This window comes from Streptomyces sp. NPDC048718 (genome assembly GCF_043198875.1).
Taxonomy (GTDB): domain Bacteria; phylum Actinomycetota; class Actinomycetes; order Streptomycetales; family Streptomycetaceae; genus Streptomyces.
Window position 1 is genome coordinate 114,788 of sequence record NZ_JBICVG010000013.1, and the last position, 57,671, is coordinate 172,458.

A 57,671-nucleotide genomic window follows, 5' to 3' on the forward strand; every position below is an offset into this window, starting at 1 on the left:
GAGCTTCCTCCCGCACTCTGTGTGCGGGGAGGAAGCACGCGCGCCCGACGGGTGGCCCTAGCGGCGCGCCTTGACGCGGGCCGATGCCGACTCGGCGAACCTTCGATCGCGCGCTCGGTGGCGCGCGGTGCCGGCTTGCCCGGCCTCAGGGTGTCGCGCTGACCAGGATTCCTCGTCCCGCGTGGAAGCGCTCGAATACGTGCATGGGCAGCGATGCGGAGTCCGCGTTGTGGGAGTAGCCCGACGGATTGTGGAACCGTACCGTCTCGCCATGGACCTCGTGGATCAGCACGAGATGCCCTCCCCGTCGCGGTTCGTGGGTGCCGGGGTCGCGAATCTCAGGGGACACCGAAGCGATCAGGGCTGTCCCGGGGCGTACCGCGCGGGCGGATTCCTGGATCGGCGTGTTCTCGACCAGTTCGCATTCGAGACCGAATTGCGAGCCGACCCAGGCCATGAACGGCCTGTAGATCAGTCCCTGGACCCCGCCTTGGGGTTCCACCACGTAGCAGCCCCAGCCGAGGGCCTGCGACAGGAGTCGACGCATCGGCAGCCGGACGTCCGTCCAGCCGTGGAGCAGGGACTGCAGGCATGCCAGGCCGCAGATTTTGCGGGACCAGAAGAGGTATTCCTCGCCCGAGTGGTATCCGTCGGAGGCCCAGTCGTGCAGTTGCGAGGGGTCGGTGCGTCCCAGGAAGACGTCCAGCCTCGATGGGGCGGCACGCCGTATGACGACCTCGTCGTTCCGGCCCAGGCTTCCCCACTGTGAGACGTACGGCAGGCTTCCGTCAGGTGACGGGAAAGTCGAAATAGACATCTGGATAGGGCTCGCTTCTCAGCGTGTAGTGCCACCATTCGAAGGCGTAGCGGGCAAATCCGCATTTCTCCATGATGGAGCAGAGGTGCTCGCGGTTCTTCGCTGCGGTGGGCGTTATTCCTCTTGCTCCATGATGTGAGATCGGGTCCATGAGGTCGTAGCCGCCGCCCATGCAGACGTCTTCTCCGGTCGCGAGGCTGTAGAGCGTCAAGTCGACGGTACTGCCGCGACTGTGGCCCGACTTGGCGGCCACGTACCCCCTGTCGAAGAGCTCGGCTCTGTCGATGTCGGGGTAGTGGCGCCGCTTTCTCCGGCCGTCCTCCGGCTGTTCCGACCAGCGACGGAAGCAGTCGACGGCGCGTTGCGGACGGTATCCGTCCCAGACGAGCAGGCCGAAGCCGAGGGGCGCGGCCTCTTCTTGCGCACGCCCCAGGGCCGCGCACAAAGCCCTCGTGCCGACTATCCGATGTGTCAGATATCCGTCCACCGGCTTTCCGGTGAAGTTGTCCGAGGTGGCGTACTTGGCATCCCACCGGATCCCGGGAACCAGTTCGTCCAGGTAGACGAAGTCGTCGTTCATCGCCTTTTTTGGTGCAGTGTCACCGACACGAGCCGGTCGATCACGCCGGAGAGCGGCATGCCCGCGGCGGCCATCATGCGGGGGTAGCGGCTGTAGGAGGTCATGCCGGGAAGGGTGTTGACCTCGTTGAGCACCACCTGGCCGTCGTCCTTGAGGAACATGTCCACGCGGGCGAGCCCCTGGCAGCCCAGTGCGCGGTAGATGGCCTTGGCGCTCTCCTGGACAAGCCGGCGCGATTCCTCGGAGATGTCGGCGGGAACGATGAACGTCGAGTTCTCCGAACCGGTCTCGGGCGAGTCCTCCTGGTGGATCCTGAAGAACCCGTGCGAGAGGTCCACGCGGTCCACCTCGCCCGCGATCGGGGCGGACGGGTCCCCCAGGATCGCGCAGCCGATCTCACTCCCGGACACGGCCTCTTCGATCAGGACCTTCGAGTCGTACTGTCGTGCGGCCTCCAGCGCACTCGGCAGGTCCTCTTCTCCGACGACCTTGCTGACGCCGAAGGACGAGCCCGAACGGGCCGGCTTCACGAAGACGGGATAGGGAAGCCGACCGGCGTCGACCTTCTCGTCCGCCGCGACCACCCGGAAATTCGGCGTGGCGATTCCCGCGCTCTTGACGATGGCGTAGGTCAGAGCCTTGTCCATGCATATGGCGGAGCTCTGGATGTCGCAGCCGGCATAGGGAATTCCGGAGAGCTCCAACAGCCCCTGGATCGCACCGTCTTCGCCGAGCGTGCCGTGCAGGACGGGCAGCACGAGGTCCAGGCGGATCACTTCGAATCGTCCCTGTTCCAGGACGAGAAGTCCGTGGACGCTTCGATCGGGTGACAGTACGACCGGACGGGTGCCGCTGTTCTCCCCATCCTCGCCGGGGGATTCACAGAGATTCCAGACACCGGACTGCGTGATGCCGATCCAGTACGACTCGTACTTTTCGGAGTCGAGGTTCTTCGCGACCTCCCGAGCGGACTTGACGGAGACGGGGTGTTCTTCGGAACAACCTCCGAAGATGATGCCGATCTTCAACTTGTCCATGCTTTCCCGCTTTCGAAGTCGAGGCAGTTGACGAGGGTGTTGCTGATGATGTCGCTCAGCGCGTGATCGGTGTAATAGGCCGTGTGCGGGCTGATGAACACATTCGGCAGCTCCTGCAGGAGCAACAGCTGACGGTTGTCGATGGGCTTGTTCCGGCAGTCGGTGTAGAAGATTCCTTCTTCGCCGTCGATGACGTCCAGCGCCGCGCCGCCCAGCCTGCCGCTCTCCAATGCCCACAGAAGGGCTTCGGTGTCGATGAGCGGCCCGCGTCCGGTGTTGACGATGAACGCGCCGTGTTTCATCTGCTCGATACGCCGGCGATCGAGCAGATGGCGGGTTCCCGCGTTGAGCGGGGTGTGGAGCGTGACGATGTCGCTGTGCCGGAGCAACTCGTCGATCGACAGGTGACCGGCGGCGGTGGCAGGGCGGTTGTCACAGGACAGCACGCGGCAGCCGAAGCCTCGCAGCCGGTCGATGACCGCGGTGCCGATACGCCCCGTGCCGACCACTCCGACGGTCAGGTCGCGTAACTCCTTGCCGCGTATCTCACTGAGCCGGTAGTCACGGGCATCGGTGCGGCGGACGGTGTCCTTCGCGTGGCGCACGGCCATCAGCATCAGCATCAGCGTGTAGTCGGCAACGCTGTCGGGCGAATACGCCACGTTTCCGATGGAGATACCGACACTCTCCGCGTAGCTCACGTCGATGTGGTTGCATCCGACGCTTCGGGTGGAGAGGTACTTCACGCCGGCCCGGCTCAGTGCGCTGAGCGTGGCACGGGTGACGCGTGTCTTGTGGCCGATGCTGACGCACCGGTTCCCGGCCGCCAGGCCGCTATTGGCTTCGGACACCGCCTCTTTCGTGACGGTGGGCAGCACGCCGAAGCGCGGCGCCATTTCCCGGAAGAGAAGGGCCTCATCCGGTTCGCATCCGTAGACTGTGATTCCCGTTGTCGAGACGGCCCGGGAGGACGACGCCGGCGCTCGGGTGCGGTGCACCGCCGCTCGCGTTGATCCGTTCGAACTCATGTCTTCTAGACAAGAGAACGTGGTGTTGCCGGAGCGTATGCGTTTTTTGATACGCCGACGATATGCCGACCGCCGCAAGCGCGCGACGATGCTCGTCTTGACAGTCAAGGACGGGTGCACGCCCCCGCGGGCGAAGACGGCGGGGCCCGACCGACAACGTATCGTCGGCGTATCGGAAACCGTATACACCCCGGCAACATCGCGCTCTTTTGGCTGGAGGGTATGCGTACCAGCGAACCAGCCTCCGTCCTCCTCCACCTCATCGATCCTTGCGCGGTCCGGGCATGATCCCCCTCAGCCTCGGCGAAATAGCCGCAGTGGTCGGCGGCAGGGTCCAGGGCGACGACTCCGTGACGGTGACCGCGCCGGCCGTGCTCGACGGCCGGCAGGCCGAACCGGGCGGCCTCTTCGTCGCCTTGGCCGGCGAACACACCGACGGCCACGACTACGCCGACCAGGCAGGCCGGGCCGGCGCGGTGGCTTCGCTCGGCTCCCGGCCCACGGCACTGCCGACCGTCGTCGTCGAGGACGCCGAAGCCGCGTTGCAGGCGCTCGCCGCCCACGTCGTGGCACGGCTGCGCGACGGCCTGACGGTGGTCGGGGTGACCGGGTCCCGTGGCAAGACCAGCACCAAGGACCTGCTGGCGGCCATCCTGTCGAGCGTCGCGCCGACGATCGCCACCACCGGCTCGCTCAACAACGAGCTCGGCGTGCCGCTCACCATGCTGCGTACCAGCGCGGCCACCCGCTTCCTCGTCCTCGAGATGGGAGTGCGCCGCATCGGCGACATCACCAAGCTCACCGGCCTGGTCGCGCCCGACATCGGTGTGGTCCTCAACGTCGGCCAGGCCCACCTCGGCTATCTCGGGTCGCGCGGGGCGATCGCCCGGGCCAAGGGCGAGCTGGTGCGGGGTCTGGCGCCCGGCGGCACCGCGGTCCTGGGCGCCGACGATCCCCGGGTGGTCGCGATGCGAGCGCTCACCGACCGCGCGGTGCTGACCTTCGGCCACGCGGAACACTCCGACGTGCGCGTAGTCGACGTGGTGCTGGACCGGCTCGCCCGGCCGTCCTTCGCCCTGCGGACCGCCACCGCCCTGGCTCCGGTCACCCTGCCGCTCGTGGGCACCCACCAGGCGCTCAACGCGGCGGCTGCCACGGCGGCGGGGCTGGCGGCCGGCGTCTGCCTCGACGCGGCCGCAGCGGCGCTTCCCACGGTCTCGCTGTCGAAGTGGCGCCTGGAGCTGCGCGACCTCGCCGGCGGCGTGACGCTGCTCGACGACTCCTACAACGCCGACCCCGACTCGACCCGTGCCGCCCTGGACGCGCTGGCGGCGATCGAGGGCGGGCGTCGTATCGCCGTCCTTGGCGAGATGCTCGAACTCGGCGACGGCAGCGAGGCCGCACACCGGGCCGTCGGGGAGTACGCCGCCCGCCGGGCCGACGTGGTGGTCGCGGTCGGCTCACGCCCGCTCGCCGAAGGCGCCGGGGAGCGGGCGGTGGCGCCGGCCGACAACGCCGCGGCCGTCGAGTGGCTGCGCGGTCGGCTCACGGCCGGCGACGTGGTGCTCGTCAAGGCCTCCCGCGGGGCGCGCCTCGACGAGGTCGCCGCCGCGCTGGCGTCCGGTCGCCCCGATGGCCGGTAGCGGGACCGAGGCACGGCGGGTAGGCGCGGCTGCGGCTGTTCGGGCGCGGGTCGTCACGGCGAGCGATCACGCCGTGTCCGCTGTACCGCGGCGTGGCCCGGCCCGCGCTGAGTTTCCTACCGGACTCCGGCTTGAGCGTCGCCTGTTCGCGGGTGCGCCGGCGCGGCGGGCAGTTCCACCGTGACGCGCAGCCCGCCGGCGGGGCGGGGGGTGAGGGTGAGGGTGCCGTCGTGCGCCTGGGTGATGCTTTTGACGATTGCCAGGCCGAGACCGACACCCGCGTGGCCGGTGCGCAGGCGTTCAGTGCCGCGCTGGAACGGTTCGGTGAGTGTCGAGACCAGCCGCGAGGTGAGCTGCTCGCCGGTGTTCTCGACGGTGAGCACGACGGTGCGGGGGCGGACGCTGGTGTTCACCCATACGACGCCCTGGTCGGGCAGGTTGTGGCCGATCGCGTTGTGCAGAAGGTTCGTGGTCAGCTGCAGTAGGAGGGCCTGTGAACCGATGGCGATGCTCATCTCGCCGGAGGTCTCGATAGTGATGCCTTGCTTCTCCGCCAAGGGCAGGAGCGTTTCCGTGGCTTCTTCCGCCATGAGGGACAAATCGACGTGTTCTCTGGTGAAGGACCGCTGGTTGGCGCGGCTGAGCAGGAGCAGTGCTTCGGTGAGGTCGATGGCCCGGGTGTTGACCACACGCAGGCGCTCGACAAGCTCGCCGATGTCGCGGTCCGGATCGTCGCGGGCCACATCGAGGAGCGCCTGCGTGACCGCCAGTGGGGTACGCAGTTCATGAGAGGCGTTGGCCGCGAATCGCTGCTGTTCGGCGACGTGGGCTTCGAGTTGGGCGAGCATCATGTCGAAGGAGTCGGCGAGTTCGCGGAACTCGTCACGGCGGCCCGGCAGGCCTATCCGGTGGAAGAGCGGCCCATTCGCCACCCTGCGGGTGGCGTCGGTGATGCGGATCAGCGGGGTGAGCATCCGGCCGGCCAGAAGCCACCCGCCCACCAGGCCGAACACCAGTAAGAACGCCAGCACCAAAATCCCCGCCGGGACGAAGACGACCGGGCCGAAGTTGGTCGGGTCGAAGACCCGCAGAAAGTCGGACCTGTCGGGGACGGCGAGGCTGCTCGACCTGCCCCTCAGCAGGAACACCCACACGGCGGCAAGCAGCAAGGCGCCCGCGACCACGAGGAATCCGGCGTAGCTGAGGGTGAGCTTGAGACGGACGCTCAGTCCCTGACGCCTACCCACGCGCTGTGTGGCCATCGGCGTCCGCGCCCGTGTCGATGCGGTAGCCGACGCCGGGAACGGTGGCGATCAGCCAGGGCTCGCCAAGGCGCTTGCGCAGGGCTGAGACCGTGATGCGCACGGCGTTGGTGAACGGGTCCGCGTTCTCGTCCCACGCTCGCTCCAGCAGCTCTTCCGCGCTGATGACGCCGCCTTCGGCGGCGACGAGGACTTCGAGTACGGCGAACTGCTTCCTGGTGAGCGCGATGTAGCGGCCCTCGCGGTAGACCTCGCGGCGGAAGGGATCCACACACAGGCCTGCGATCTCGCGCACAGGTGGTCTGTTGTGGGCGCGCCTGCGGTCGAGTGCTCTGAGTCTGAGCACGAGTTCGCGCAGCTCGAAGGGCTTGGTGAGGTAATCGTCGGCGCCGAGCTCGAAGCCGGTGGCCTTGTCGTCGAGACGGTCCGCAGCGGTCAGCATGAGGATCGGCATGCCACTGCCGGAGGCGACGATGTGCTTGGCTATCTCGTCACCGCTCGGTCCGGGGATGTCCCGGTCGAGGACGACGATGGCGTAGGCATTGGTGCTCAGCAACTCCAGAGCGGTATCGCCGTCACCGGCGATGTCGGCCGCGATCGCTTCCAGGCGCAGCCCATCGCGGATGGCCTCTGCCATGTAGAGCTCGTCTTCGACGACTAACACGCGCATGGCCCCATGCTACGAGCCGGTGCCATATCGTCGGCGTATCGAAAACCGGAGACGGTCTCGGCTTCAGCCGGCCTGCGAAGTTCCCGGTGTCGCGGATCGACCAGATTCTGGTCCGCGGCATGCAGCCGAGGAGTGCGTGGCTGTTTCCGGCCATGAGCGGTGACCACCGGCCGGTAGCGGCCGGAATCGACTGGTGAACGCCGGCATCCGCCGGACGGGTATGTATCGTCGGCGTATCGAAAACCGCATAGGTCCGGACAACATCCCACTGCATTGAATGGCAGCATGTCCTCCAAGTCTTTCAGCGCACCCACCCGAATCACGGCCGGACATCCGATGGTCAGGCCGATCAGCGCCGCTGAGCATCTGGCGTTCGTGCAGACCCAGCGATCAGTCAGCTTTCTGCAGACCCCGGCGTGGGGCCGCGTCAAGACGGAGTGGCGCAGCGAATCCCTTGGCTGGTTCGCCGGTGGGCGCCTGGTCGGTGCCGGGCTCGTCCTGCACCGCCCGGTACCGCGGCTCGACCGTTTCACGCTGGCATATCTGCCCGAAGGCCCGGTCATCGACTGGAGCGGCGATATCGGTGCGTGGCTCGATCCGCTGGCGGCGTACCTGAAGGAGCACGGCGCGTTCGCGATCCGGCTCGGCCCGCCGGTGGTCACGGACACCTGGAGCGCGGACCAGGTCAAGGAGGGTATTGCCGACCCGGGGGTCCGGCGGCTGACCGATCTGCCGAGGCAGTCGGGCGACCCGGTGAGCGTCCGCGTGAGCAGCAGGCTCAAGGACGCGGGCTGGCTGCCGCAGAACCCGCAGGACGGATTCGGGGTCGGGCATCCGCAGTTCAAGTACGAGGTCCCGCTGGCAGGCAGGACCGAGGACGAGCTGCTCCGGGGCATGAACCAGCAGTGGCGCCGCAACATCAAGAAGGCGGCCAGGGAGGGCGTCGAGGTCACGGTCAGCGACGGGGGCCCGGCGGATCTGAAGGCGTTTCACGACCTCTACGTACACACCGCCGAGCGCGACCACTTCACACCCCGGCCGCTGCCCTACTTCGAGACCGTGTTCGCGACACTGAGCGCCGAGGACCCCGAGCGGATCAAGCTCTACCTCGCCCACCACCAAGGCGACTTGGCCGCGGCCACCGTCCTGGTCCGCGTCGGGGCCCACGCGGTGTACGCCTATGGCGCCTCCGCCACCGCCAAGCGCGAGGTACGCGGCTCCAACGCCTGCCAGTGGGCGATGATCCGCGACGCGCTCGCGGCCGGCTGCGACGTCTACGACCTGCGCGGCATCACCCCGACCCTCGACGCCGACGACCCTCATGTCGGCCTTGTGCGGTTCAAAGTCGGCACCGGCGGCCGGGCGGTACGGTACGTCGGCGAGTGGGACCTGCCGCTGCGGCCGATGATCTACCGGGGCTTCGACCTCTACATGAAGCGGCGCGGTCGCTGAACCGCACACCCGGTGACGCGAGCGCGGCGGCGCAGGCCCCGGCGGCGCGGTGTTCCGCCTCGCTGCCGTCGTCGATCCGCGCCGCGATCGCCTTCGGCCTCGAACCCTCGGTTGGCGCCCTCACCGTCCTGCGTGGCGCGCTCACCGGCGTGGCGGTCGTCCTCCGGGGCGGCCGAGGATCGCACCACTGAAACCCTGTGGGCGAACACGCTGCGGACCGCAGGTGACGTCGAACATCCCTACGTACTTCCCGTGGGCGTGCTTGTGGACATGTGCCGGAAAGCAGCGGCGATATCCGGACTGTCCGCCAGTTCTGTGAGCGCCCGTGCCATGGCGGAGCCCGGCTCGCGTGTGAGGGTGGCGAGTCCGACCGGTGCCACCGGGGAGGGATGAGCCATCGGCACCGCCCTCATGCCGTTCGGTACTCCGAAGACGTTGAGCCATGTGTACGGAACGATGGTTGCCCACTGGCCTGCCCGGACGTGGGCGAACAGTGCGGCGACCGAATCGGTCTCGACCCGTGGTGAGGGGTTCAGTCCTGCCTCGGCGAACACGGCCTCCAGCACCTGGCGCCCCTGCATCTGGCCGGCCAGCAGACACAGCGGTAGCTGCGACGCTTCCGCCCATGTTGCCTCGGTCCGCAAGTCGAGACTTCCGGCGGTGGTGTGGTCGACGAGCAGCACGTACCGCTCCTCGTACAGCGGCACCGCTTGGATACCTTCTGGCAGGTGGTGCAGATAGGTCACCCCCGCGTCGATCTCGAAGTTCCGCAGTTGCCGGACGATGTCCTCGGACCTCAGGTCGGCTGTCACTTCGACGGTGACGAGTGGATGCTGTGCGCAGAACGGGCTGGTCAGCAAAGCGACGGCGCCGGAAGCGGTCGGAATCGCGCCGATCCGGAGCCTCCCGCTCAGTCCGGTCCGCAGGGCCGCTACCTCGCCTCTGAGGGCGTCGCGGTCGGCCAGGATGCGCTGCGCCCACATCACGATGCGCTCGCCCTCGGGCGTCAGCCCCTCGTACGTGCGGCCGCGTCGCACGAGGGAGACGTCGAGCTCGTCCTCGAGCTTGCGGATCGCCTCCGAAAGCGCGGGCTGGGAAACGTGACAGGACTGGGCGGCGCGGGCGAAGTGACGCTCCCGCGCGAGGGAGACCAGGTATTCGAGTTGGCGAAACAGCACCTCACGGGTCTACCCGACCGCGGGCCGGAACGCCAGTCCGCGGTACTCGTGTCGTCCCGGACGCAGCGAAGGCGGGCCGGTCACGGGACGGCCAGGGGTGCGAGCCGTTCCTCACCTGTGTAGACGTTCATCGATGCGCCTCGCAGGAAGCCGACCAGCGTCAACCCGGTCTCCGCCGCGAGGTCCACGGCGAGCGACGAGGGCGCGGAGACCGCGGCCAGCATCGGGATGCCGGCCATCACCGCCTTCTGCACCAGTTCGAACGAGGCCCGGCCGCTGACCATGAGGACCGTGCCACGCAGCGGCAGCAGCCCCTTCCTCAGGGCGTGCCCGACCACCTTGTCCACGGCGTTGTGCCGGCCTACGTCCTCGCGCAGGCACAGCAGCTCGCCGTCCGCGCCGAACAACCCCGCCGCGTGCAGGCCGCCGGTGCTGTCGAACACCCGTTGGGCCGCCCGCAGCTTGTCCGGCAGCGAGGTCAGCAGCTCCTGGCCGACGTGCAGGGAGTCCTCGGCCACGGACCACGCGGCGGTGGTGCGGACCGCGTCCAGACTCGCCTTGCCGCACAGACCGCACGACGACGTGGTGTAGAAGTTTCGTTCCAGCGACGCGTCCGGGGGGCTCACGCCGGGTGCGAGACCGACGTCCACCACGTTGTACGTGTTTCCGCCGTCGGCCGTCGCGCCCGCGCAGTAGCGGATGCCGGCCACGTCGGCCGCGGCGTGTACGACGCCCTCGCTCACCAGGAACCCGGCCGCGAGGTCGAAGTCGTTGCCTGGGGTGCGCATGGTCACGGTCAGTGGGCGGCCGCCGACCCGGATCTCCATCGGCTCCTCGGCGGCGAGGGTGTCGGGGCGGTGGGATGGCCGGCCCTCCCTGATGCGCAGGACACGCCGCCGCGCGGTCACTCGTCCCATGGTTCGTTCCTTTCCTCGGCGCCCGGCTCCGATGGTGGTGCGGCAGGGCCGGTCGTACGGGTGAGCGTCGACGGTACGGCCCGGGGCGCGGGCGGACCGTACTCCCACGCCGTCCGGGTGGGGCCGGTCACGGCAAGGTCCCGGCGGCCGTACCAGGCGGCGACCGGAAGAAACAGCGGTCCCACCGCCGCCGGGCCCGTGGCCGGCCGACCGGCGTACACCACCGGCGGCCGGCGCGAGCACGGCCCGGGGCACGTGTCGGCCGCCCTGCCGGCCGGCCGCCCGGAGCCCCGGCAACAGGCCAGGCAGCAGCCCCCGTCGGTTCGTGAACATGGCAGGGACCGGTACGACTGGTCTGTGTCCCTCGGCCCGGGACGCCACCGCGAGCGGGGTGAACTGGTGCGCGCCCCACCCGGCAGTGAACATCGCCGCCGCTGCCGGGGCCGGCCGCGCACGAAGAGGGCAAGGGCGTGGGGCGGAGTGCCCTTCCGGCTCATCAGGCGGTGGAGGACGGTTCGAGGCGGACCAGGATGCCCTTGGAGGTGGGGCAGTTGCTGATGTCGGCGACGCTGTCCAGCGGCACGAGCACGTTGGTCTCCGGGTAGTACGCCGCCGCCGAGCCACGGCTCGCCGGGTACGCCACCACCCGGAAGCCCTCCGCGCGGCGCTCCCGCCCGTCGTGCCAGACGCTCACCAGGTCCACCAGTTCGCGGTCGGCGATGCCGAGTTGGGCCAGATCCCCGGGGTTGACCATGACGACCCGGCGGGCGTCATGTATGCCGCGGTAGCGGTCGTTCGGGGCGTACCAGATGGTGTTCCACTGGTCGTGCGAGCGCAGGGTCTGCAGCAGCAGATGCCCCTGGGGGATCTCCGGCATCGTGAAGTCGTTGCGGGTGAAGACGGCCTTGCCGCTCGGGGTCGGGAAGACTCCGTGGTTCACCGGGTTGGGCAGCGTGAAGCCGCCGGGCACGGCGACCCGGGCGTTGAAGTCCTCGAAGCCGGGCACCACGCGGGAGATCCGGTCGCGGATCGTGGCGTAGTCGGCCTCGAACTCCTCCCAGGGGATGGCGGGTTCATCGCCCAGGACGGCCCGGGCGAGCCGGCTGACGATCGCCACCTCGCTCAGCAGGTGCGGGGAGGCGGGCGGTAGCTTGCCGCGGGAGGCGTGCACCTCGCTCATGGAGTCCTCGACGGTGACGAACTGCTCACCGGCGGCCTGGATGTCCCGGTCGCTGCGGCCCAGGGTGGGCAGGATCAGCGCGGTCTCGCCGCAGACGGTGTGCGAGCGGTTGAGCTTGGTGGAGACATGCGCGGTGAGTCGGCAGCGGCGCAGGGCCTCCTCGGTGACCTCGCTGTCGGGGGTGGCCCGGACGAAGTTGCCGGCGACGCCGAGGAAGACCTTGGCGCGGCCCTCGTGCATGGCGCGGATGCTGTTCACCGCGTCGAGGCCGTGGTGCGCGGGCGGGGTGAAGCCGAATTCGCGGCCCAGCGCGTCGAGGAAGGACTGCGGCATCTGCTCCCACACGCCCATCGTGCGGTCGCCCTGGACGTTGCTGTGTCCGCGCACCGGGCACACGCCCGCGCCGGGGCGGCCGATGTTGCCGCGCGCCAGCAGGAAGTCGACGATCTCACGGATGGTGGGGACGCCGTGCTTGTGCTGGGTGACGCCCATCGCCCAGCACACGATGATGCTCTTGCTCGCGAGTACCCGCTCGAAGAGCTCCTGGATCTCGGCGCGGTCGAGACCGGTCGCCGCCAGGATGTCGTCCCATGAGACCTTCCGGGCGTGCTCGGCGAACTCCTCGAAGCCCGTGCTGTGGGCGCGGATGAAGTCGTGGTCCAGTACGGTGCCGGGCGCCGAGTCCTCGGCCTCCAGGAGCAGCCGGTTCAGGGCCTGGAACAGGGCGAGGTCGCCGCCGGCTCGGATGTGCAGGAACTGGTCGGCGATCGGGGTGCCCCGGCCGAGGACGCCGCGCGCCTTCTGGGGGTGCTTGAAGCGCATCAGCCCGGCCTCGGGCAGGGTGTTGACCGCCACGACCTGACCGCCGTTGCGCTTGGTCTCCTCCAGCGCCGACAGCATCCGCGGGTGGTTGGTGCCCGGGTTCTGGCCCACGACGAAGACCAGGTCGGACTCGTGGATGTCGTCCAGACAGACGCTTCCCTTGCCGATGCCGAGGGTCTCCCCGAGCCCGAAGCCGCTGGACTCGTGGCACATGTTGGAGCAGTCCGGCAGGTTGTTGGTGCCGAACGCGCGGGCGAACAGCTGGAGGAGGAAAGCGGCTTCGTTGTTCAGCCGGCCCGAGACGTAGAACAGGGCCTCGTCGGGGGAGTCCAGCTCGTTCAGCTCGCCGGCCAGCAGGCCGATCGCCTCGTCCCAGCCGATCGGCTCGTAGTGGGTCGCATCGGGGCGCTTGACCATCGGCTCGGTGAGTCGGCCCTGCTGGTTGAGCCAGTAGTCCGACTTGGTGTCCAGCTCGGCGATGGAGTGCTCGCGGAAGAACTCGCGGGTGACGCGCCGCGAGGTGGCCTCGTCGTTGATGTGCTTGGCACCGTTCTCGCAGTACTCGTTCCTGTGCCGTTTGTCCGGCGAGGGTTCCGGCCAGGCACAGCCGGGGCAGTCGATGCCCTTGGCCTGGTTGATGTTCAGCAGGGTCAGCGCGGTGCGGCGGGGGGATGTCTGGCTCAGGGAGTACTCGAGCGCGTGCGTCACGGCGGGTACACCCGTCGCCCACGTCTTGGGCGGGGTGACCTTCAGGTCGTCGGTCGGGTCCTCGATGCCGCGGCTCATGTTTTCTGCCTCTTTCCGAACTTCCGGATTCCCTGATGACACTGCGGGAGTAACTTCGCGGAAATCTCGGATCTCTGTCAAAGAGGGGGTTCCGATGACGTGAAAGGTATGGCTTATCACGCCCTTCCGAGGTCCCTGGGCTGCGGCTTCACGGCTTGATAAGTGGCGCCGATGAATATATCGGCATTTCCTCTTTGACTTTCCTGAAGAACTGCTCGAATCTTTTTGACAGCGCCGGAAGACGTTGACAGGCGCCGGGAGTCGTTCAGGAGGAACCTGCCGTGTACGTGGCTGCTCCAGTCCCACTGGTGGACCGTTTCGGCAGAATCCACACCGATCTCCGGGTGTCCCTGACCGATCGGTGCAACCTTCGGTGCGCGTACTGCATGCCTGCCGAAGGTCTGAACTGGCTCGCCCGGCCCGAGGTTCTCACCGACGACGAGGTAGTCCGTCTCGTCCGTGTCGCCACCGAGCGGCTCGGTATCACCACGGTCCGGTTGACGGGGGGCGAGCCGCTGCTGCGGCGTGGTCTGCCGGCTCTCGTCGCCCGCCTCTTCGCACTTCCCGCCTCGCCCGTACTGTCCATGACGACCAACGGGATCGGGCTGGCGCGCACCGCCGTCGCGCTGCGCGAGGCGGGGTTGAGCCGGGTCAACGTCAGCCTGGACACCCTGCGCACCGACCGGTTCGCCGAGATCACCCGCCGCGACCGGCTGCCTGACGTCCTTGCCGGGCTGCGCGCCGCGCGGGACGCGGGGCTGTCCCCGGTCAAGATCAACGCAGTGCCGGTACGGGGGGTCAACGACGACGAGATCGTCGGTCTGACAGCGTTCGCCGTCGAACACGGCTATCGGATGCGGTTCATCGAATCGATGCCGCTGGACGCGCACGGCGCCTGGGACCGGGACCGGATGGTCAGCGCCGCGGAGATCCTGGACCGGCTTGGCGAGCACTACGAGCTCGTTCCCGTGCGGCGGCGGGACAACGCCCCCGCGGAGGAGTGGCGCATCGCCGGCACGGACGCGGTGGTCGGCGTCATCGCCAGCGTCACCCGACCGTTCTGCGGAGGCTGCGACCGGGTACGGCTGACCGCCGACGGACAGCTGCGCAACTGCCTGTTCGCCACTGAGGAGTCCGACCTGCGGGCGCTGCTGCGCGGTGGCGCCGACGACGAGGCGCTGGAGGGCGCCTGGCGGAACTGCCTCGCCGGGAAGGGCCCCGGCCATGCCATCGGCAGCACGGAATTCCGGCGCCCGAAGCGCCCCATGTCCGCCATCGGCGGCTGACGGAACCACGAACGACGAAGCGAAAGGTGAACACGATGCGCCGATGGATCGCCGCGGTCCAAGACGAGCTGGGCGTCGACCTCGACGTCGACGTCACCGGCCTGCTGGACATGACCCGGATCGTCGCCCACGGAGTGTCCCGCCCCGCGGCCCCGCTGACCGCGTTCCTGGTCGGCTACGCCGCCGCCCGCGCGGGCGGCGGCGAGGCGGCGGTCGCCGAGGCCAACCGCGGGACGATCGCCCTCGCGGAACGCTGGACGACGGAGCACGCCACCGAAGACGCCGGGACCGCGGCATGACGGATGCGCGAGCGGAAGCCGCGAGCGGGGGCGTCGCCGAACCGGGCGTGGCCGACTGGCGTCCCTCACGGGGCGCCCGTACCGCGGCCCACGCGATGCCGTGGACGCAGGCACGGGCCGTAGCCCGTGACACCGCCGAACCGGCGACGCTCGCTGCCGTGACCCTGGACCTGGCCGACGCGTTGGGGCACGCGCTGGCACAGCCGCTGACCTCGCTCGGCGACCTGCCGCCGTTCGACGGCTCGGCCATGGACGGCTGGGCCGTGGCAGGACCGGGACCGTGGCGACCGCGGGCAGGGCGGGTGCTCGCGGGAGCACTGCCCGAGCCACTGCCCGGCGGCACCGCCGTGGCGATCGCCACCGGCGCACCGCTGCCACCCGGGGCCACGGCCGTTCTGCGCGGCGAGCACGGAGAGATCGCCGACGGGCTGCTGTCCGGGTCGGTGGAAGACGGCCGCGACGTCCGACCGCGCGGCCAGGAGTGCGCCGCCGGCGAACTCCTGCTGCCCGCTGGTACGACCGTGACGCCGGCCGTACTCGGCCTGGCGGCCGCGGCCGGGCACGACAGCCTGAGCGTGTATCGCCGCCCGGTCGTGGAACTACTGATCCTCGGCGACGAGTTGCTCGACTCCGGCCCGCCCCGCGGCGGCCGGGTGCGCGACGCGCTCGGCCCGCTCCTGCCGCCCTGGCTGCGTGCGACCGGCTCACGGGTCATCGGCCGTCGCCTGATGGCGGACGACCACGGGCTGCTGCGCGCCGCCGTGCGCGACTCCGCCGCCGATGTCGTCGTCACCACCGGCAGCACCGCGGCCGGGCCGGTGGACTTCCTGCACGAGGCCCTCGACGAGGCAGGCGCCCGGCTCCTCGTCGACTCTGTCGCCGTCCGCCCCGGCCACCCCATGCTGCTGGCCGAGCTGCCGCCGGCAGCCGACGGCCGGCCCCGCCGACTGGTGGGCCTGCCCGGCAACCCGCTCGCCGCCGTGGCCGGCACGGCGACCCTCGCCCTGCCGCTGCTGCGCCGCCTCGGCGGGCACACGGACGGCGCCCCGCGTCACCTGCCCGCCGCCACGGCGCTCCCCGGGCACCCGCACGACACCCGCCTGCTGCCGGTGCGCCAGGTGGGCCACGCGGTCGCACCACTCCCGTTCGACGGGCCCGCCATGCTGCGCGGCCTGGTGCACGCCGAAGGACTCGCGGTCGTCCCGCCCGGCGGCGTCCGCGCCGGAGCCGGTGTCGAGGTGCTGGACGCACCCGCACCATGACCCCAGGAGACACAGCCATGGACATCGCCACGACACCCACTGGCACCCTCCGCTACTGGGCGGCGGCAAAGACGGCGGCCGCCACGGCAGAGGAGCCGTATCGCGCGCGGACGCTCGCGGAGGCGCTGACGCACGCCCGGTCCCGCCACGCTGACGCGCCGCGGTTCGCCGAGGTGCTGGGCTACTGCTCGTTCGTCGTCGACGGCCGTCCGGTGGGCGACCGGGACCACCGCACGATCCTCCTGTCCGACAGGGGAACGGTCGAGGCGCTCCCTCCGTTCGCGGGCGGCTGAGTCCGTGCGCACCGACGAACCCTGCCCGCTCACCCCACGAGGACCAGCACCATGACGAACTTCCCGGACGCACCTTCCGGCCCGATCCGCCTGCTCGCCGTGCGCGACACCCCGCTCTGTCTGGCCGAGGTGTACGCGGCGGTCGGCGACGACGCCGCCGGCGGTACCGCGGTCTTCGTGGGCACCGTGCGCGACCACGACGGTGGCCGGCCCGTGAGCCTCCTCGAGTACAGCGCCCACCCGCGTGCCGGGGACGAGCTTCGCCGGGTGGCGGAGAAGACGGCGGCCGACTTCCCCGTGCGAGCCCTCGCCGCCGTGCACCGCACCGGTCCGCTGGCCGTCGGCGACATCGCGGTGATCGCCGCCGTCTCGTGTCCGCATCGCGCTGAGGCGTTCGCGGCCTGCGCCCGCCTGGTCGAGGACCTCAAACACCAGGTGCCGATCTGGAAGCGCCAGGTCTTCGCCGATGGCGAAGAGGAGTGGGTGGGCGCGTGCTGAGGGGCCAGAGGACAGCCGTAGCCGCAGGCGAGACGCGCCCCGTGCGCCCCGCCTTCCGGCCCCTGTGGTGACCGTGCGAGGCATGCGGGGCCGGGTCACTCGTGCGAGAAGCGCGCTCTCCCCTCGGGGCGCGCTCGCCCTGCACAGCGTGGACGGCGCGCTGTCCTTCGCCCTGCGGGCCGCGCTGGCCATGGCCCTGCCCGCCGTGCCGATGGCGCTCGCGGGCCGAGCGGACCAGGCCGTCTACACGATGCTCGGCTCCTTCGCCACGACCTTCGGCCGCAACCTCCCGTACGCGCGCCGCGCCCGCGTGCTCGCGGTGGTCGCGGTGGCCATGACCGCCTGCGTGGCCGCCGGTTCGGTACTCGGCGCCTGGGCACGTCCGCAGGCTGGGGGAGCGGGCGCCGCCGTGGTGATGGCCGTTACGGCGCTGGTGGCCGGACTCGCCAAGTTCGCCTGCGACGCGGCGCGGCTCAGCGGGCTCGGGGCCGTGATGCTGCTGTTCTCCTTCGCCGTGGCGGCCAACGGCTCGCCCGGGCCGTCCGATGTCCTCCCGCACACCGCGCTGACCGCTCTGGGCGCGGCCGTGGCGTGGCTGCTGGCCGTGGCGGGCCGCCTTGTGCACCCCGACCGCCCGCAGCGCGTCGCCGTCGCCGCCGCGCTGCGTGAACTCGCGGCTCTCCTGGAGGCGATCGGAGCGGGGGAGGACGACGGGCTCGCGCGGCACCGGGCCACCGCCGCGGTACTGCAGGCATTCCGCACGATCGGCCGCATGCCGCCGACGGCGACGGAGCGGCGGGATCCGGCGCGGGACGACGCGTGCGTCGCCCTGACCGATCTGTCCTGGTCGTTGCTGATCGACTCGGCGCACCGTCAGCCAGCCGATCCCGCCGGTCTGGCACGATCTCTGCGGGCGCAGCTCCGGCCGCTGGTGAGCCGTCGGGCCGGGGCTCTCGATTCCGTCCCCGAGCTGACGAGACTGATCGCGAACTCCCGAGCCGGCCCGCCCACCCCTGGCGACCACGCCGCTTTGGGCCGAGCGGCCTCGCCCGCCGCCGAACGGCGGGCCGCGGAGCTGGTGACGGGCCCCGATCGCCGCGGTCACGGCCGCATGCGGGTACTCCTCGTACCGGCGCTGCGGATGGTTCTCGGCACCGGCCTCGCGGGCGGCGCGGCCCTCGCCCTGGGCCTCGGCCACGGCTACTGGGCGGCGATCTCCGCAGCCGCGGTGCTGCACTCGATCAATGTGCGCACCGCCGCACAGCGTGCGGTGCAGCGGACCCTCGGCACCGCCGCCGGCCTGGGGCTCGCGCTGGGAGTGCTGGCGCTGGAACCCGGCCCCGTGGCGCTGGTTCTCGTGATCGTGCTCCTGGAATTCCTGCTCGAATACGTCGTCGCCCGGAACTATGGACTGGGTGTCGTCTTCCTGACGCCGCTGGCGTTGCTGCTCAGCGACCTGGCCACGCCCGCGCCCGCCGGGGCCCTGGTGACGGACCGGGCGCTGAGCAGTGTGCTCGGCATCGTCGTCGCACTGCTCTGCGCGCTCCTCGTGGTGCACGGCCACGCGGCTGTACGTGCGGAACGGGCGCTGGCCACGTGCACGGCGGCCTGCGCGCTGGCGGAGCGAGCGCTGACGGAGCGCGCCCGGTCGTCGTACCCCACCGTTCAGACCCGCCTCGCCGCGGCCGTTGTCGAGCTGCGCGAGGCCGACGACGCGGCCGCCGGCGAACTGTGGCCGGCGGAGGTCGACCCGACCGCGCTGGCCGCCGCGGAACAGCGCGCCCACCGACTGCTCGATCGGCTCGTCCGGGGTCACTGACACGCCGGACGAGCCGCCCGTCGGCCGGCCGGGCTCAGGCGGAGGGGCTGATGGTGACCTTGACGTGTTTCATGATCGGCTGGTCGCTCTGGGTGCTGTAGTCGCCCAGCGCGCACAACACGTTCATCTCCGGCATGTAGCCGGCCGCGCAGCCGCGCGGGATGTCGTACGGAACGGCCAGGTAGCCCTTCAGACGGCGTTTGCTGCCGTCCTTCGCGGTGCTCGTGATGTCGACGGCGCTCATGCCGGCGATCCCGCGCTCACGCATGTCGGCCCGGTTCATGAACACCAGCGTGCGGAGATTCTTGATGCCCCGGTAGCGGTCGTTGTCGGAGTAGATCGTCGTGTTCCACTGATCGTGCGACCGCATCGTGCCGAGCGCCAGGGTGCCCGGGGCCGGGATGACGTCGGGCAGCTCGGCGGTGGAGAACTCGGCGCGGCCGGAAGGAGTCAGGAAGACGAGTTCCCGGGCCGGCTGTTTGATGCGGAAGCCGAGCGGCAGACGCACGCGCCGGTTGAAGTCCTCGAAGCCGTCCAGGACTTTGGCCATGGTGTCGCGGATCCGGTCGTAGTCCTCGGTGTACCACTCCCACGGCGTCCCGCTGTCGGGCAGCGCGGCGCGCGCCATGCCGGCGACGATCGCCGGTTCGGACAGCAGGTGCGGGGAAGCGGGCCGCTTCATGCCGACCGACAGGTGGACCATGCTCATCGAGTCCTCGACCGAGGTGCTCTGGATCCCCTTGCGCTGGTGGTCCTTCTCGGTCCGGCCGAGGCACGGCAGGATCAGCGCTCGGCGACCGTGCACGATGTGACTGCGGTTGAGCTTGGTGCTTACCTGGACGGTGAGCTCGCACTTCTCCAGCGCCGCGCACGTGTACGGGGTGTCGGGCGCCGCGAGGACGAAGTTGCCGCCCATGCCGACGAACACCTTCACATCGCCGCGGTGCATCGCCTTGATGGTGCGGACCGTGTCCAGGCCGTGCGCGCGTGGTGGGACGATGCCGCAGACCTCGGCGAGACGGTCCAAGAACGCCTCGGCCGGGCGGTGGTCGATACCGCAGGTGCGGTTGCCCTGGACGTTGCTGTGGCCGCGTACGGGGGAGGGGCCCGCGCCCTCCCGCCCCAGGTTGCCGCGGAGCAGCAGCAGGTTGACGATCTCGCGGACGGTGTCGACGCCGTGTTCGTGCTGGGTGAGCCCCAGACACCAGCTGACGATGCTGCGGTCGGCCTCCCCGTACACCCGCGCCGCCTTCAGCACGTCGGCCCGGCTCAGCCCCGACTGCCGCTCGATCACCTCCCAGGGCGTCGCCTCACACAGCGCCTTGTACTCCTCGAAGCCGACAGTGTGGCGCTCGATGAACTCCCGGTCCAGCGCCTTGGGGTCGGTGGGCGACTGCTCCAGGACCGCCTTGGCCATGCCGCGAATGAGCGCCATGTCGCCGCCGATCCGGGGCTGGAGGTTCAAAGTGGACGTCTTCGTGGCGCGAAAGGTCGCCATGTCCTTGAAGTCGTGGGGGATGATCGTCCGCGTAGCGGCGGCCTCCACAAGCGGATTGACGTGCACGATCTGTGCGCCGCGCTTGTGGGCCTCGGCCAGCGCGGTGAGCATTCTGGGCGCGTTGGACGCGGCGTTCACGCCGAAGATGAACAGCGCGTCGGCCGCCTCCCAGTCCTTCAGGTCGACGGTGCCCTTGCCGGTGCCGAGGGACGCCTGCAGAGCGCGACCGCTGGCCTCGTGGCACATGTTGGAGCAGTCCGGCAGGTTGTTCGTGCCCAGCTCCCGTGCCATGAGCTGGTAGAGGAAGGTGGCCTCGTTTCCCAGCCGTCCCGAGGTGTAGAACGCCGCCTGGTTCGGATCCTCCAACTTGCGCAGCGTGCGACCGACGAGTTCGAAAGCGTCCTTCCAGTTGACCGGGACGTAGTGATCCGTGCCAGGGTCGTACACCATCGGCTCGGTCAGCCGGCCTTGGTTCTCGAGGTCGTAGTCGGTCCACGAGGCCAGTTCGGTCACCGAGTGCGCGGCGAAGAATTCGCGGCCGACCCGCTTGCGGGTCATCTCCCATGTGACGTGCTTGATGCCGTTCTCGCAGATGTCGAGATGAAGCCCCTTGGTATCGTCCGGCCAGGCGCATCCGGGGCAGTCGAAACCAGTCCGCTCGTGGTTCATCTTCATGATCGCCCGCGGGCCGTCCACCGGAAGGGCGCCTTCGCGCGCCATGAAGCGGCTCACGCTCTTCGCCGCGCCCCACCCGGCGGCCGGGTGATGGTACGGATGGAATTCGGGCTCCCCCTGGGGAACGGGTCCCACCCGGGGCCCCTCCGCGGCTTCCTGATCGTCCTTACTGGTGGTCACGACGCTTTACCCTTCCCGGAGGGCTGCGGGGATGAAACAACCTCTCCGGGCAGGCTAAGGGCGCCGCTGCAAGGCTGCCATCCGAACTTCGGCCTCCCCAGCGTGCGGATCAGTGCGTACGCCGACCCCACCTGACCGAGCACTACTGGGACAGGCACATGCGCCCCCTGATGTGTGAGGCAAGCCAGAGGCGCCTGGCGACCGGCACGGTCCCTGGCCGGGCGGCGGTAGCCCTTCCCGACCACACCCGATCCGATGACGACGGCATGATGGCCGATACCGGGAGTGAACGCATCACGCTGGGCCGGTACCGGTCCAGCGTGATTACCCTTCCCACCCTGCGGGGATCGTCCTGCTTCGTCTCGGAGAACGGACGACATCCTGCCCCCGTGGCCCGCGCGGCACCGCCTCACGACGGTCAGGGGAGCAGCACGTCCAGGAACGCGTTGCTGTACACCCGGTGCGGGTCGAACTGGTCCAGCGCCGCGGACGCCTGCGCCCACTGGGCCGGTCCGTAGGCCGCGGGCAGTTGTGTGCCGATCACCGTCTGGTCGCTCCAGGCCGCGGCGGCGGTGTAGGCCCAGCCCTTGGACCACTCCACCCTGGTCTGGGCAGTGGTGCCGTCGTACCGCTGGAACAGGAACTGCTCCAGCTCCCGCATGAACTCCTCCGCGTGCGGCGTGCCCGGAAGGGTGGTCACGTCCAGCCACACGGCCGTGTCCCACGCGGGGTGAGCGGCGTCGGGGCGGAGCGTGGACAGCAGCGGGGCCTGGGCACCCGGCACACCGCAGTCGGCCGGAACGTCGAGCCCGGTCACCCGGACGTCGAACTGGCCGTTGACCGGGAACCGGCCGCGCGAGGCATACGCGTCGAGCGACTGGCTGTAGTACGTGGCGAATTCGTGGACGACCTGTTGCACCTGGGACCTGGTGGTCAGCACCGTGAAGCCGCAGGTGGCGTAGCGCAGCGTCGTCGACTTGAGGTACAGGAGGGTGTTCTTGGACCTGCCCCAGATGTCCGCCGAGAGGGTGGCGGCGAGCCCGAGGTTCGTCGCGCTGAATTCGGCGGCGCCGAGCGCCGGCGCCAGATACCAGGCGGCGTTGGCGACGATGGTGCCGACCAGGTCCGCCACGGGCTGCGGGATGTTGTCGCTGAACGGGTAGTTGTAGGGCTGCGTCACCTGACGCGAGAGCAGCGGCCGGCTCGGGGACACGGTCCAGGTCTTCAGCCATGGCCGGTCGGTGAAGGCGAACCACACCGCCTCGGCCCGCCCGGAGGCGTCCAGGAAGCTCTCCAGCGTCCGCCCCGGACTCCCCGGCGCCGCGAACAGTTCGGTCGCCGGGATGTCCGTGCGACTGACGCAGCGCAGTCTCTGGTCGGCGCCGACCCGCAGCACCACCTCCGTGAGTAGGGAGCGGCCGAGGTGGGTGAGGAGGGCGGCGCACGCGCTCTCGTCCCGTTGGAAGGTGCGCAGGACGTACTGGCCGGAGTCCGCGTCCCAGACCACCGCGGTCAGTTCGACGATCAGGTTGGACAGGGACCCGTACGTGTGTCCGGCCGGCCGCTGCTCGCCGAGGGCGGGGATCGCCGTCCCGTGGGCGTCGATGGCCAGTGCTCCGCCGAGCGTGATGTCACCGGTGGCGGGGGAGGCGGTGAGGCCGAGGCCACTGCCCTCCAGGAGGGTGAGCAGTGCCTCGATGCTGATTCCGGTGGCTGCCCGCACGGTGCCGGGCTGGATGGATTCGACGGTCGCGTCGGTCAGGTGCGCGGTGGTGTCGACGAGGAGGAGCGGTGCGTCGGGGGGCGTGCCCTGCGTGATGGTCAGCGGCGCCCAGCCGTGTGAGGCTCCTCGCGCGCGGACGGTCCAGCCGTGCTGCCAGGCCCAGTTGACGACCTCGACCACCTGGCCGGGGCTGTTCGGCGCGCAGGCCCACAGCGCCGGGGCGGTCAACTCGGCGGTCCAGTTGCGGTACGGCGTGCGGTACAGCTCCACACCGGGAGGAAAGTCCGGGGGCGCCCCGGCCTCCACCGCCGGCGCGGGCGAGGAGGGAGTCGGGTCCTGGGACTGCGCGTCAGCGGCCATGCGATCACCCTTTGAGGGGAGTCGGGACCGGACAAGGCGCGGGTCGCGCTGTCCGGTTCTGGCCCTCCTCATGAAACACCCGCGCCGCAGGGGCGTGCCATGGCCGAGGAAGGGGCGCGTGGGGAACGGCGGAGCCTGTCGCGGGCTCTGGGGCGCGCGGCGCCTCCCGGCCGCGCCCTCGCGCGCCGGAACCGCCCTCGCCGCTGCGGAGCGAGCCCTCGCCGACGGAACGACACGGCGTCGTACGGCGCCGCCTGGCCGGGCTCGGCGAGACCGATCTCCACCAGGTAGTCGTCGAGCTTGCCCTCGACGTCCTCCCACGAAAGGAGCTGCTCGGACCAGTCGGCATGCTCCTTCGAACCGGCCACCGCGACGTCACCGGTGCGCAGCTCCTCGGCGAGCGCGGTGGACACCATGGCCTCGAAGTGCTTGCCGCACGAAGGCACCGGGCCGGTTCTTGTCCCGCACGGCTTTCTGCCAGTTCAGCATGGCGAACGAGATGTCGACCGGGCGGCCGTCCTCGTGCCGCTCGGGGATGAAGTCGCGCAGGTTCTTGTGGCTGCGCGCGTGCGCGAGCGCGTCCAGGACGCGGCTGTCCTCGGAGGTCGCCCGCAGCTGAAGACGGCTGGTCAGGTCGTACATCGTGGAGCGGTCCTCGAGCAGGTGCCCGTACAGCAGCACCTCCCAGAAGTTGCCGTGATGGGCGGAGACCTTCTCGATCCGTTCGTACCGCCCCTCGAACCCGCCGAAGCCGTCCACCGCCGCGGCCGGCGCTCTCAAGGCGCCGACCTGCACGCGCAGGGCCTTCGCCATCGTGTGCAGCGCGGGCGCGAGCCCGACGCCGAGCCGGGCTGCGACCGTGTCAGGGGCGGCGTCCTGGTCGAGGTCCCCGACCGCCGCCAGGACCTCGGCGGTCAACGCCGCCGCCTTCTCCCGCGCGGTCTGGGCAGGGCTGTCAGTGTCGATGTGCTGAAGCACCGTGCGTAGTTCCCGATCGGCGACTCCACGGGGCCTGCTGCTCCCGGATCTCCTCCAGCTCCGCCTTGGCCCGCTTGACCTGCAACGCGATCCGCTTGCAGAACATCGTCGTCAGGTCGTCCCGGGCTCGCATTCGCGCCTTGTGTACCAGGCACACCAGCAGCGCGAGCCGCTTCACCAGGCCGTAGTCCCGCAGCCCCGGCGCGTCTGCGGCGTCTGCCTCCCCGGCGAAGTCCGCGATCTTCCCCGAGGCGACACCGGCCGGCCACACCCCGGTTTCGCCCAGCTCGTCCACCCACCCCAGGTGCTCGGTCTGGGTGCGGAAGTGCGACCAGGTCGGTGCCTTGGCCGACTGCTTCAGCCGGTTGAACCTCGTGGTGCCCGAAGCGTCCTTCTCCGACAGCAGAGCCAGCAGCCGCTCCCGGTCGGCCTCGCCGAGCCGGTCGTAGACGCCCGTGCAGATCGAGGCGTTCACCTCGGTACGGACCTTCGCCGCGAGCGCGTCCAGCGTGGTGAAGCCCGGCAGCTCCAGCCCGGCCTCCACGACCTTCTCCAACGCGACGTTGATCAGATCCGCCGGACGGTTCTTCGACGCGGCCTCGCTCCGCATCACCGCCTCGGCGATCCTCCGGGCCTTCGCTTGTCATACGACAGGCCCGTCCGCCGGCGCACAGCGGTCCGCTGCCGCTCCGCCGTACGGTTCGCGGCCCTCGCCACCGTGCCCTCCGGCAGGTTGACCGCGCGGCGCACGAAGTCGACCACGGTCTCCGGGATCTCCTCCAACTTCGGGAAGCACCCCATCCGCTGGTACGACTTCAGCGTGAGCAACTGGGCCAGGAGGTGCTCGTCACAGTCGGCGCGGGCCGCCGCCCACTCGACCTCGTCACGGCTCGGCACGAAGAACAGATGCAGCTCATGCGCGGTGATCAGCCGCTTGAACCGCGGGAGGTTCCCAGGATTATTACCAGCGGCCAGGTGTGCCGGACCGAAGGCCAGTGTCTGGAGACCAGGCGGCCATGAAACGTCCAGACGCGTTGGGATCAGGATCAGCCACGCCTACTCGAACGCCGCCCGCGTCGCGTCCTGCACATTCGCCACCTGCAACGTGGCCGGCTCGCCGGCGCCACGGGTGCCGAAGAACCGAGCCCACGCGTGCGCGGTACCCCTCTCACCACCGAGTGAACGGGCCTGATCCCTGCGGTGATCAGCAACGGCACCACCATGCCGGTGCGGGCATCAGCGCCTATGCGGCCCGGAGATCCGTCGGAGCATATGCGTTCGGAGGGGAACAGTCGGTGCCGGGGCGGGCGTGGTCGTCGCCGAACTGGCGCCAGACGTCCTCGATGAACCACCGCAGTGTCCGAGCGGTGCCCTTGATCAGTGGAACCATCCGCTCGCGCGGACCCGAGCCCGGGCGCCCTTGCCGTGGGAGAGACGGTGGCCGGGCGGTGCCTGCCTTGCCTGTCACCGCCGCAGCCCCGACTCCGTACCAACCTGCCCAAGAGCTACCAGCCTTGCGGGTAAGTAAAGAGATGATCAAGGCAAGCGCGCGAATGCCCCTAAATGAGCCATATGGAGACCTTGGTTCCGATTGTTCAACCTTCACCAATGTGGTGGAGGTGTGAAATTGTCGCGCTGTAAGCGGCAGCCGCGTCTCGTGGGGGGAAGGGCGAGCGCGCAGGCACCGCTGTGTCCCGCAAGCTCAAGTGTCATGCCCATGACTCGACGCTGCCGATCTGTCGATCAGATGGGCAGACGCACATGTCATGGCTCCACGACGTCCGCAGACGCAGACGTCGCTTCCGGGTCGCACTGACCCGGGCCACGAGCGCCACCGCGCTCCTCACGGCCTCGGCCGTACTGATGGGCCTGGTCCACGCGGCGCCCGCCGCCGCGGACACCACGCCGCCCGAGGACACCGGCTTCATCCGCAACAGCATCGGCGAGAAGCGGCGGCTCGACCGCTGCATCGCCGGCGCTGCGATGCACGCCGGCGGCCCCCTGGTGAAGGCCAAGGCCATCGAGGGCCTCGCGGGCACCGAGGAAACGCTGCGCACGGTCGTCGGCAACACCGACTTCATGGACCTCGATCCGCTGGGCACCGCCAAGCGTGACGACCAGGCCGCTGGACTGACGTACTCGAACAGTGTCTCCGCGCGCAGGAGTGCGCTGGAGAAGGCGAACGAGCCCTACGTCCGGTCGGCGTACACCAGCCCGGACATGAAGTGGCAGATCCCCGCGTTCGGCGCGGACCTCGTCCCCTTCACACATCGGTGGAAGGGGGAGCACGGCCTGGGATGGGACGGGCACACCAACGCCGGCGCGGAGGCGGTCGCCCGAGCCAGGGAGATCGCGGCGCAGACCAAAGGCCAGGACAGCTGGAACGACTGGGCCTCGGACCTCATGCTCGGTGGCGACACCCCCGCCACGGACAGGGTGTCCGGCACGACCTCCAGCGACATCGCGTCCTATCTGAAGCACGGTGGCTTCCTCAAGGAGGCGCCCGCCAAGGACTCGGCCGAGTACCGGGTCGAGATCGAGGACCTCAAGCAGGCCTGGGCCGCGTGTAACTACCAGAACCCGGTCGACATGCGGCGCGTGCTGAACGAGCTGCTCATGACGGCGATGGCCGAGTGGGAGCTGGAGTACGCCGGGCAGGAGCCGCAGCGCTCCGCGATCATCAAGGCGGACGCCGCCGCGGCCGACGCCACCCGTGAAGCCGCCGACAACCTGATCGAAGCCCTGGCCGATGCCTGGGCCGTCGACCAGATCCAGACCTGGCGGAAGTACTGGCAGGACAACAAGCCGATCGGCGGCGTGACCCCGCCGGACCAGGCCATGTACGCCCAGGCCGACGCCGACGTCACCCGTTACCGGGCGCGGATCGACGCCCTCGTCGCCTCGGCGACAGAGCAGGCTGCCCTGGCCAAGACCGCGGCAGGAAAGGCCACGGCGGCACAGCAGGAAGCCTGGGCCATCGCGGACACCACCCATGTGCCGCGTGGCCGGGGCCTGATGTACGCCCAGCAGTCGGTGCAGGTCGCCCGGGCCTCCTCGGCCGCGGCGACGGCGGCGGCGAAGGCGACGGAGACGGTGCGGCAGGCGGCGAACGCGTCGGTCGCCAACTCCGGCGCCCTGCTCGCGCGGGCGGAAGCCGAATCGCAGGCGGTCAACGCGGAGTTCCGGCGGGTCGCCGCCGAGGAGGCCGCCGCCCAGGCGAAGGCCTCCGCCGACAGTGCCGAGGAGAACGCCACCGCCGCCGCGCAGGCGGCCGACACCGCCGCGACGGCGCGCACCACGGCCGAGCAGAAGCGGGACGAGGCCAAGACGGCCGCTGAGAACGCGGCGAGCGAGCGGGCCAAGACCCAGGCCGAGAAGGCGACCGCCGTCGCCCAGCGGGCGAAGGCCGCCGCCGAGCGGACCAAGGCCGTCGAGGCCGAGCAGCGTGCCTCGGCCCAGAAGACGGCGGCGCAGAACGCCGAGGCGACCGCCGGCACCGCGAGCGAGACCGCCGCAGCGAAGCGGAAGACCGCCGACGCGACCGCGAGCGCCGCGCAGACCGCACGGGAGAAGGCCGCCGCCGCACTGGAGGCGAAGCAGGCGACCGCCGCCCGCGCCACCGCGCTGGAGGCGGCCGCAGCGGCAGCCGAGGGCACGGCCGCCGCCGCCGAGACCCGTACCGCTGCCACCGCCGCCCGCACCGCCGCGACCGAGGCCGCCACCGCGGCCGGCACCGCGCAGACGGCGGCCGACCAGGCCACCGCCGCCGCCGTCGCCGCACGGTCCGCCGCGACCACCGCCGAGGGCGCCGCCGAGCGCGCCAAGGCGAACGCGAGCAGCGCCTGGTCGGCGTACTACACCTCGACCCAGGCCGCGTCCTCCGCACACGCCGCCGCCGCCACCGCGCTCGACGCCGCCCAGGACGCGGCCACCCGCGCCGGTCTCGCGTCGAAGGCCGCCGCGAACGCCACGGAGCTGGCGAAGCAGGCCGAGCAGGACTCCGTGACCGCCGCGACCAGCGCGCGGGAGGCGGTGGCCTCGGCCGGAACCGCCGTGGGCCGCGCCTACGCCACCGGCCAGGCCGCGCTCGCCGCCCGCGACAGCGCCATGGAGACGGCCGAGGCCTCCACCGAGGCGGTCACGACCGGTACGCCGTACCGGGAGAAGGACTCCGCGGCCGCGTTCGCGGTGCTGGTGGGCCAGTCGTCGAAGACGATCGCCGAACAGCAGGCCGCCGCCGCCGCGGCCAAGGCCGCCCAGGCCGCGCGGGCCGCCGCCGACGCCGAGGCCGCCGCCACCCGGGCGCACGGCGACGCGAAGCTCGCGGCCGAGGCCGCCGCCCGCGCCGCCGCCGACTCCGTCCGCGCCGCGGACGCGGTCACCCGCGCCCACAGCGCCGCCGCGAAGGCGGCCGGCGCCCAGGCCGGCGCGAAGACGGCTGCCGAGGCCGCATCGGACCACGCCGTCCAGGCCGGGAACGACGCGGCCGGGGCCCGTACCACCGCCGACGAGGCGAACACCGCGGCCACCGAGGCCGGCCGGGAGGCCACCGAGGCCGAACGGCACGCCGCCCAGGCCCAGGAGCAGGCCGACCGGGCCGGCGAAGCCGCCAAGGACGCCTCCGACCAGGCGACCGGCTCCGAACAGGCCGCCAAGGACGCCGAGTCCAAGGCAGCCGACGCCACCGGTCACAGCACCGCCGCCGAAGAGGCGGCGAAGAAGGCCGAGCAGGAACAGCGCGAGAAAAACGAGGCCGCCCACAAGGAGGCACTCGCCCAGGGGGTCACCCCGATCCAGGGTGGCGCCGGCAACTGGCCCGTGCTCAACGAGCGGGAGGAGAAGATCCTCCGCGACGCCTGCGGCCAGACCTGTGTGAACGACTACCGCAACGGCCTCGCGGCGGTCTCGGTCGACATCGTCCAGTGGGCCACCGACAACGGCGGCGCGATCCTCTTCGAACAGCTCGACGCCGCCAAGGTCAAGCAGTGCCTGGCCGGTTCGGACGTGGAGCAGTGCCTCTGGCGGCTCGTCGACATCCCGGCCTCGGCCGCGATCGTCGGCCGCGTGCCCGCGCTCGCCCAGGCCATCGAGCGGGTCGCCACCGGCATGCGGCAGATCTTCACCGCCGCCGACAACGCCCTGCACCGGCTCAACGAGCTGACCCAGGTGATCCGCAAGACGCGGGAGACCCCGCGCCTGGACCGCTGCCTGGCGGGTGTCGCCCTGCACGCGGGCGGCGCGCGGATGAAGGGCAAGGCCATCGAGGCCCTGTCCGGCACCAACGCCCAGCTGCACGACATCGTCGGCGAGCCCGGCCTGATGTACCTCACCGCCCTCGGCCAGGCCAAGCTCCAGGACCAGCAGGACGCGTACGCCTACCGCGACGCCGTCGGCGCGCGTACCTCGAACCTCGAACACGGCAACCGGCCCTACGCGCTCAGCTCGTTCGACAAGGGCATCACCCTGGACGCCCCCGCGTTCGGCGCCGACGTCATGGAGTTCACGCTCTCGACACAGGCCAAGCTCGCCGCCCGCCTGGGCCAGGACGGACACTCCCTCGCCGGGAGCGAGTCCATCGCCCGCGCCCGCGCCATCACCGAGGAGAACCGCGGCAAGGACGACTGGTACGACTTCGCCGCCGACCTCATGCTCCGCGAGCACTCGCTGACCGACGCGGCACACCCCGGACGCACGACCGGCAGCGACCTCGCCGGCTATCTGCGGCACGGCGGCTTCCTCAAGGAGAAGGCCGTCGAGGGGACGCCCGAGTTCCGCGTCGAGGTCGAGAACCTCAAGCAGGCATGGGCCGCGTGTGACTACCAGGACCCGGTCGACCCGCGCGCCAAGCTCAGTGCCGTCGCCTCCCAGGCCTCGGCCGAGTGGGAGGCCGAGTACGCCGCCCAGGCCGCGCCACGCGCGCTGATCACGCGCGCGGAGGCGGACGCCGCCGCCTCGACCCGCGCCGCCACCGACAACATGGTGGAGGCCATCGGCCAGGCGTGGTTCGCCGACCAGATCCTGCGCTGGCAGAAGTACTGGCACGACCTGCTGCAGCGCGACCCGAAGAACATCCTCAAGCCCGACCAGGCCCTCTTCGACCAGGCGAACACGGATCTGGCGAAGGCCCGAGGCCGGATCCAGGCCCTGGTCGCCACGGCGAAGGAGCAGGCGACGGCGGCGAACGCCGCGTCGGCCCGCGCGGTGTCGGCCCAGCAGGACGCGTGGACCATCGCGGACGCGGCCAAGGCGCCGCGCGGCCGGGGTCTGATGTACGCCCAGCAGTCCGTCCAGGTCGCCCGTGCCTCGGGCGCCGCCGCCACCGCCGCCGCCAAGGCGACGGAGACGGCCCTGAACGCGGCCGACGCCACCGTCTCGACCTCGGCGACGCTGCTGGCGCTGGCGAACACCGAGGCGCACGCCGTCAGCACCGAGTTCCGCCGGATCGCCGCGCAGGAGGCGGCGGCCCAGGCGAAGGCGGCGGCGGACAGCGCCGACGCGTACGCCGCCTCCGCGGCGAACCAGGCGGCCGCCGCGAAGAAGGCCAGGCAGGACACGGCCGCCGCCGAGGAGAGGGCCCGCCAGGCCGTCGCCGACGCGCAGCGCACGCGTGCCACCGCCGAGTTGGAGCGCGCCAACGCGGCGGCCCACCGGGCCACCGCCGAACGCGAGCGGGACAACGCCGCCGGCCACGAGGCCGATGCCGTCACCCAGGGCCGGATCGCGAGCGAGGCCCGTGCCTCCGCCGAGGTGTCCGGCGCGATCGCCGCCGACAAGAGGAAGGTCGCCGAACAGGCCGAGAAGGACGCCGTCGCCGCCCGCGACAAGGCATTGGAGGCAGAGCAGCGGCGGGACTCGCTGGAGTCCAAGGCCCAGGCCCTGGAGGCGTACGCGGCTTCTGTGGAGGGGACGGACGCGGCCACGGCGGCCCGCACCGCCGCCACCGATGCCCGCACCGCCGCGAACAGCGCGGGCGCGGCCGCGTCCAGCTCCCGTACGTCGGCGAACGCGGCCACCGCCGCCGCCGTCAACTCCCGTGAGGCCGCCACGAAGGCACAGGGTGCCGCGGCCCGGGCCCAGGCCGCGTCGGACGCCACCTGGGCGTCCTACACGGTCGCGGCAAGCGCGGCCGCCACCGCGCACGCGAAGGCGGCCGAGGCCATCACCGCCTCGGCGGCGGCAGCAGCCGCCGCCGAGGGTGCCAAGGAGGAGTCCGCCAAGGCGAACACGGCGGCCACGACCGCCAAGACCGAGGCGGACGAGGCCCGCAACCAGGCCGCGCAGACGGCGTCGGCTGCCGCCACCACGGCAGGCAGGGCGTACGCGGCCGTCGCCTCCTCGCTCGCCGCCCGCGACTCGGCGGCCCAGGCCGTGCGACCCGCGCAGGAGGCAACCGCGCTCGGTACGCCGTACCAGCAGACCGACAGCGCGGCCGCCTTCGCGGTGCTGTCGGGGCAGTCGTCGTTGACCATGGCGGAGCAGCAGGCCGCTGCCGCGGCGGCGACGGCGGGCATGGCCGAGGGGTTCTCGGCCGAGGCGAAGGCCCTCGCCGCGCGAGCGGAAGCCGACATGAAGCTGGCGGCGGAGGCGGCCGCAGCCGCGGCCGCGGACTCGGCCCGGGCCGCGAAGGCGTATCAGGAGAGCCAGGTGTCCGCCGCGCAGGCCGCGGTCGACGCCAAGACCGCGCAGGAATCGGCCGCGCGCACCCAGGAATACGCGGGCAACGCCTTCTACGCCGCTCTCCTGGCGAACTCGGCCGCGAACCAGGCGCGTCAGGACGCCGCCACCGCCAACAGCGCGGCGACGGAGGCGGAGCGTGACGCCGCTCACGCCCAGCAGGTCGCCACCAAGGCGGAGGCCGACGCGTCCGCCGCCAGTGCCACCGCCGACCAGGCGGAAACCGACGCGACCGCCGCGGAGAAGGCCGCCGAGGGGGCGCGTGGCGCCGCCCAGGAGGCCCAGGCCGCGGCCGACCGCACCGAGACGGACGGCCGCGACCAACAGATCGAGGCGGGCATCGCCACGGGCATCGAGGGAGTGTGGGCGGTCCTCGACCACATCGAGTACATCGGTGAGCCGAAGGTCAAGAAGGACAACTGCAATCCGATCTTCCACGTCGGCAATTGCACGGTCACGGCCACCGTCACCTACCTGGCATACGTCGACCTTTTCTCGTGTGTGCAGCCGTCACGGCTGGGGACGTGCTCGAAGGAGAACACGGTCTACCTCGGCCCCGACGTGTCGAGGGTCGATGACAAGACCTTCACGAAGGTCCTTTCGATGGTCGAGTTCAACTCGAGCATCGACCCGGTCGAAATCCTCCTCGGCGACTTCATCGGCTGCGCCGAGCGGCTCGCTCCCGGCGGTGAGAAGGGCAGCTGGGGCGACTGCGCCTGGGCGGCGAGCTGGTTCGTCGCGGGCCCGATCTTCAAGGCGGCGAAGACCGCGATATTCGCGCTGGACGCCTCGTTCAAGACGGGCGTCGCGTTCGCCGACGCCTGGCGGATACTCCGTACCGCCGGCCTCGCCGAGACCGCCATCCAGGGCTTCCTCAGCCGCCTCCTCCGGAAGATCCCCGCGCTGTGCGAGACGGCGGGTGCCGCGACCTTGAAGGTCGCGACGCTGTCCATGGCCTCGTCGCGTTCCGACATGTTGGATTGCTTCAAGGCGATGGTGAGCAACCTCGTCAAGAACGGCGATCACATCGTTCTGGGGGTCAACCCTCACTCGGATGGTCTGGTCAAGGCAATCGAGGACGGAGTGGTGACGAGCTCCCACGGCCCGGCGAAGACCTTCAACGGCCCGGCGTATGGCCCTGAATTGCCGGAAGAGCTGGGGTACGGGGTGCGCGCACTGTGGACGGTGGGGGTGGAGAACGCAATAGCCAACCCCAAGGTGAATATCTCCGTAATCCTGGATGGTGTCGAAGGTGCCAAGACTGCTGACGAGGCGCTGGCCCTGCTTCTGGAGCGCGGGGAAAAACTCCTGGGCGACAAATGGACAATCATCCAGGCCGGCGGTAACGGAACCGCGTGGGAAATGGCCAAGCTCCGTACGGCCGTCCGGACAGGAGACCGAAACTGGAATTCCATTGAGTGGTGGATGACGATCGACGGCAAGCTCGCAAAGGTCGATCCGAAGCGTTTCCTGAAACTCGATGGAACGCCCGTTCCTGACGCTTGGTAGCCCTAGCAGAAATGGCAGATTTTGTTCGGGAGGGGCGACTCTTCAGAGTCAGCGGATTCCTCCCCTCGCATCGACAGCTGTTTCTGGTCAGTGAGGCCACCCTGGTGGACCGGGCCACGACGAGGATCGAGGTCTATATGGGGCATGTGGAGCTGATGTTCCTCAAGCCCTACTACCGCGACGGGCTCCACATTCGGCGGGCGACCGCCGCCGAGTTCGGCGTGCTCAGTGAACGGCACGGCATTCCGGCACGGGACGCCGTCTACACCTGGATGCTGGAGCGGGATGGCGGCAGCTTCGTCGTCTCCGGCAATCCGAGCTGGCGGGAGGCGGAGTACGCACTGATGGGCGACCGGCGGTCGTTGTACGATCCGCGGGAGTCCTGGCCTCCGGAGTTCCCGGCGGAGTCGGGGCAGGTGAGCTGACCGCTCGGTGGCGCGGGCACGGAACCTTCCGATGTCCGCGCCGTCCGGCCGGCGTACCGGAACAGCGAACGCCCGGCCGGGAACATCCCGGCCGGGCGTTTCTCGTGGGGAACGAGGAGGGGAAGGGTCAGCCCAGCTGGTCCAGCTGCGCCTTGACGACCGCTTCCGGGATCGCGCTGTTCTTCGGGGTCAGCATGTTGACGCCGTAGAAGGCCGCGATCACTCCGCCGTCGCGTACGACGGTGTACGTCATAGGGACCTTCTGATCGCCGACCACGCTGGTGATGCGGTAACCGACCGCCTCCTCGCCCAGCTTCGGCGCCGCCACCGACTGGATGTCCGTGTAGGTCAGGCCGAGTGTCTTGAAACCCTTGGGGCACTCCTTCAGCGAGTTCCGCAGATCGGCCATGACGCGTCGGGCGTCCTTCTCGGAGTGGGAGGCGAGCCACATCGAGCCGACGGTCGCGTTCTTCGCGTCGACGGCGTCGAGCGACCGGTGCTCGACACTCACTGCGGGGAGGTGGGTGTAACCGCCGGCGAGGCTCGCGAGCGGCTGGCACTCCGCCTTGTCCGCCTTCATGTCGCGACCGGCCTCGACCTGCGCTTTGGCGACCTTCTTGGCCATGAACCCGTTCCGCTGCCCGGTCAGCGCGGCCTTCTCCAGCGCCTTTGGACCCACCGCGCCGATCCGCTTCGCCTCCGCTTCGGCCTTTCCCTCGGCGCCGGCAGCCGTGCTCTGCGTGCTCGCCCTCGTTTTTTGGTCCCCTTCTCCGGAATTCTTGGATTCTCCACCGCACGCGGAGAGCGTGAGCAGGAGGGGCAAGAGGGTGGCGATCGGGAGAGCCCTGCGCAGTTTCATGGTTTTCTTTCTGGCGCCTGTTCCGGACGAAGATCAAAACGAATTCGATCTTACCGGTGGAGGTGATCGACTCCCGTTACGGTTTGGATTCGGATTGGCCTGCCTCGGCTGTTCCGGACATGTCCGGCCATGGTGCGATCGGGGAGTCCGAATCCTGCGAGGAGGACGCGCCGCACGGCTCGGCGCGCCGCTCGCCGACCTTGGCCACCGTATGGTCCGGCACGTCCTGGTGGGCCAGACCGAACGGGGAGCCGATCCCTTCCTGCGCATCGTGTTCGCTCCCCCCACCGCGAGCGCGGGGGCCTTTTCATTGAATTCCGCACCCAGGTCGTTGACCGTCCCACCGCCCACCGCCCACCGCCCACCGCCCACCGCCCACCGCCCACCGCCCACCGCCCACCTGGCTGGCCCGGGGGCCGGGCGGGGGCCGGGAGTCGCAGGTGGGTGAGGGCCGCGTCGAGGGTCTGCTCGGGTGTGAGGGCGCTGGCGTCGATGACGTGGCCGTCGGCGTGCATCCAGCCGGTGGCGGCCTGCCTGTAGTCGGTTGCCCGCCGGCGGCGGTAGGCGCGTACGGCTTCGCTGCGTGCCTCGTCGCCGGGGAACTCCCGGCCGGCCACGATCCGCTCCCGGAGTACCACTGGAGCGGTGTGCACCACGAGGTGGTGAAAGCCGCCGTCGGCCTGGCGCGGCGGGGTGAAGATCTCCTCGGCGTAGGCGGGGTCGGGGACCGTCATCGGCACGATGACGGGGCCGCCTGTGTGCTGGGCCAGGCCGGCGACGAAAGCGCTGGTCAGGTGCCGCCGTAGCGGCAGGTCCTGGTAGTCCTTGGGCCGGAGGGTGTGTCCGGCGAGCGTGCTGTGCAGCAGGTCACCGACGGCCTCCGGGTCGGCGACCGTCGCGCCGGGCAGGGCGCGGCGCAGCCCGGCGGCGAGGGTGGTCTTGCCGCCGCCGAACGGCCCGTTCAGCCAGACGATCATGCCTCTCCCGTGGTTGCGGCGAGCGCGCCCGTGGGCCGCGCGGGGGCCGGGAGGTGCCCGGCCCGGCCCGGCCACCGGAACACCAGCCGACAGGACGTCTTGTCCACCACGTCGCCGACAGGCAGCAGGTGGCCGGGCGTGCCGGCCGGATGGGCCGTCAGGACGGGATCGGCGTGCTTGTCGTTGTCGTCGGCGCGCACGTGACGGTCCCAGGCCCGGGCCGTGGCCGTCAGCTGCTCGGCGAGCTCGGGTCCCTGCTCGCCGAAGGCGTGGACGACCCACTCCCACGCCTTGTCCTCGGGGCGTTCGCCGTCCTTGGTCTGTACGTGGGTCAGGTAGGCGAGCGAGGCATCGCCGACGACCGCAGGCGCGTCACGGTCCTTCCCGATGGCGGTCACTCCCTCGGTCGGGGCCTGGTGAGCGGCCAGCCGGCAGAAGGAAGGCAGGGTGGTGGCCGCGTACAGCTGCAAGGAGCCGAAATAGGAGGTGGCCGCCCCCATCGTCACACCGGTGGCGACCTCGTGCCGCTGCCCGTGCAACGCCTGCTCCAAGCCCGTCGTGTCGGCGGCGGTGCCATGCTCGAAGCGGAGCGTCAGCCCGCCGTCGAGCAGGGAGACGACCGGGATGGTGCGGGCTTGCTGTCCCTGGTCACGGACGAAGCCGCAGTAGGTCCACCCACACGCGTGCAGTACCTCGCCGCGCCGCTCGAAAGCGATCGCGCGGGTGTAGCCCCCGATCTCCAGCGGCAGGACCAGGCGCCCTCCTTCGGCCAGCTGCTCGCGCCAGGCCGGGGCGATGTCCCAGCAGTTGTAGGTGATCACGCTGCCGTCGAAGCCGCCGCGGGGCACGAGGTGGGCAGGCGCGCCGAGGGCACCGTCGGCTTCGACGACGGCGACGCGTCCGCTGCCGGCCTCGGTGGTGAAGGCACGGGTGCGGCGCACGACCCACGGGTCGATGTCGGCGGTCACTACCCGCCCCCTGGGGCCGGTGACGTGGGCGATCAACTCGGCGTTGTAGCCGCCGGAGCCCGCCTCGAACACGATCGCGCCGGGCGCCAGAGCCAGGTTCTCGATCATGCGAGCTTGGAGCCAGGCCGCGGACACCGAGCTGATCGCCGTTCCGGTCTCGTCGCGGCGGGTGACGACGGCCCGGTCACCGCCGTCGTACGCGGTCGCGAGGTTCGTCTCCGGGGCGAAGCGGTGACGCGGTACGGTCCGCAGCGCCTGCCGGACCGGCTCGGAGGAAGCCCAGCCGCCGTCGATGACCGTCTTGGCCATCGCCTGGCGCAGCCGGGCGGCCTCGGCCGGCTCGCCCGGCACGGGCGGCCGTTCGGCGGCGAGCGGGTAGGAGACCACGGGCGGCAGGTCCGGGATGACGCCGGGCCACACGACGTCCAGCGCGGATGCGGCCGGGGCGAAGACGGGGCCGACGCAGGCCAAGGCGTGCAGGTCGAAGAACTCCCAGCGGTCGAACTTGTCCGCCTCCGCGTTGGTCAGAGTTCCTGTCCACGCGTTGATCCGGACGACGGCCGTGAGCCGGGGGATGCCGTGGCTGTCGTCCACCAGCATCGACACGACATGCGCGTCCGCCGGATCGGCCACCAGGCCCGTCTCCTCGGCGAGTTCGCGGACTGCCGCTGCGGCGAAGTCCTCCGCACCGCTCGTCTTGCCGCCGGGGAGATCGAGCATGCCGCGCCGGGAGCGGCCGAGCAGGACCCGCCCGGCGCGGTCGGTGACGACCGCGAGGGCGCCGGTCAGCGCGTGGCCGGTGGTCGGCCTCTTCTCTACGGCCCGGGTGTCGGCGTGGCAGGGACCTCGCAGGACCAGGACAGCCAAGCCGTCCGCGTCCAGCCGCTCCACCGTCTCCCAGCCGGCGGCGAGCACGGCGATCTCGTCCTCGTCCAGCGCGATGCCGCGCCGCTCCTCAGGCGTGTTCTCCGCCACCGGCGTGATCACGACGAGAGCGCCGCCGTCCCGCAGCCGCTCACCCAACCCGTGAACGACCCGCCCCCTGTCCCGCACGAACGGGTATACCAGGCGGAGCGTGATCAGGCCGTAGCCCGCGGCGTGGAGCGGGGCCGGGTCGTCGTGCTCGATGTCCAGGTGCAGCCACCGCACGCCCTTGACGCCGGCGTGCTCCTCGCGAGCCCGGGCCAGGGCGCTGTCGGCGAAGTCCAGGGCGTCCACGGTGTACCCGAGCGAGGCGAGGTAGGCGGCCGGCTCGCCGGTTCCGCATCCGACGTCGAGCGCCCGGCCGCCACCGTCGGGGACGGGGGTGTGCTCGGCGAGGAGTTCTCGCTCGCGCTCACCGAGCTGCCGGAACCCCTTTCCGTCGCTGAAGTGCTGCTCCCACTGGTCGCGGGCGGTGTATGTCAACGTGCTGCTCCTCGTGGTCGGAGGGGGCGGTCGGTCAGGGGCGCTGTGCGGTACGGAGCCGGGCCAGGGTGCGCAGGCCGCGCTCCACCGGCTCGGGATCGCCGTGGGCGGCGCCGTAGGAGATGCCGGAGACGGCATCGAGGACGGACAAGACCGTGAGCTGGTTCTCTTCTTCCGGGGTGAGGGGGCGGCCATAGCCGTCCATCACGGCCTGAAAGAGGTCGGGCCGGCCGTGCCAGGCGTCGGAGAGCCGGACGAAGTCCCTGAGCGCCGGGCCTTCCTCCGACCGTTCGAAGTCGATGACGTACAGGATGTCGGCGGACTCGTCCCAGCGCAGGTTGCGCAGCTGGAAGTCACCATGCGTGGGAACCGCCTCCGGGGCGGGCAAGGCGGCGGCGGTCCCGGTGATGGCGCGGATGAACTCCTCGTCCCGGGCTACGAGATGGGCGCGGGCGCCGTCCAGATGCCGCTCCAGCTTCCCCAGCCACAGCGTTCCGGCGCCCGGACGGGGCGGGGCACTGCGGTGGATGCTTGCCGCGAGCCGCCCGATGTGCCGGAAGATCTGCCGCTGCTGCCCGGGCGGGTGGACGGCTCCGTGCAGAGACCGGCCTCTCACCGCCGTGAGTACCACCGCCCGCAGCCCCGCGTCGGCGGCCACCAGCCTGGGCACGGCCGCGCCCAGAGTGGGCACCCAGGTTCGGTAGGCGGTCACCTCCCGGGCATGGAAGCGGTCGCTCCGGTGGACTTTCACGAACCACTCGCCGCCCTCGGTGCCGCGGGCATGCCACACGCGGCTGCCCGTCCGGGCCCCGGAGACGTCCGTCCAGACGCTGACGCGCCCGACCGCTGTCTCGGCGAACTCCCGCACCCGCCGGTCGGGCATGTCTGCGGCCGCGCCGGCGGAGGGCCCCATGTGAAGACGGTCCGCTCCTGGCGCGAGAGCGGCCCTCAACCGGCCGGCGATCCCTGCGGTCTCCTCGGCCGGCACCTCAAGCAGTCCGGCGCTCTCCCACAGCAGGGCGGCGGTCTGTTGCCGGTCGTACGGCACGCCGGGCGGCAACGCGGCCACGTGAATGTGGACATGGGAATTTCCGCTCTTCGAGCCGAGGCTCAGCACGTAGATCCGCTCGGTCGGAACCGTCTTCTCGAGCGCCGCCCCGGCGCGGTGGACGACCTGCCAGAGCGCGGTGGACGTCTCCTCGGTGAAGTCGCCGATCACGTCCTCGCGGTGCTGGACCGGAGCGACCAGCAGTTTGCCGAGCAGGGTCGGGTACCGGTCCAGGAACACGACATGGTGTTCGTCGAGGTAGACGATCTCGTGCCGGAACTCGGGATCCCCGGCCAGCATGCGGCAGATGAAGCACGGCCCGGTCCGGGACCTGTGGGCGTACGCCTGCTCGTCGAACTCGACCCGCCTCACCGCGTCGTCCCCTTCCCCAGGTCGCTGGTGATGGACTCCTCCAACTGCCGCATGGTCGTGGTGAAGGCGGCTTCGAGGTCGATGCCGTAGAGCTCGGCGATCACGACGACGGACCACAGGCAGTCCGCCAACTCGTGCCCGAGGCCGTTTCCCGGCGGTGCCGGCCGGACGCCGTCGGCGGCCTGGGTGAGTTTGGCGAGGTCGCCGACATCGCCGACGAAGCCGAGCACGAAGTCGTGCGGCTGCCAGGTGCGGCCGTGCCTGGCCCGGTTGAGTTCGTCGTAGAGGCCATGGACGCGCATGGCCCTCCTCGTGATCTCGCTGAGGTCCACGGTCGGTCTCCGATCGTCTGGGGGGATGATGTATGGATCGGGGCCGGTCGGCTTGTCGCGCTCGCCGAGGACGAAGGTGCTGTCGTCGCCCTCGCGGGTGCCGTGCGGGGCCACGGTGTGCGTGGACACCAACGCGTACGGGGCCCGCGACGCTCCGCGGCCCAGCCTCGGAGCGCGGTTCCGGAAGTCTGGTGGCCGCCACGGAGGGCCGCCCGCGAGCGCTGAACGGACTCGGTGGATGATCCGGCTGATCTCCATGCGCCTCCAGATATGTCCGAGCGGTGTCACGAAGCCCAACGACGCCGCTTGCGCTTTCGAACGCACGTATTTCAGTCGTGTCGGGTACCCCGGGCGCAGCGGGTCGACTCGTGTTCGCGATACACGGACCCGTGCGGCACAAAGGCCCCTGCTGATGGAGGTGTTGGCCAAAACGCAGGTGATCCACCACCGCGTCCAAAGAATGGCGCGGGCGCTCTCGGCCAGGGGATCCTTTCCGCCCACCCGAGCGTTGTCCTGACGGAGACGCAGGAGTGGGAGGGGGCGGTGCCGGCCGGCCGCAGTCGCCGGCGGTGCCGGACGTGCCCGCTCCGGCCGCATGATGCCGTCCGTGCCTTCGACGTGGAGGAGTTCCGGTGCTGGACCAGACCCTTGCCGCCCTCGCCTTGTCCGGTGCCACCACCGTGGTGGCAGCGATGGCCACCGATGCCTGGGAAGCGGCCCGGACCGGTACCGCCAGGCTGCTCGGACGCGGTGAGCCACCCCGGCAGACGACCGTCGAGCATCAGTTGGACGCCGATGCCGAACTGGTCCTGAGCGAGGCCGACGGTCCCGGCGTGCGACGAGAACTCGTGCCGGTCTGGAACCGCAGGCTGGTCGCCTTCCTCCGCGAGAACCCGGCCGCCGCGGACGAACTGCGTGCTCTCCTGGACGAGATACGTCCGGCTCTGCCGCAGGGCGAGCCCCGTTGGGTGCAGCAGGTCACCGCTCATGGCCAGGGCACCGCATTCGGCGTCCAGGGCGGTGACATCCACTACCACGCGGGTCCCGCCCTGCCGCCGCCCGGCGAAGCCGTGCAGGCAGACCATGGATGAGGGCGGTGGGACCGGGACCGGGACCGGGCAGTCCGCGGTGCCGTCGTCCGTCCGGCAGAATGTCACGGCTGTCGGCGGCTTCGCGTACGGGGTGGTGGGCGCATCCGTCCACGTCTTCGGCGACGGGCTGCCGCTCTATGTACTGGAGGAGTGGCGTCCGGCCCCGAACACCGATCCGGAGTTCCTCCGCGAGCTGCCGAGCCGGATGCTCAACGCCCGCTTCGCCGTGGTCGAGTTCACGGGCCGGCGAAGCGAGCTCGCGGATCTGCGCCGCTGGTGCCGCGACGGCCCCCGGCTCGCCGCCCGCTGGCTGCACGGCCCGGGCGGGCAGGGCAAGTCCCGGCTCGCGGCCCGCTTCGCCGGCGAGGCCGTCGACGCCGGCTGGAAGGTGATCACGGCCACCCACGGCCCGGGCAGTGTGCTGCCGCCGCCCGGCAGCCAGGATCTCCGCGCGGACGGGGCAGCCGGGATGCTGCTGATCGTCGACTACGCCGACCGCTGGCCCCAGAGCCACCTGGCATGGCTGCTGAGCAACGCGCTCCTGCACCAGTCCGGAGTACGGGCCAGGGTGCTGCTGCTCGCCCGTACCGCGGACGCGTGGCCGGCTCTGCGGGCCTCCCTCACCAACCAGCAGGCGGGCACCTCCACCCGGTACCTGCAGCCGTTGGAGCCGGACGAGGGAGGCGGAGGTCGCCGGCCGATGTTCGACGCGGCGCGGCGCGCCTTCGCGGCCCGCTACGGGCTCGGCAACCCGGAGGCCGTCCCGGTGCCGAGCGGTCTGGACCATCCTGACTTCGGCCTCACGCTGGCTGTTCACATGGCCGCGCTGGTGGCCGTCGACGCCCACGCCGCGGGCCTCCCGCCGCCCGAGGGGGCGGCGGCGGGCCTGACGACGTACCTGCTGGACCGCGAGCATGCCCACTGGGCCCGGTTGTCCGGCGACGGTACCCACGAGCTGGACCCGGTGAAGCGCACCTTCCGGACCGCCCCTGAAGTGATGCGCCACGTCGTCTTCGTGGCGGCGCTCACCGGCCCGCTCCCACGTTCCGCCGGTACCGCCGTACTCGCATCGCTCGGCATCGGCCCTGCCGGACAGGTCTGCCGCGATCACGCCGTCTGCTACCCGCCGGACGGCGCACCGGGCCCGTACGCCGAAGCGGGCGCAGGCCCTGCGGCCGGCATGCCGGTTCTGGAGCCGTTGTACCCCGACCGCCTCGCCGAGGACTTCATCGCTCTCACCCTCCCCGGTCATCGCGCCGACTATCCGTCCTCGCCCTGGGCGGCGGCCGCCGTACGCACCCTCCTCGGCCGTGACGGCGACGGCACCGCCCCGGCCTGGACCCCGAGGGCGGTCACCTTCCTGGCCGCCGCAGCCGAGCGCTGGCCGCACGTCGGGTCAGGACACCTGCGGCCGCTGCTGCGTGACGATCCCCGGCTCGCGGTCGACGGCGGAAGCGCCGCACTGGCCGGCATCGCCCGCCTCGACCGGCTGGACACCCCGCTGGGCCAAGCCATCGCCGGGCACTTTCCCCCACACCGCCACGTCGACCTGGACGTGGGGATGGCCGCGCTGACGGCCCGTCTCGGCGAGCGGGTCATCGTCGAGACGCCGCTGGAAGACGAGTCGCAGCGGCTGGTGCTGCGGGCGCTGATCCGCTCCGAGACCGCCGTTCGTCACTCGTACGCCGGACAGTACGACCTGGCCGTCGCAGCCATGGAACGGGCGGTGGAGGACTGGGAGGCGGCCGCGGCCACGGTGCGGACCGCCTTCGAGGTCAACCTGGCGGAATCCCTGAACGGCCTCGGCAACTACCTCTGGCGCACGGGAAGGACCCCGGAGGCCCTGGCGGCGAGCGAACGCGCGGTGTCCCTCTGGCGGCGCTGGGCCGACTCCACTCCCGATAAGACCGGCCTGGCGGAAGCACTCGTCAATCTCGGCCTCTGGCTGGCCCAGACCGGCTGCCGCGCCGAGGCCGGACAAGCTCTGGCCGAAGCAGTGGAGCTGCTGCGCCCGGTGGCCAGGGCGGATCCAGAGCGGCACGACCACCGCCTTGCCACCGCCCTGCACGACCTCGGCGGGTGGCTGGCCGACGAGGGCCGCCGCGCCGAGGCCCTGGAGGCGACGGCGGAGTCCCTGGCCATCCGGCGCCGACTCGCCGCCGTCCACCCCGAAACCCACGAACCCGATCTCGCCGACACCCTTGTCAACCTCGCCCGCGACCTTGCCGCGCTCGGCCGTCGGGCGGAGGCCCTGGCTGCCTCGGGCGAAGCGGTCGACATTCAATCCCGCCTGGCCCGCGGCAACCCTGCGGCGCACGAACGCGGGCTCGCGGAATCACTGTCCGGCCTCAGCGCCGACCTGGCGGAAGCCGGCAGGCGGGACGAGGCCCTGGCCACGAACGAGCGGGAGATCGCCGTGCTGCGGCGGCTGGTCGAAGCCAACCCGGCCGGGTTCGAGCCGATGCTGGCGCAGGCCCTGGACAACCGGGGCCAATGGCTGGCAGAGGCCGGCCGGCCGGTGGAAGCCCTGACGCGGACCGAGGAGGCCGTGGCCATCCGGACCCGGCTCTGGCAGGAATGCCCCGCGGTCCACGAGCGCCCGCTTGCCGCCGCGCTCAGGCATCTCGGCATCAACCGGGTACGGGCCGGACGTGCGGCCGAAGGGCTGGAGCCCGCGATGCGGGCGGTGGCGATGTTGCGCCGGCTGGCGCAGGCCGTCCCGGCGGCGCATGAAGCGGAACTGGGCCGCTGCCTCAACGACCTCTGCATCGTCCTGACGGTGCTGCGCCGAGGGCCGGAGGCGCTGGTCGTCGCCGAAGAGTCGGCCGCCCTTTGGCAACGCCTGGCCGCCGACGAACCGGCGGCCCACGCGGTCGAAGCGGCCAGATTTCTGTGTACCCTCGGCCTCTGCAGGGTGCTGACCGGCCGTCCGGCCGACGCGCTCGACCCGCTGGAACGCTCCGTTGCCGCCCTGCGCCGGCCCACCGGCACCGAGGCCGCGGCACAGGCGCCCCACCTGGCCCGCAGCCTCGATGTGCTCGCCCGCGCGTACCTCGTGCTCGGCCGTACGGACGACGCCGTCGCCTTGGCGGAAGAGGCGCTCTCCCTGCGCGAGCGGCTCGCCGAGGACGCCCCCGCGGCGCACGGAGCCGCGCGGGAGGAATCGCGGCGACTGCTCGCCGGACTGCGCGGCACGACCCCGGCGCGACGGCCGGGCCACCGCCGGTGGCCGTGGCGACCTCGGTAGGCCGGTCCAAGCGCTCGGAGCGATTCATCGGTCCCTCGGGCGTGCTCCGCCTCGCGGACGTACGGCCGCCGGCAGCAGGGCCCGCGAGGACCGGTCCGCCCAGCCGGGCACGGCGCACCAGGGGACGGCGGGACGTTGGTGGTGCGGGTGGTGGTGCCTCAGCGGCGGCCGGACAGCTCCACGTGGCAGGTGCAGACGCCCTCGATGTCGACGGCCGGGCCGGTGGAGGTGCCCTGGAGGGCGGGCGGGAGCGCGTGGGCGCCGCCGGCCTCCTCCGAACTGCCGGACTGGCAGGCCGCGAGCGCCGTGAGCAGCAGCGGAAGCAGCGCCGTGGCGGCCGCCTCTGCGCTTGTACGCGGCCCCCGGCTTCGTGTCTTCAGCCCCCACCCCAAGACCGATTGCGGTGATCCTGGATGCCGGGGATCAGCGGTCTTCCGCCATCCGGAAGGCCAGGCAGACGACGGGGGTGCGATCGTCGACCGGGGTGCCGGCCTGCTCCCAGAAGCGTCGGTGTACGTCGCGCCAGGCATCCAGGGAGGCGTCGCCCTCGCCCTCGGCCCGGGCGTGCTCCCAGGTGACCTCGCCGAAGGGCATCACCTCCACGCGGGTGTACACCAGAGTGGCGATGCGCCGGCCCGCGTTGTCCAGGAGGGCCTGGCGCTCGCCGACGTGCTCCAGGACCTCGGACTCGTCGGCGTACTCGTCGAGCAGGCAGGTCGTGGCGGTCTTGGCGCCGGTCAGCACCAGGGAGTTGAGCCGGTCCCGCAGGTCACCGGGGAATCCCAGTTCCAGCGCACGCATTCCGTCGACTCGCGGCCACATCGTCCCATCCCCAGGTCACGGCCCGTCGGCCGACGGGCGTCGTACGAGTGATCATCGTACGGTGCCCCGGCCGGCGGGCTCTGAAGAAGAGCTGGATCCGGGGCGGGTCCGCGGGCTGCTCCCGCATGTGCACCGTGTGGACGAGTTCGAAGTCGGCGGGGTCGACCACCAGCCCGGCTTCCTCGTACGCCTCCCGCACGAGGCAGGCGCTCGCGGCCTCCGCCTCGCAGTGGCCCGCGATCACATGCCAGGCCCCGGCCGCGTTCGCCCAGCCGGGGTGCCGCAGGAGCCGGGTCGCCGTTCCAGCGGCCGGTGAAGAGCTGGGTCGGTACGCGGGTCCCGTCGTTGCCGGTGGCGTGCTCGACCGCGTACGGCGTGAGGCCGGCGACCGTCAGGCCGGCCTCCTCGCGCAGCTCCCGGCGGGCCGTGTCGAGCAGGGTACGGTCCTGCGGCTCCCGGCCGCCGCCGAGCACCGGTGGGACAAACTTGGAGTTTCGGTGTAAACGCGACCCTCTGATGTGCGAGGCAAGTGAGAGGCGCCTGACGGGCAAAACCCAGGTCAGGCGCCTCTTTATGTGCCCCTAGAAGAAGCCGAGCTTCTTCGGCGAGTAGGACACCAGCAGATTCTTCGTCTGCTGGTAGTGCTCCAGCATCATCTTGTGCGTCTCACGGCCCACCCCCGACTGCTTGTAGCCGCCGAACGCCGCGTGGGCCGGGTAGGCGTGGTAGCAGTTCGTCCAGACGCGGCCCGCCTGGATCGCGCGGCCGGCGCGGTAGGCGGTCGTGGTGTCGCGGGTCCAGACGCCGGCGCCGAGGCCGTAGAGGGTGTCGTTGGCGGTGCGCATGGCGTCGTCGAAGTCGGTGAAGGAGGTCACGGCGACGACCGGGCCGAAGATCTCCTCCTGGAAGACCCGCATGCGGTTGTCACCCTCCAGGATGGTCGGCTCCACGTAGTAGCCGCCCGCCAGGTCGCCGCCGTGCTCCAGGCGCTGACCGCCCGTCAGGACCTTGGCGCCCTCCTGCCGGCCGATCTCCAGGTACGACAGGATCTTGTCCAGCTGGTCGGCGGAGGCCTGGGCGCCGATCATGGTGTCCGTGTCCAGGGGGTGGCCCGGCACGATGAGTTCGGTGCGGGCGGTCGCCGCCTCCAGGAAGTCGCGGTAGTGGCCGCCCTGGACCAGGGCGCGTGACGGGCACGTGCACACCTCGCCCTGGTTGAGGGCGAACATGGCGAAGCCCTCCAGCGCCTTGTCGAAGAAGTCGTCGTCCGCCGCCGACACGTCGTCGAAGAAGATGTTGGGCGACTTGCCGCCGAGCTCCAGGGTCACCGGCTTGAGGTTCTCCGCCGCGTACCGCATGATCAGCCGGCCCGTCGTCGTCTCGCCGGTGAACGCGATCTTGGCGACCCGGGCCGACGACGCGAGCGGCTTGCCCGCCTCCTCGCCGAAGCCGTTGACGATGTTGACCACGCCGGGCGGCAGCAGGTCGGCGACCAGGCTCATCCAGTAGTGGATGGACACCGGCGTCTGCTCGGCCGGCTTCAGGACGACCGCGTTGCCCGCGGCCAGCGCGGGCGCCAGCTTCCAGACCGCCATCAGCAGCGGGAAGTTCCACGGGATGATCTGCGCGACGACGCCCAGCGGCTCGTGGAAGTGGTACGCGACGGTGTCCTCGTCGAGCTGGCTCAGCGCGCCCTCCTGGGCCCGCAGCGCCCCCGCGAAGTAGCGGAAGTGGTCGATGGCCAGCGGGATGTCGGCGGCCAGCGTCTCGCGGACCGGCTTGCCGTTCTCCCAGCTCTCCGCGACCGCCAGCGCCTCCAGGTGCTGCTCCATCCGGTCCGCGACCCGCAGCAGGACCTGCGACCGCTCGGCCGGCGCGGTGCGGCCCCAGGCCGGGGCGGCGGCGTGCGCCGCGTCCAGGGCGCGCTCCACGTCCTCGGCGCTGCCGCGCGCCACCTCGGTGAAGGCGCGGCCGTCGACGGGGCTCGGGTTCTCGAAGTACCGGCCGCCGGCCGGGGCGACGTACGCGCCGCCGATCCAGTGGTCGTACCGGGTCGCGTACGACATCAGCGAACCCTCGGTACCGGGCGCGGCGTAACGGGTCATGAGTGTGGCCTCCCTCGGACCGCGCCGGCCGTCCCTGGCCGGCGGTCTGGTCCGAGTGTGCGCGAGGTCACGTTGCGATGCCGTTGCAACCCCGCGCCGCCCGCGCCGAGTTCGGCGTCGAGCGCGGCCAGCCTGGCCCGTACGGCCGGTACTTCGCCGACCGGAACGGCCGAGGCCAGTGCCCGCCACACCGTCACGTCGTTCTCGCCCCACGCGCTGTACGCCCAGTCCGCGAGCAGCGCCGGATCGGCCCGGTCCACCAGAGCCGCCCGCAGCCGCCCGGTGAGCCGCTCCCGCAGCCGCACCACCCCGGGCGCGGACGAGGACGGCAGCAGCGGACCCGGATAGCCGCCGAGCGCCGCCGAGACGGCCCCCGAGGCCAGCCGTCGCTCCACCGTCTCGAAATCCGCGTCGACGACACGGGTCAGCCGGTACGGCCGTGAGGCCAGCAGTTCCGGGCCGAGCAGGCCCCGCAGCCGGGACAGCTCGGCCCGCAGCGTGACCGGGGTGACCGACTCGTCCTCGTACAGCAGAGTGAGGAGTTCGTCGCCGGCCACCCCCTCGGACCGCCGGGCCAGCATCACCAGGATCTCGCTGTGCCGACGGCTCAACCGCAGCCGCCTGCCCGGTAGTTCGAGGAGTGCCTCGTCCCGGCCGAGCGCCGTCAGCCGCAGCCGGTCCGCCGCCGGGGCGGGGGAGACGAGGGCGAGCTGCGACTCGGCGGCACGCGCCACCGCCTGCACGAACGCCAGGCTGTGCGGATGCGCGAGCTCGTCCCCGCCGGTGATGTCCACCGCGCCCAACGCCCGCCCGCTGTACGGGTCGTGCACCGGAGCCGCCGCGCACGTCCACGCCTGCACCGGCCGCCGGAAGTGCTCCGCCGCGCACACCTGCACCGGCCGGCCGACGGCGAGCGCCGTCCCCGGCGCGTTCGTCCCGACCACCGCTTCCGACCAGCGCGCCCCGGCCACGAAGTTCATGCCGCGCGCCTTGCGCAGCGTCCCCGGATGGCCCTCCACCCACAGCATCCGGCCCGTCGCGTCGCACACCGCGAGCAGATGCTCGCCGTCGTGCGCATACGCCCCCATCAGCTCGCGGATCACCGGCATCGCCGCCGCCAGCGGGTGCTCCGCCCGCAGGCCGGCCAGCTCCTCCTCGTCGAGCTCGATCCGGGCGGTGCCGTCCGGGCTCACCTGTGCGCGCGCCGAACGCCGCCAGGAATCGGCGACCAGCGGCCTTACCGCACAAGGGCCGGACAGCCCGGTTGGACCAGACAGGCCGGACAGGCCGGACGGGTCCGGCGGTTGGCCGGCCGTGCGCACCGCCGCCGAAGCGGAACCGTCACCGGCCGCCGCGTCGGCACGGGCATCGGCCCCGGCTCCCGAAGCCGGACCGCCCGGGGGAGCGGATCCGGAGCCGCCGCCCGCGCTCGTGAACGTCTCGTGCGCCCGTCGCACCCCTGTCCACGCATCGCTCAACTCGTCCTCCAGGCCGCGTCGTCCGTCGCGTCGAGGCCATCGTGCGGCGCGCACGCCCTGTCGACAAGCGCGCGGACAATCGGTCCTTCGTGCCCCTATCGGAACCTCCACGCCACCCGCACCGACCGGACCGCACCCCACCCCCGCCGGACACGGCCCCGTCACCCCCGACGCCCCGCACGCACGGCCGAGCACCCGTCACCTACGGGCCGAGCACCCGTCACGTACAGTGGTCCCGGGCCGTGACTGGCGCTTGAGGTGGATCACCACCGGGGAGCGGCCCGGCGGACGCGCGTACCCACCCGTACGTGCCACCGCCCCGCTGCCGTGCGCCTGGGCCGACCACCGTTTCGCGACGACGCCCAGGAGTGGCCCATGTCCGTCAGCACCGCACGCCTCATGGACGGCACCGCGCTCGCCCGCCGTACGGTCGAGGAGACCGCGGCGCGCGCCGCCGAACTCGTCCGCCGCACGGGTGTCACGCCCTGCCTCGCCACCGTCCTCGTCGGCGCCGACCCGGCCTCCGTGACGTACGTGAAGATGAAGCAGAACCGCTGCGCGAAGGCGGGCATCCGCTCGAAGCACGTCGAACTGCCCGCCGAGACCACCACCGAGGAACTCGTCGCGACGATCACCGCGCTCTCCGCGGACCCCGGCGTCCACGGCATCCTGCTGCAGCACCCGGTCGGCCCGCACATCGACGAGCGCGCCGCCTTCGAGGCCATCGCCCCGGAGAAGGACGTGGACGGTGTCACCATGGCGTCGTTCGCCGCCATGGGCTTCGGCCTGCCCGGCTTCGTCTCCTGCACCCCCGGCGGCATCATGCGCCTGCTCGACGCCTACGACGTGGAGCTCAGTGGCAAGCGGGCCGTGGTCGTCGGCCGCAGCGCCATCCTCGGCAAGCCGGCCGGTCTGCTGCTCCTCGGCCGTGACGCCACCGTCACCTACTGCCACTCCCGCACCACCGACCTGTCCGCCGCCGTCCGCGAGGCGGACATCCTGGTCGCCGCCGTGGGCAAGCCGAAGTTCATCAAGGGCGAGGACATCAAGCCGGGCGCCGTCGTCGTCGACGCGGGCTACAACCCCGGCAACGTCGGCGACGTCGACTTCGACAGCGCCGCCGAGCGCGCCTCCCTCATCACCCCCGTGCCCGGCGGCGTCGGACCGATGACCATCGCCGTCCTGCTCGCGCAGACCGTCGACGCGGCGGAGCGCCAGGTCACGGCGGGGTAGCCGGTCGTGCCGGGCCCCGAGGGCGCGGAGCCGGTCCAGGGTCTCGTACGGGCCGCGACAAGGTCACGGTTGCGTACAGGCGTGCCTCAGGAGGCCATGATCGCTCGCCATACGGGCACCAGCCGGGCGAACCTGGGTTCCATGCTCCACCCGCCGACGGAATCCCCGTCCCGCGATACCCGGCCCCCGAGACGGCCGGGCGCCGTCGCCCTGCCGCTCACCACCGCGCTCGCCGCCGTGCTCGCGCTTTCCATGACCCTCACCGCGTGCGGCGGCGACGCCGACGGCGTCAGGCGCGCCGGGCCGCCCACCCCGTCCGCGACACCCGACGCGTACGGCACATCCGGTACGGCCGGAAAGCGCGACACGCCCGGCGCGCATGGTGCGGACGGCGGACGAACCGCGCTCGACCGGCCCGGCACGCCCCGTCCAGGAGACACGGGCCCGTCTGCCCGGCCGTCCGGGGCACCGAGCGAGAGCGGTCCGCCCCGCCCGCGGCACACCGGGACGGGCCCCGGCGGCGCGCCCGGCTCGTCCGCGAGCGGGTCCGTCCCGGCTTCCGTGGTTCCCGCCTCCACCGCCCCGGCGGAGGCCCACGGCGCCCGGCGGACCACCGCCGCCACCGGCGGACCGGCTCGTCCGGCCGGGCCGAAGGACCGGTCCCGTCCCATGCCGTACGACGTCCTGCGGGTCGGTGACTGCTTCGACATCGACCGCGCCGCGCCCGGCACCGTCGTACGCCGCGCCTGCGACACGCCGCACGACGCCCAGGTCGTGGCCCGGCCGGCCCTCGACGGCCGGTACGCCTCCGACGCGGAGGTCAAGGGCGCGGCCGCCGCCCGGTGCCGGGGTCCCTTGCGTGCCGAGGCCGCCGAACAGCCCTTCGGCACGCGCTGGGCGACCTTCGTCCAGTACCCGTACCGCACCAGTTATCTGCTCGGCGACGACCGCATCGTCTGCAGCCTCGCCGTTCCGTCCGCCTCGGGCCGCAAACTCACCGCGCCGCTCCTCTGACGGGGGCAGTCCGTCAAGTCGCGCGGGCGGCCGGACGTCGTGCCGGCCGGGCCCCGGCTCAGACCTGTGCCGGGAGCCCGGCCGCCGGGGCCACCAGAGCGGCCACCAGACGGCGCAGGGCGGGCCGCGGATCGGGCGCGTCCGGCCAGGCGGTCATCAGGAGATGGTGGGCGGTGCCGACGACGGCGAGGGCGACGGTCGCCGGATCGACACCGGCCGCGACCCGGCCGCGCTCTCGCTCGGCCTCCAGATAGCCGGCGATCGTCTCCTGGACCGCGTCGTAGGCGGGAGCCCCGCCCGCCAAGGCGGCGCGGATCAGCGGAGAGACCGCCGGCCGGGTCATCGCGAGCCCGGTCAGGGCGGCACCACCGGACTCGAACATCCCCAGGGCCATGGCTTCGAGATTCCCGGCCACCGTGCCTTCCCCGACACGTGTGGCCAGCGCCCGCGCCCGCGCCGCCGTGCGCGCGAACCGGTCCAGGCAGAGTTCGGCGACGAACACGTCCAGCCCCGCGAAATGCGCGTGCAGCAGTCCCTTGGCGCAGCCCGCCTCGGTGGTGACGGACCGGCTGGTGAGCGCACCGGGACCGTCCCGTTCCACGATGCGTTCGGCCGCCGCGAACAGTCGCTCGCGTACGTCCGGTGTCGCCACTCCGCGCGGTGCCATGGCCGCTTCTCCCCTACTTCTGCCTTGCGGTCGGACGTTCCCGCCGGCGCGCGTGGGCGGCTCGCCCCGCGCCGGACGTGGGGCATCCGGCGGGCGGGCCGCCCAACTTCTCGGCCTGGGCGGGAACTACCCCTGATCGTAAGGGTATTGCGAGTATGGGCGTGTGCCCATACTGTTTGGGCGTTCGCCCGAACCCTGCTCGCCGTCCGTCAGGAGACACTCATGCCCGAGACCGCCAACACCGCCCAGGCGCAGGCGTGGAACGGCCCCGAGGGAGCGCACTGGGCCCGCCACCAGGACCGGTGGAACGCCGTCAACGGAGGATTCGACGAGCCGCTGCTCACCGCGGCCCGCATCACCGCCGGCCACCACGTCCTGGACATCGGCTGCGGCTCCGGCCGGACCACCCTCCTCGCCGCCCTCCGCGCCCCGCGGGGACGCGCCGAGGGCCTCGACCTGTCCGGTCCCATGCTGGCCGAGGCCCGCGCCCGGGCCGCGAGCGAAGGGGCCGCCAACGTCTCCTTCACCCAGGGCGACGCACAGGTGCACCCGCTCGAACCCGCCCGTTTCGACGCGGCCATCAGCCGCTACGGCGTGATGTTCTTCTCCGACCCGGAAGCCGCCTTCGGCAACATCGGCCGCGCCCTGCGCCCCGGCGGCCGGCTCGCCTTCGTCTGCCCGGCCGAACCGGCGCTCAACGGCTGGGTGGTGGCCCTGGCCGCGCTGCGCGGCATCCTCCCGCTCGGCGACTTCGACCGCCCGGGACAGCCTGGCATGTTCTCCCTGGCCTCCACCGACCGGGTGCGCTCCGTCCTCGAAGCGGCCGGATTCGCCGGTGTCGACGCCGAACGCGTGACGGCGGACGGCGTCTGGGGCGAGAGCGCCGAGGACGCGGCGGACTTCCTGCTGTCCTCCGGCCCCGGCCGGCACCTCATGGGGCAGGTCGAGCCCGCCGAGCAGGCCCGGGCGCGCCGTGTCCTCGTCGACCACCTGCGCGACCACGAGGGGACGGGCGGCACCGTACGGCTGCGCAGCACGTCCTGGCTGGTCACGGCCACCAAGGCCTGACCCCCGACGTCCCCTCGGTCGGCCGGGGCCGGTGCGGGGGGCAAAAGGGGCGGGAGGCCCCGCACCCTTGGCCCCCCGCATCTCGGTCCCGCACCGGCAACGGCTAACGCGCCGTCATGGCCAGGGCAGCCGCGGGATCCTGCGTGGCCGGCCCGGCCGGAACCCAGCGGCCCTCCTTCTCGCGGTACGGCCACCAGCGGCCGTCCGCACCGAGGCGGAGCCGGCCGTCGCCGCCCACGACGGCCCATCGGCCCGGTCCGGCCCCGCGCAGCACGGGGCGATCGTCCGCGTCCCAGGCCGTCGCGAGCCGGGCCTCCGCTCGCCGCAGTGCCCCGGCGTCCAAGAACACCCGCCCCTCCAGGACGTCCAGGGCCGCCGATCCGCCGAATCCCCAAGCAGTCACCGCGAGTTCGAGCTCCTCACGGGTGCGGCCCGAACCCTCGGCGAGACGCGCCGCGATCCACCCGGACGGTGCGCCGGAGGCAAGCCGTATCGCGTCCTGATCCACCGTCAACGGCGGGTCCGTGAGCACGGCCCCGGCACCGGACAGCATCCGGTGCGCCCGCGCCGCCGCGTCCGCCACCAGGAACTCCAGGGCCGCCGGGTCGACCTCCGGGCCCGGTGCGCTTTCCGTGTCGAGGGACGGCGGCTCGCCCGGCGTCTCGGCCGGAACCGGGGGAGCGGGCAGCGGCGGCAGGATGTCCCGCGCGGCGAACGCCTCCGCGGCGGACACCCCGGCCGGACCCGCGGCGCCCGCCCCCGCGGCCGATCCCGGCATCCCCGCCGGACCCGCCCCGCGGCTCCATGTCTCCGTGTCCGCTCCGCCCGCGCCGCGGATGCCCGCCGCGTCCGCCGCCCGCGCCGCGCTGCGCTCCTGCAGCGCCGCGACCAGCGCCCGCTCCCCACGCCCCCGCAACAGCAGCAGGATGAACGGGTCCTCGTCGAGCAGCCGCGCCACCTGGTAGCAGAGCGCCGCCGTGTGCGGGCAGTGGTCCCAGGCACCGCAGGTGCACTCGGGCTCCAGGTCCCCGATGCCCGGCAGCAGTTCGAGCCCGGCCGCCGCGGCGTCCTCGACCAGGTGCGGCGGCAGTTCACGATCGAGCAACGCCGCGATGTGCCCCGCACTGTCCACCGCCAGATCGACGAGCCGGTCCCACTCCTCCCCGGAGAGTTCCTGGACCAGCACGTCACTCCGGTGCGCCGTGCCGTCCCGGCCCTGCACCACGGCCGTGATCCGGCCCGGCCGCACCGACACCGCTCCCACCGTCCCGGCCCGGGCGTGCTGCCGGCCCGCCTTCAGCTGCTTGCCGTCGAGCGCCGTGTCCTCCAGGGCCCGCAGCCACGCCCGGCCCCACCAGGTGCGGGCGAAACCCGCGCCCCGTACGGCGGGCAGGGCGGCGAACGTCCGCTCGCCGTCGCCGTCGTGCCCGCCGGGCCGCCGGCCGCGCCCGGCACCACTCTCGTACCGGCCGTCGCCGTCGTGCCCGCCGGGCCTCTCGTGGGCGTCTCCATACGCGCTCATCGTCCGTCCTCCCCACGCAGTCGCACCAGTTCGGCCAGCTCCGAGTCCGTCAGTTCGGTCAAGGCCGCCTCGCCTCCGCCGAGCACCGCGTCGGCCAACGCTCGCTTGCGTGCGAGGAGTTCCGCGATCCGGTCCTCGACCGTGCCCTCGGCGACGAGCCGGTGCACCTGCACCGGCCGGGTCTGCCCGATCCGGTACGCGCGGTCCGTGGCCTGCTCCTCGACGGCCGGATTCCACCAGCGGTCGAAGTGGACGACATGACCGGCCCGGGTCAGGTTGAGACCGGTGCCCGCCGCCTTCAGCGACAGCAGGAACACGGGGACCTCGCCGCTCTGGAACCGGGCGACCATCGCCTCCCGCCGCGCGACCGGCGTACCCCCGTGCAGGAACTCCGTGACCACCCCCCGCGCCGCCAGATGCGTCTCCAGCAGCCGCCCCATCGCCACGTACTGCGTGAAGACCAGCACACCCCCGCCGCTCCCGCCCTCGGCGAGAATCGTGTTCAGCAGCTCGTCGAGCAACTCCAACTTGCCCGAACGGCCCGCGATATCCGGCCGGTCCTCCTTCAGATACTGCGCGGGATGGTTGCAGATCTGCTTCAGGCCCGTCAGCAGCTTGACCACCAGACCGCGCCGCTCCATCCCGTCCGCCTCCGCGATCGCCGCCAGCGTCTCGCGCACCACAGCCTCGTACAGCCCCGCCTGCTCGTTCGTGAGCGGCACGGCGCGGTCGGTCTCCGTCTTCGGCGGCAACTCGGGCGCGATACCCGGATCCGACTTGCGCCGCCGGAGCAGGAACGGCCGTACCAGCGCGGCGAGTCGGGACGCCGCAGCCGGATCCGAGCCGCTCTCGACAGCCGAGGCGTACCGCGCGCGGAATACTCCGAGCCCGCCGAGCAGACCCGGGGTCGTCCAGTCCAGGATCGCCCACAGCTCGGACAGGTCGTTCTCGACCGGGGTGCCCGTCAGCGCCACCCGCGCCGCGCCGCCGAGCGTGCGCAGCGCGCGGGCCGTCGCCGCGTACGGGTTCTTGACGTGCTGCGCCTCGTCGGCCACGACCAGGCCCCAGCGGCGCGCGGCGAGCCGGGGCGCGTCCAGCCGCATCGTGCCGTAGGTCGTCAGGACGAACTCGCCGTCGACGAGGCCCTCCAGGGAGCGTGACGCGCCGTGGAAGCGGCGCACGGGGGTGCCGGGCGCGAACTTCTCGATCTCGCGCTGCCAGTTGCCCATCAGTGAAGCGGGGCAGACGACCAGCGTCGGGCCGGCCGACCGAGGGTCGGTCCGGCGATGCAGATGCAGCGCGATCAGGGTGATCGTCTTGCCGAGACCCATGTCGTCGGCGAGGCAGCAGCCGAGTCCGAGCGAGGTCATCCGGTTCAGCCAGGCGAGCCCGCGCAGCTGGTAGTCGCGCAGCGTCGCGGCGAGCGCGGCCGGTTGCCCGATCTCCCCTTCGCCGCGCTCCGGTTCGGCGAGCCGGGCCCGCAGTCGCTCCACCCAGCCCGAGGCCTGGACCTCGACCGGCCGTCCGTCGGCCTCGACCGTGCCGGTGAGGACGGCGCCCAGCGCGTCGACCGGGGCGAGCCTGGTCTCGCGCCGGGCGCGGGCCCGCCGCAGTTCCTCGGGGTCGACGAGGACCCACTGGTCGCGCAACCGCACGAGCGGGCGGCCGGACTCGGCGAGCCGGTCCAGCTCGGCGCGGGAGATCTCCCTGCCGCCGAGGGAGAACCGCCAGTCGAAGGCGAGCAGGCTGTCGGCGGAGAGCACCGACGGCAGGCCGTCGCCCGGCCCCCGGAATCCCGTGCCCGTTCCCCGTTCCACCACGCCGCCGGTGTCCTCGTCCCCGTCCGGAGGGCCGATCACGGCGCGGGTGACCAGCCGGTGGGCGAGATCACGCGGCCAGTGGACGCGGACCCCGGCGGCCGCGAGGGCACGGGCGGCCGGGCCGAGGAGTTCAGCGATCTCCTCGTCCGCGAGTTCCATGGCGTCGGGCACGGCCGAGGCCAGCAGCGGTGTGAGCGAAGGCCAGGCACGCGCCGCCCGGCGCAGCGCGAGCAGCGCGTCCAGCCGGGCCCGCGCCCCGAACGCGGCGGTCCCGGGCGCCGTCCCGGACCATACGTCCGCGGCGTCCGCGACGAGCGCCGGATCGGCCACGGAGTGCATCTGGAGAACGGCCCGGAAGGACGGCGTCCGTGTCCCGCGGCCCCCGGGCCCGGCGCTCAGCCCTCCTTCGGTCCGGTCTCCGGCTCCGATTCGGTCTCCGACCTCGACCAGGCTTCCGGCCTCGTCCCCGGCGCCGGACTCCGGTCCCGCGCCCACCAGTTCGACACGCAGCGACAGCCGTACGCCCGCGTCGTGTCCGGCCGCCCAGGCTCGCAGCCCAGGGCGCGGCCGCTGATGCCGGCCGTCGTCCATGGCGGCGAAGGCGGGGCCGCCGGCGGCGAGTGCGGCGGCGGGGGTGCGGGGGAGGGTGTCGGCCACGGTGTCGGTGAACTCCCTGAGCAGCCACTCCGGTTCGGGCAGCAGCAGCGCGCCTTCCTCGTCCGTCTTTGGCAGTGGGACGGCATGCGCCGACGGCGGCATGGCCGCGGCCAGATCGCCGAGCGCCGCCACGTCCCCGGCGGAGAGCGGCCCGGCCCGCCAGGCGGTGTGGTCGCCGGCGGTGAGCCCCGGCAGGACCAGCCCCCTCGCGACGAGGCCCAGCGCGAACAAGGTGGCCGCGCCCCAGAACGCCGCCGACGGCGAGGCGTTCGTGTCGAAGCGGGCCCGGGCGAGCAGGGGCAGGGCGTCCCGTACGGGCAGGTGGAGCGCGTCGACGGTGTGTGGCCGTACGTCGTCCCCGACAACTGTCAGGGGAGCGAGCCGGTCGTCATGGAGCCGGCCCGCGGCGGCGACCGGCGGGTCCGCAGACCAGAAGGCGAGCCGGCCTGCCCGGTAGGGGTCGGCAGGCAGGAAGAGGACGTGGCAGCGGATGAGATCCAAGGGAGGAGCGGAGGCGAGGGCGAGGGCCGACGCGGGGCGGGGCGAGGACGGGGGCGGCTGCGAAGGCGACTGCGACAACACATTCCTCAAGTTTGACTAGCGGGTCGGGCGGCCGAGGGTACCCCAACTCCTCCTGCCCGCGTCGGCCTTGAAGTGTGAGCCAGGTCGCAGACGGACCGGGGACGGTCCGCGGAGACGCTCGCGAGCGCGGCGGTGGAGGCGGAAGCAGGGACGGGGGGTGGGGAAGGCCCCACCCCCGGTCCCCAGAGGCCCCCCGACTTCGTCCGGGTGGTGCCGTCATGGCCCCCGGCACCCTCTGATCCGTACGTTTCCGGAAGCCGACGCGAACCGTGTGACGGCCCCTCTCGCCCCACAGGCGCTCGCCCCTTCCCGCTCGGAGACTCCCATGCCCCAGCCCGCCGCCACCGCACTCGCGTCACGTGCCCCGGACCGTCCCCCTCGCCCTCACCCCCGCACCGGCAGCGAGTTCACGCCCCTGCTGCGCACCATCAAGGAACAGGGACTCCTCGCCCACCGCCCCGGCTGGTACGCCCGGGACATCGCGGCCGGCCTCCTCGGCATCGCCGCCGTGATCACCGCGCTCGCCCTCATCGGCCCGTCCTGGTGGACGC

General features: G+C 71.9%; 44 protein-coding genes, 1 pseudogene and 1 riboswitch (1 of these 46 cut by a window edge). Of the genes and pseudogenes, 16 read left to right on the forward strand and 29 right to left on the reverse strand.

The window, feature by feature from the left end:
- Positions 1-145 precede the first annotated feature (145 nt).
- Genes ACGFRB_RS24130 through ACGFRB_RS24145 form a run of 4 tightly spaced genes read right to left on the reverse strand, consistent with a single transcriptional unit; the run spans position 146 to position 3,462 of the window.
- Positions 146-817: a hypothetical protein gene (locus tag ACGFRB_RS24130; protein ID WP_393245823.1), complete on the reverse strand. Its 672-nt coding sequence runs from the start codon at positions 815-817 to the stop codon at positions 146-148.
- Positions 789-1,397, reverse strand: a complete 609-nt coding sequence (vanX, locus tag ACGFRB_RS24135) for a D-Ala-D-Ala dipeptidase VanX (RefSeq protein ID WP_393245825.1) — start codon at positions 1,395-1,397, stop codon at positions 789-791. The genes ACGFRB_RS24130 and vanX overlap by 29 nt, the downstream gene beginning before the upstream one ends.
- Positions 1,394-2,434 (reverse strand): D-alanine--(R)-lactate ligase, encoded by a 1,041-nt coding sequence (gene vanA, locus ACGFRB_RS24140; RefSeq protein WP_393245827.1) that lies wholly within the window; start codon positions 2,432-2,434, stop codon positions 1,394-1,396. The genes vanX and vanA overlap by 4 nt, the downstream gene beginning before the upstream one ends.
- Entirely contained in the window at positions 2,422-3,462 is a 1,041-nt protein-coding gene (locus tag ACGFRB_RS24145; protein WP_393245994.1) for a D-isomer specific 2-hydroxyacid dehydrogenase family protein, read from the reverse strand. The genes vanA and ACGFRB_RS24145 overlap by 13 nt, the downstream gene beginning before the upstream one ends.
- A 284-nt stretch (positions 3,463-3,746) precedes the next feature.
- On the opposite strand from ACGFRB_RS24145, the gene murF reads away from it, so the two are divergent.
- Complete coding sequence (murF, locus tag ACGFRB_RS24150) at positions 3,747-5,105, forward strand: UDP-N-acetylmuramoyl-tripeptide--D-alanyl-D-alanine ligase (RefSeq protein ID WP_393245829.1); 1,359 nt, start codon at positions 3,747-3,749, stop codon at positions 5,103-5,105.
- 116 nt (positions 5,106-5,221) lie between these two features.
- Here murF and ACGFRB_RS24155 read toward each other — a convergent pair whose 3' ends face one another.
- Complete coding sequence (locus ACGFRB_RS24155; protein ID WP_363012392.1) at positions 5,222-6,352, reverse strand: HAMP domain-containing sensor histidine kinase; 1,131 nt, start codon at positions 6,350-6,352, stop codon at positions 5,222-5,224.
- Entirely contained in the window at positions 6,345-7,037 is a 693-nt protein-coding gene (locus tag ACGFRB_RS24160; RefSeq protein ID WP_393245830.1) for a response regulator transcription factor, read from the reverse strand. Before ACGFRB_RS24160 ends, ACGFRB_RS24155 begins: the two co-directional genes overlap by 8 nt.
- Before the next feature lie 285 nt (positions 7,038-7,322).
- On the opposite strand from ACGFRB_RS24160, the gene ACGFRB_RS24165 reads away from it, so the two are divergent.
- Positions 7,323-8,489 (forward strand): lipid II:glycine glycyltransferase FemX, encoded by a 1,167-nt coding sequence (locus tag ACGFRB_RS24165; protein WP_393245832.1) that lies wholly within the window; start codon positions 7,323-7,325, stop codon positions 8,487-8,489.
- 239 nt (positions 8,490-8,728) lie between these two features.
- Here the strand turns inward: ACGFRB_RS24165 and ACGFRB_RS24170 are convergent, their stop codons facing one another.
- From ACGFRB_RS24170 to ACGFRB_RS24180, 3 genes are all read right to left on the reverse strand, one after another.
- Complete coding sequence (locus tag ACGFRB_RS24170; protein WP_393245834.1) at positions 8,729-9,667, reverse strand: LysR family transcriptional regulator; 939 nt, start codon at positions 9,665-9,667, stop codon at positions 8,729-8,731.
- A gap of 80 nt (positions 9,668-9,747) precedes the next feature.
- Entirely contained in the window at positions 9,748-10,584 is an 837-nt protein-coding gene (fdhD, locus tag ACGFRB_RS24175; protein ID WP_393245836.1) for a formate dehydrogenase accessory sulfurtransferase FdhD, read from the reverse strand.
- Between the two features lie 496 nt (positions 10,585-11,080).
- Positions 11,081-13,372 carry an FdhF/YdeP family oxidoreductase gene (locus ACGFRB_RS24180; protein WP_393245838.1) on the reverse strand — a complete coding sequence of 764 codons (2,292 nt, stop codon included), beginning with the start codon at positions 13,370-13,372 and terminating at the stop codon, positions 11,081-11,083.
- A gap of 281 nt (positions 13,373-13,653) precedes the next feature.
- On the opposite strand from ACGFRB_RS24180, the gene moaA reads away from it, so the two are divergent.
- From moaA to ACGFRB_RS24210, 6 genes are all read left to right on the forward strand, one after another.
- Positions 13,654-14,658 (forward strand): GTP 3',8-cyclase MoaA, encoded by a 1,005-nt coding sequence (gene moaA / locus ACGFRB_RS24185; protein ID WP_393245840.1) that lies wholly within the window; start codon positions 13,654-13,656, stop codon positions 14,656-14,658.
- Positions 14,659-14,693: 35 nt separating this feature from the next.
- Complete coding sequence (locus tag ACGFRB_RS24190) at positions 14,694-14,957, forward strand: DUF6457 domain-containing protein (RefSeq protein ID WP_393245842.1); 264 nt, start codon at positions 14,694-14,696, stop codon at positions 14,955-14,957.
- A gap of 95 nt (positions 14,958-15,052) precedes the next feature.
- Entirely contained in the window at positions 15,053-16,219 is a 1,167-nt protein-coding gene (locus ACGFRB_RS24195; protein ID WP_393245996.1) for a molybdopterin molybdotransferase MoeA, read from the forward strand.
- Between the two features lie 17 nt (positions 16,220-16,236).
- Positions 16,237-16,512, forward strand: a complete 276-nt coding sequence (locus tag ACGFRB_RS24200) for a MoaD/ThiS family protein (RefSeq protein ID WP_393245844.1) — start codon at positions 16,237-16,239, stop codon at positions 16,510-16,512.
- A gap of 51 nt (positions 16,513-16,563) precedes the next feature.
- Positions 16,564-17,010 carry a molybdenum cofactor biosynthesis protein MoaE gene (locus ACGFRB_RS24205; protein ID WP_393245845.1) on the forward strand — a complete coding sequence of 149 codons (447 nt, stop codon included), beginning with the start codon at positions 16,564-16,566 and terminating at the stop codon, positions 17,008-17,010.
- An 82-nt stretch (positions 17,011-17,092) separates the two neighbouring features.
- Positions 17,093-18,829 (forward strand): FUSC family protein, encoded by a 1,737-nt coding sequence (locus ACGFRB_RS24210; RefSeq protein ID WP_393245847.1) that lies wholly within the window; start codon positions 17,093-17,095, stop codon positions 18,827-18,829.
- A gap of 34 nt (positions 18,830-18,863) precedes the next feature.
- Here the strand turns inward: ACGFRB_RS24210 and ACGFRB_RS24215 are convergent, their stop codons facing one another.
- The 6 genes from ACGFRB_RS24215 to ACGFRB_RS24240 form a co-directional block, all read right to left on the reverse strand.
- The gene (locus ACGFRB_RS24215) at positions 18,864-21,182 is read right to left on the reverse strand and encodes an FdhF/YdeP family oxidoreductase (protein WP_393245849.1); all 2,319 of its coding nucleotides are present in this window, start codon (positions 21,180-21,182) and stop codon (positions 18,864-18,866) included.
- A gap of 418 nt (positions 21,183-21,600) precedes the next feature.
- A complete protein-coding gene (locus tag ACGFRB_RS24220) occupies positions 21,601-23,265 on the reverse strand; it encodes a cholesterol oxidase substrate-binding domain-containing protein (RefSeq protein WP_393245851.1) in 1,665 nt (554 codons plus the stop codon).
- 68 nt (positions 23,266-23,333) lie between these two features.
- A complete protein-coding gene (locus tag ACGFRB_RS24225) occupies positions 23,334-23,681 on the reverse strand; it encodes a hypothetical protein (protein WP_393245853.1) in 348 nt (115 codons plus the stop codon).
- The gene (locus ACGFRB_RS24230) at positions 23,641-24,243 is read right to left on the reverse strand and encodes a hypothetical protein (RefSeq protein ID WP_393245855.1); all 603 of its coding nucleotides are present in this window, start codon (positions 24,241-24,243) and stop codon (positions 23,641-23,643) included. Before ACGFRB_RS24230 ends, ACGFRB_RS24225 begins: the two co-directional genes overlap by 41 nt.
- Complete coding sequence (locus ACGFRB_RS24235; protein ID WP_393245857.1) at positions 24,221-24,853, reverse strand: hypothetical protein; 633 nt, start codon at positions 24,851-24,853, stop codon at positions 24,221-24,223. The genes ACGFRB_RS24230 and ACGFRB_RS24235 overlap by 23 nt, the downstream gene beginning before the upstream one ends.
- Positions 24,853-25,293, reverse strand: coding sequence for a DUF4158 domain-containing protein (locus ACGFRB_RS24240; RefSeq protein ID WP_393245998.1), 441 nt, complete (start codon positions 25,291-25,293; stop codon positions 24,853-24,855). The genes ACGFRB_RS24235 and ACGFRB_RS24240 overlap by 1 nt, the downstream gene beginning before the upstream one ends.
- 711 nt (positions 25,294-26,004) lie before the next feature.
- Between ACGFRB_RS24240 and ACGFRB_RS24245 the strand changes: the two genes are divergently transcribed.
- The gene (locus ACGFRB_RS24245) at positions 26,005-33,426 is read left to right on the forward strand and encodes a polymorphic toxin type 27 domain-containing protein (RefSeq protein WP_393245859.1); all 7,422 of its coding nucleotides are present in this window, start codon (positions 26,005-26,007) and stop codon (positions 33,424-33,426) included.
- A gap of 11 nt (positions 33,427-33,437) precedes the next feature.
- Positions 33,438-33,851, forward strand: coding sequence for a hypothetical protein (locus tag ACGFRB_RS24250; protein ID WP_393245861.1), 414 nt, complete (start codon positions 33,438-33,440; stop codon positions 33,849-33,851).
- A 127-nt stretch (positions 33,852-33,978) separates the two neighbouring features.
- Here ACGFRB_RS24250 and ACGFRB_RS24255 read toward each other — a convergent pair whose 3' ends face one another.
- From ACGFRB_RS24255 to ACGFRB_RS24275, 5 genes are read right to left on the reverse strand one after another with little or no spacing between them, the layout of a single operon-like run.
- Positions 33,979-34,710: a hypothetical protein gene (locus ACGFRB_RS24255; RefSeq protein WP_393245863.1), complete on the reverse strand. Its 732-nt coding sequence runs from the start codon at positions 34,708-34,710 to the stop codon at positions 33,979-33,981.
- Positions 34,711-34,760: 50 nt separating this feature from the next.
- The gene (locus ACGFRB_RS24260) at positions 34,761-35,687 is read right to left on the reverse strand and encodes an AAA family ATPase (RefSeq protein ID WP_393245865.1); all 927 of its coding nucleotides are present in this window, start codon (positions 35,685-35,687) and stop codon (positions 34,761-34,763) included.
- Positions 35,684-38,062: a methyltransferase, FxLD system gene (gene fxlM, locus ACGFRB_RS24265; protein ID WP_393245867.1), complete on the reverse strand. Its 2,379-nt coding sequence runs from the start codon at positions 38,060-38,062 to the stop codon at positions 35,684-35,686. Before fxlM ends, ACGFRB_RS24260 begins: the two co-directional genes overlap by 4 nt.
- A gap of 34 nt (positions 38,063-38,096) precedes the next feature.
- Positions 38,097-39,482: a phosphotransferase gene (locus ACGFRB_RS24270; RefSeq protein WP_393245869.1), complete on the reverse strand. Its 1,386-nt coding sequence runs from the start codon at positions 39,480-39,482 to the stop codon at positions 38,097-38,099.
- Entirely contained in the window at positions 39,479-39,943 is a 465-nt protein-coding gene (locus tag ACGFRB_RS24275) for a MazG nucleotide pyrophosphohydrolase domain-containing protein (protein WP_393245870.1), read from the reverse strand. The genes ACGFRB_RS24270 and ACGFRB_RS24275 overlap by 4 nt, the downstream gene beginning before the upstream one ends.
- Positions 39,944-40,446: 503 nt before the next feature.
- Between ACGFRB_RS24275 and ACGFRB_RS24280 the strand changes: the two genes are divergently transcribed.
- Positions 40,447-40,905, forward strand: coding sequence for a hypothetical protein (locus ACGFRB_RS24280; RefSeq protein ID WP_393245872.1), 459 nt, complete (start codon positions 40,447-40,449; stop codon positions 40,903-40,905).
- Between the two features lie 37 nt (positions 40,906-40,942).
- Entirely contained in the window at positions 40,943-44,152 is a 3,210-nt protein-coding gene (locus tag ACGFRB_RS24285; RefSeq protein ID WP_393245874.1) for a tetratricopeptide repeat protein, read from the forward strand.
- Between the two features lie 158 nt (positions 44,153-44,310).
- Here the strand turns inward: ACGFRB_RS24285 and ACGFRB_RS24290 are convergent, their stop codons facing one another.
- The 6 genes and pseudogenes from ACGFRB_RS24290 to ACGFRB_RS24315 all read right to left on the reverse strand — a co-directional run bounded on the left by ACGFRB_RS24290 (position 44,311) and on the right by ACGFRB_RS24315 (position 48,365).
- Positions 44,311-44,544, reverse strand: coding sequence for a hypothetical protein (locus ACGFRB_RS24290; protein ID WP_393245876.1), 234 nt, complete (start codon positions 44,542-44,544; stop codon positions 44,311-44,313).
- 31 nt (positions 44,545-44,575) lie between these two features.
- A complete protein-coding gene (locus tag ACGFRB_RS24295; RefSeq protein WP_393245878.1) occupies positions 44,576-44,953 on the reverse strand; it encodes an ASCH domain-containing protein in 378 nt (125 codons plus the stop codon).
- On the reverse strand, positions 44,922-45,218 hold the full coding sequence (locus ACGFRB_RS24300) for an NUDIX domain-containing protein (RefSeq protein ID WP_393245880.1): 297 nt from the start codon (positions 45,216-45,218) through the stop codon (positions 44,922-44,924). Before ACGFRB_RS24300 ends, ACGFRB_RS24295 begins: the two co-directional genes overlap by 32 nt.
- A 97-nt stretch (positions 45,219-45,315) precedes the next feature.
- A pseudogene (locus tag ACGFRB_RS24305) lies at positions 45,316-45,447 on the reverse strand (NUDIX domain-containing protein); the annotation flags it as partial.
- 108 nt (positions 45,448-45,555) lie between these two features.
- The gene (locus ACGFRB_RS24310) at positions 45,556-47,079 is read right to left on the reverse strand and encodes an aldehyde dehydrogenase family protein (RefSeq protein WP_363010646.1); all 1,524 of its coding nucleotides are present in this window, start codon (positions 47,077-47,079) and stop codon (positions 45,556-45,558) included.
- Positions 47,076-48,365, reverse strand: coding sequence for a GAF domain-containing protein (locus tag ACGFRB_RS24315; RefSeq protein WP_393246000.1), 1,290 nt, complete (start codon positions 48,363-48,365; stop codon positions 47,076-47,078). Before ACGFRB_RS24315 ends, ACGFRB_RS24310 begins: the two co-directional genes overlap by 4 nt.
- 424 nt (positions 48,366-48,789) lie before the next feature.
- Positions 48,790-48,903: riboswitch (ZMP/ZTP riboswitch) on the forward strand.
- 29 nt (positions 48,904-48,932) lie between these two features.
- Between ACGFRB_RS24315 and ACGFRB_RS24320 the strand changes: the two genes are divergently transcribed.
- Together ACGFRB_RS24320 and ACGFRB_RS24325 are read left to right on the forward strand one after the other, a co-directional pair.
- Positions 48,933-49,790, forward strand: a complete 858-nt coding sequence (locus tag ACGFRB_RS24320; RefSeq protein ID WP_363010648.1) for a tetrahydrofolate dehydrogenase/cyclohydrolase catalytic domain-containing protein — start codon at positions 48,933-48,935, stop codon at positions 49,788-49,790.
- A 96-nt stretch (positions 49,791-49,886) separates the two neighbouring features.
- Positions 49,887-50,804, forward strand: a complete 918-nt coding sequence (locus ACGFRB_RS24325; protein WP_393245882.1) for a hypothetical protein — start codon at positions 49,887-49,889, stop codon at positions 50,802-50,804.
- A 58-nt stretch (positions 50,805-50,862) separates the two neighbouring features.
- Here ACGFRB_RS24325 and ACGFRB_RS24330 read toward each other — a convergent pair whose 3' ends face one another.
- The gene (locus ACGFRB_RS24330) at positions 50,863-51,471 is read right to left on the reverse strand and encodes a TetR/AcrR family transcriptional regulator (protein WP_393245884.1); all 609 of its coding nucleotides are present in this window, start codon (positions 51,469-51,471) and stop codon (positions 50,863-50,865) included.
- A 222-nt stretch (positions 51,472-51,693) separates the two neighbouring features.
- On the opposite strand from ACGFRB_RS24330, the gene ACGFRB_RS24335 reads away from it, so the two are divergent.
- Entirely contained in the window at positions 51,694-52,539 is an 846-nt protein-coding gene (locus ACGFRB_RS24335; RefSeq protein ID WP_393245886.1) for a class I SAM-dependent methyltransferase, read from the forward strand.
- A 103-nt stretch (positions 52,540-52,642) separates the two neighbouring features.
- On the opposite strand, the gene ACGFRB_RS24340 is transcribed toward ACGFRB_RS24335, so the two are convergent.
- Entirely contained in the window at positions 52,643-54,061 is a 1,419-nt protein-coding gene (locus ACGFRB_RS24340) for an SWF or SNF family helicase (RefSeq protein ID WP_393245887.1), read from the reverse strand.
- Positions 54,058-57,039, reverse strand: coding sequence for a DEAD/DEAH box helicase (locus ACGFRB_RS24345; protein WP_393245889.1), 2,982 nt, complete (start codon positions 57,037-57,039; stop codon positions 54,058-54,060). Before ACGFRB_RS24345 ends, ACGFRB_RS24340 begins: the two co-directional genes overlap by 4 nt.
- 406 nt (positions 57,040-57,445) lie before the next feature.
- Between ACGFRB_RS24345 and ACGFRB_RS24350 the strand changes: the two genes are divergently transcribed.
- On the forward strand, positions 57,446-57,671 hold the beginning of the coding sequence (locus ACGFRB_RS24350) for an acyl-CoA desaturase (RefSeq protein ID WP_393245890.1). The gene runs 869 nt beyond the window's last position; 226 of the gene's 1,095 nt are visible here — the first part of the coding sequence; the start codon lies at positions 57,446-57,448; the stop codon falls past the right edge of the window.

Excerpts from the sequence above, each read along its gene's own strand:
- ACGFRB_RS24295 (WP_393245878.1), bottom strand. The coding sequence starts at position 44,953 with ATGCGTGCGCTGGAACTGGGATTCCCCGGTGACCTGCGGGACCGGCTC.
- ACGFRB_RS24225 (WP_393245853.1), bottom strand. The coding sequence starts at position 23,681 with ATGGTGTCCACCGCGCTCGCCGAGGAGCTGCGCACCGGTGACGTCGCG.
- ACGFRB_RS24325 (WP_393245882.1), top strand. The coding sequence starts at position 49,887 with ATGATCGCTCGCCATACGGGCACCAGCCGGGCGAACCTGGGTTCCATG.
- fdhD (WP_393245836.1), bottom strand. The coding sequence starts at position 10,584 with ATGGGACGAGTGACCGCGCGGCGGCGTGTCCTGCGCATCAGGGAGGGC.
- ACGFRB_RS24330 (WP_393245884.1), bottom strand. The coding sequence starts at position 51,471 with ATGGCACCGCGCGGAGTGGCGACACCGGACGTACGCGAGCGACTGTTC.
- ACGFRB_RS24320 (WP_363010648.1), top strand. The coding sequence starts at position 48,933 with ATGTCCGTCAGCACCGCACGCCTCATGGACGGCACCGCGCTCGCCCGC.
- ACGFRB_RS24145 (WP_393245994.1), bottom strand. The coding sequence starts at position 3,462 with ATGAGTTCGAACGGATCAACGCGAGCGGCGGTGCACCGCACCCGAGCG.
- ACGFRB_RS24245 (WP_393245859.1), top strand. The coding sequence starts at position 26,005 with ATGTCATGGCTCCACGACGTCCGCAGACGCAGACGTCGCTTCCGGGTC.
- ACGFRB_RS24210 (WP_393245847.1), top strand. The coding sequence starts at position 17,093 with ATGCGGGGCCGGGTCACTCGTGCGAGAAGCGCGCTCTCCCCTCGGGGC.
- murF (WP_393245829.1), top strand. The coding sequence starts at position 3,747 with ATGATCCCCCTCAGCCTCGGCGAAATAGCCGCAGTGGTCGGCGGCAGG.
- ACGFRB_RS24200 (WP_393245844.1), top strand. The coding sequence starts at position 16,237 with ATGGACATCGCCACGACACCCACTGGCACCCTCCGCTACTGGGCGGCG.
- ACGFRB_RS24130 (WP_393245823.1), bottom strand. The coding sequence starts at position 817 with ATGTCTATTTCGACTTTCCCGTCACCTGACGGAAGCCTGCCGTACGTC.
- ACGFRB_RS24310 (WP_363010646.1), bottom strand. The coding sequence starts at position 47,079 with ATGACCCGTTACGCCGCGCCCGGTACCGAGGGTTCGCTGATGTCGTAC.
- ACGFRB_RS24235 (WP_393245857.1), bottom strand. The coding sequence starts at position 24,853 with ATGCGGAGCGAGGCCGCGTCGAAGAACCGTCCGGCGGATCTGATCAAC.
- ACGFRB_RS24250 (WP_393245861.1), top strand. The coding sequence starts at position 33,438 with ATGGCAGATTTTGTTCGGGAGGGGCGACTCTTCAGAGTCAGCGGATTC.
- ACGFRB_RS24190 (WP_393245842.1), top strand. The coding sequence starts at position 14,694 with ATGCGCCGATGGATCGCCGCGGTCCAAGACGAGCTGGGCGTCGACCTC.
- vanX (WP_393245825.1), bottom strand. The coding sequence starts at position 1,397 with ATGAACGACGACTTCGTCTACCTGGACGAACTGGTTCCCGGGATCCGG.
- ACGFRB_RS24160 (WP_393245830.1), bottom strand. The coding sequence starts at position 7,037 with ATGCGCGTGTTAGTCGTCGAAGACGAGCTCTACATGGCAGAGGCCATC.
- ACGFRB_RS24220 (WP_393245851.1), bottom strand. The coding sequence starts at position 23,265 with ATGGCCGCTGACGCGCAGTCCCAGGACCCGACTCCCTCCTCGCCCGCG.
- ACGFRB_RS24180 (WP_393245838.1), bottom strand. The coding sequence starts at position 13,372 with ATGAGCCGCGGCATCGAGGACCCGACCGACGACCTGAAGGTCACCCCG.
- vanA (WP_393245827.1), bottom strand. The coding sequence starts at position 2,434 with ATGGACAAGTTGAAGATCGGCATCATCTTCGGAGGTTGTTCCGAAGAA.
- ACGFRB_RS24195 (WP_393245996.1), top strand. The coding sequence starts at position 15,053 with ATGCCGTGGACGCAGGCACGGGCCGTAGCCCGTGACACCGCCGAACCG.
- ACGFRB_RS24340 (WP_393245887.1), bottom strand. The coding sequence starts at position 54,061 with ATGAGCGCGTATGGAGACGCCCACGAGAGGCCCGGCGGGCACGACGGC.
- ACGFRB_RS24255 (WP_393245863.1), bottom strand. The coding sequence starts at position 34,710 with ATGAAACTGCGCAGGGCTCTCCCGATCGCCACCCTCTTGCCCCTCCTG.
- ACGFRB_RS24205 (WP_393245845.1), top strand. The coding sequence starts at position 16,564 with ATGACGAACTTCCCGGACGCACCTTCCGGCCCGATCCGCCTGCTCGCC.
- ACGFRB_RS24165 (WP_393245832.1), top strand. The coding sequence starts at position 7,323 with ATGTCCTCCAAGTCTTTCAGCGCACCCACCCGAATCACGGCCGGACAT.
- ACGFRB_RS24335 (WP_393245886.1), top strand. The coding sequence starts at position 51,694 with ATGCCCGAGACCGCCAACACCGCCCAGGCGCAGGCGTGGAACGGCCCC.
- ACGFRB_RS24260 (WP_393245865.1), bottom strand. The coding sequence starts at position 35,687 with ATGATCGTCTGGCTGAACGGGCCGTTCGGCGGCGGCAAGACCACCCTC.